Raw genomic sequence first — 56,288 nt, 5'->3', positions numbered from 1 at the left:
AGGCGGTGGCGACGATGCGCAGCTTGGTGAGCTGGCGCGCCAGCTGGATGAGGATGGAGCCGACTCCGCCTGCGCCACCGGTAATCAGCAGCGTCTGGCCTTCGCCGCCGCCAGCACTACCGTTTTTGGGCACCTGCAGGCGGTCGAACAGCAGCTCGTACGCGGTGATGGTGGTCAGCGGCAGCGCGGCGGCCTGTGCGTCGTCCAGGCTCTTCGGTGCGATGGCGGCGATGCGCTCGTCCACCGCGTGCAGCTCGGCATTCGCGCCCGGCCGGATGATCGAGCCCGCGTAGTACACGCGGTCGCCCACCTTGAAGTTCTTCACGCCGCTGCCGATGGCCTCGACCGTGCCGACGGCGTCCCAGCCCAGCACCTTGGCCTGGCCGGCCTCGGGCGCGGCGTTCTTGCGGACCTTGGTGTCCACCGGGTTGACCGACACCGCCTTCACGCGCACCAGCAGGTCGCGGGGGCCCGCCACGGGAGCGGGCAGCTCGATGTCCTGCAGCGATTCGGGGTTGTCGATGGGGAGGGGCTGGTAATAGCCGACGGCTTTCATGACGGGAACCTTTCAGTAACGATGCCTCGAATGTAGGATCGCAAGACCGGTTTGATAAGGTGGCTAAAACCAGCAACACTTTCAAATGAAGATTGAAAATATCTCCGATCTGCAGGTGCTGGTGCACACGGCGCGCGGCGGCACGCTCACGGCGGCGGCGCATGCGCTGGGCATCACGCCCGCGGCCGCCAGCGCCACGCTCAAGCGGCTGGAGGCCCAGCTCGGCGCGCGCCTGTTCGAGCGCTCCACCCGCGCCATGCGCCTCACGCCGCAGGGCCAGACGCTGCTCGACTACGCGGTGCGTGCGTTCGAGCTGCTGGACGAGGGCGAATCGCTGGTCACGGCCGACCGCGGCGAGCTGGTCGGCACGCTGCGCGTGGCCTCGCCGTCCGATCTCACGCGCAGCACGCTGCTGCCGTGGTTCGACGAATTCCTGGCGCTGCACCCCGGCGTGCAGCTGTCGCTTTCGGTGGGCGACCGCCCGCTGGACGTGATGCGAGACGAGGTCGACGTGGCGCTGCGCTACGGCGCGCTGGCCGATTCGCGGCTGGTGGCGCGGCCCTTTGCCCTGACCAACCCGGTGCTCACCGCCTCGCCCGATTACCTGCGCCGCAATTCCGCGCCGAAGGTGCCGCAAGACCTGGTGCACCACAACTGCCTGACCTTCAATCGCTCGGGGCGGCGGCATCGCGTGTGGCGGTTTGCGCAGAACGGGCAGTGGACCGAGGTGCGAGTGAACGGCAATCGCAGCGTGGATGACGCCTCGCTGGCGCGCGAATGGACGGTGGCGGGGTATGGCGTGTCGCTCAAGTCGGCGCTTGATGTGCGTAACGACATTCGTGAAGGGCGCCTCGTGCGGCTGCTGCCTGAATGGGAGACCGAGCCTTACCCGCTGCATGCGCTGTTGCCGAGTGGGCGCTTCGTGCCTGCGCGGGTACGGGCTTTTGTCGACTTTCTTGCTTTGAAGTTCGAGACTTTGCTGGCCTTGGGGTGAGTTTTTTTCCGGGGCCGGGACTCGCCCCGGCGGGCGACTTGCCCTCAGATCATTGGGGTGACGGCGCCGTCCATCGCCACGATGGCGCCGGTCACGTAGCTTGCCTTCGGCGACGCCAGGAATACCACCGTGTTGGCGATTTCCTCTGGTGTTGCGATGCGGCCCAGCGGCAAGCGGGCCTTGGCGCGCTGCAGTGCTTCGTCGGTGCCGATGCCTTGCAGCTTCGCGTCGGCCTTCATGCCTTCCTGCAGCCGCTCGGTCAGTGTGAGTCCTGGGTTCACTGCGTTCACGCGCACGCCTTTGCCGGCGTAGGCAGCGGCCATGCCGGCGCTCACCAGCATCAGCGCCGCATTGGCCGCGCCGCCGGCCATGTGCACGGGGCTCGCGACTTTGCCGCCCTGGCCGATCACGTTGACGATGGCGCCGCGGCCGCGTTGGCCCATGCGCTTCACGACCGGGTCGATCATGTGGATGTAGGTGAAGTACTTCGCGTCCATCGCGTCGTGCCACGAGGCGGCGGTCAGATCGTCTGGCGGGGTGCGGCGCGCGGCGCCGGCCGAGTTGACTAGCACGTCGACCGCACCGAAGGCTTTCTCTGCCGCATCGAGCGCGGCCACTGCGCTGGCCGGGTCCTTGAGGTCGGCCGCATGCACGGAGACCCGGCCTTCGGCCTGCGCGAAGGTCTCGATCAGCGTCTCGCGGCCCTGCTCCAGGTTGGCGATGTCGCGTGACACGAGGCTCACGCGCGCGCCTTCGCGCAAAAAGCCCAGTGCGCAGGCCAGCCCGATGCCCTTGCTGCCGCCGGTGATGAGTACGTGCTGGTCCTGGAGCTGGAGGTCCATGAAAGAGTCCTTGCCGTGATGAGTGGTGTGAATCGGCGATTGAAGCATCGCCGCGAAACCCCTGCACGGACGCGGCTGTACCCCTCAGCGCCGCGCGGCTGCGCGCTGCAGCGGCTCGGGCTCCAGCGCGCCCGGCGCGGTGTCGGTGGCGTCGCGCAGGTGGCCGTTGTTGTCGTGGTGCACCAGCAGCTGCCGCGTGCGCTGCCAGGCCGACAGCCGCGCGGGCGGCACCTCGATGTACGAAGCCAGCGCGAATAGCGACGACTGCTCCTGCTCCGGCGGGGCCTCGCGCCGGTGCTGGCGGCGGCGCCACGGCGCCATCATCAGCATCGACACCAGGATCACGCCGATCACTACCGCATACAGGCCCAGCAGGTGCAGCACCTCGGGTTGCGAGCGCGCGCCCAGCACATAGGGCCACGCATACCAGACCGCGCAGAACCAGATCGCGATGGTGATGGCGGGGCGCAGCACGCGCAGCCACAGGTACATGGCCAGCGTGCGCTGCGGCGAGCGGCCGCTGCCGAACGCGCGCAGCGAGATGCGCGCGGCGTCGATGATCGGTTCGTCCACGGCGGGCTGCCCCCAGGAGCGCTGGCGGCTCGGCGGCGGTTTGTCGTCGTGCGGTCGGCTGTGGGCATGGGTCTCAAGGTGCATCGGAAACTCCTCGGTCAGGGCTCGTCCACACCGCGCGCTTGCCGCGGCGGCGTATCAGAGCGTTGGGAAGGGCGACGACGGTGCTCGCCATCGTGATGGTCCAGAAAGCGATCGGATACCAGATCGTTCCGGCGAAATAGCGCATAAGGTCGCGGTCGTAGCGGCGGTCGATCCACAGGCTCAGCAGCATCTGCAGGATGCAGGTCATGGCCAGCAGCGTGCCCTGCCAGTGCGGCAGCAATGCCGAGTGCCAGGACGAGTCGGCCGGCAGGAACGGGCGCACCAGGCTGACGAGCAGCACCCCGGCCATCGCATAGGCCCAGACCACGCTCGTCATGTACTCGAAGTAGATGAGCCACATGCGCCAGTGGCGCGGCCGCAGGATCTTCGAGGTGTAGCGCAGCATGGTCTGGATGCCGCCGACGGCCCAGCGCAGGCGCTGCTTCCAGAGACCGCGCAAGGTCTCGGGCATCAAGATCCAGCACAGCGCGCGCGGCTCGAAGCGCAGCTGCCAGCCGCCGAGCTGGAGCTTCCAGCTCATGTCGATGTCCTCGGTGAGCACGTCGGGGCTCCAGAAGCCCACTTCCAGCACGGCGCGGCGGCGGAACATGGCAATCACGCCCGACACCGTGAACAACGTGCCCACCAGCTGCTGCGATCGCTTGATGAGCCCGATGATCGAAGAGAACTCGCCCACCTGCATGCGTCCCAGCAGCGTGGTGCGGGTGCGGATGCGCGGGTTGCCCGTGACCGCGCCGATGCGCTCCGACGCCAGCATCGGCTGCAGCATCCACGCAATGGCGTCCTCGTCGATCAGCGCGTCGCCGTCGATGCCCAGGATGTATTCGCCGCGCGCGAGCTGGCAGGCGGTGTTGAGCCCGACTGCTTTACCCTGGTTGCTGGCGTTGTGGATCACGCGCAGGCGGCCGTACTCCTTCGTCATCTCGTCGAGCAGCTCGCCGGTGCCGTCGGTGCTGCCGTCGTTCACGGCGATGACCTCGTAGTGCGGGTAGCGCGTGCGCATCAGCTGCTCGATCACCTCGCGCAGGTGCGGCGCTTCGTTGAAGCATGGCACCACCACCGTGACCAGCGGGTGCGAGGGCAGCAGGGTGAGCGGGTTCACGTCGACGTCGCGCTTGCGCTCGAACACCCACGCATGCGAGAGGCCGCCCGCCATCCACACATAGGCCATGAAGAACGGGTAGTAGAAGACGAAGCCGAACAGCAGCGTGGGCAGCGTCTGCGCGAGGAACTGTGTGGTGGTCATGGCGACCGTTCTCCTGGCGCGGCTTGCGCGGGCTGTGCGGGAGTTTCCGCGGCGGAAGGCGTGCGCAATGCGCGCGGCAGCAGCGTGCGCACCGAGATCGCGCGGCGCACGGTCTCCAGCGATGGCTGGTTATCGAGGAAGTCGTCGGGGTAGTAGCCCAGGTGGCGCACGCCGGCGCGCTGCAGCAGCGTCCACTGGCGCGCGAGTTCCGCGTCGGGCACGGGCTTGCCGGTGCGCCAGTCGCGCGCCTGCAGCTCGAACACCGTGCCGTCGAGGCCGCGCGGCGTATCGGCCACGCGACGCGCGAGCCGGCCCAGCCACGCGTCCGCATCGGTCTCGCGCTCCATGCGCGGCATCGCCATCAACGCGACGTAGTCGTAGGCGGCGAGCGAGGCTTCGTAGTTCTGCGCGAACCACTGCTCGGCCTGGGGCTCCAGCACCGGGCGCGCGTAGAGGTTGCGCGCAGTTTCCAGCGCGGGCCGCCAGGCTCCCACGCGCGCGGCGAGCTCCTGCGTGAACGCGATCAGGTAGCGGGTCTTGGCGGTGGTCCAGCGCGCCATCAGTTCCGGGTTCGCGCGGATCGCGGCCACGTCTGCCGGCAGGCCCCATTGCGCATAGGTGGCCAGCGCGGCGGGGCTCGCGTCCTCGTCGTCGGACAGGGTCGCGTCGTCGTGGAACAGCAGACCTTCGAAGAAGGCGTGGCTGCCAAGGTCTTCGTAGATGTCGCCGACCAGCGCGCGCACCGCGGGGTCGAAGGGTGTGAGCCGGTGGTAGCGGTCGGCCGGCATCGCGGCGCCTTGCGCCGCCACCGTGTGCGTGGCGAGCGGGTTCGAGGCCGGCAGCCGGAAGGCCGTTACCGGCATCCACGCGTAGACCTTCACGCCGGTGCGGCTGCGCAGTTGCCACGCAGCGCGGCCGAACAGGTCGGCGCGCACCGGCAGATGGCGGTTGGGAAAGTACAGCGCGTCGGCCACGCCGTCGCCGTCGGGGTCGGCATAGGCCTGCAGGAACACCGAGCGCGGGCGCACGGCGGCCACGCGGTCGATCAGCGCCGAGAGGTTGCGCTCCTGCTGGGCCGGGTCGGGGTCGTACACGTAGTCGAGGTCGACGTGCATCACGCGGTTGACGGGCCGCACTTCGCCGCCCACGGGGCTGCGCAGCAGCTGCGCGTATTCGGGCGCCTCGTTGTCGTAGGCCGCGAGCGCTCGGCGGATTCGGGTGAGCGGCACGGTGGGCGTGTTCGAGCCGTCGTCCAGCGTGAAGGTGATGGGCATGCCCGCGCGCGCGGAGGCTTTCAGCGCCGCGTCGTTGTAGGCGCCGTAGGGCCACACCATGGCGCGCACCTTCGCGCCGGTGCGTTTCTCGATGAGCTCGCGGCTGCGGCGCAGGTCGGTCTCGATGCGCCGGGTGTAGGCGGCGTCGTCCTCGTAGCGGCCGGTCTTCGGGTCGTAGCGGTGCGTGGCCGCGGCCGGCAGCATGTTGCCCTGCGGGTTGGCGAGGATGCCGGTGTGCATTGCGTCGGTATGGCTCGCGAACTCGACGAGGCCCGAGCGCGCCATCTCGGCGGCTTCGCTCCACAGCAGGAAGTCTTCGCGCGGCGCGGGCTTGTCGCCCCAGTGCACCTGCTGGCCTTGGGGCACTTCGAGCCAACTGGTCACCAGCGCCATCAGCGCGGGGTAGTTGTAGCGCTTGAGCAGCGGAAACACCTTGGTGTAGGCGCTGCGGTAGCCATCGTCGAAGGTCAGCAGCACGGGCCTGGGCGGCAGCGGCTTGCCGCCGGCGCGCGCGTCGACGATCTGCTGCAGGCTCACCGGGTGGTAGCCGCTGTATTGCAGCCAAGCGAACACTTCGGCGAAGGTGCGCTCGTCCACGGCAGTCTCGTCGGGCGAGGTCTCGAAGCTCGCACGCACGTTGGTGCGCACGTCGTGGAAGGAGATCACGCGAAAGCTCAGGCCGTCGTCGGTGTCGGCGCTCGGCAGCGGCTGTGCAAGGGCCGGCAGGCAGAGCGCCAGCAGCAGCCATGGCAGGGCCGCGCGCAGGAAGGTGAAAGGGTTCTTCGTCGTTCTTCGCATCACGGCAGGGGCGTCGAGAGGTTCAGGAAGGCGCCGCGCTGTCGTTCGCGCACGCCGTCGTAGGGATGGCTGGAAATGCTCAGGCCGTAGCGCAGCGCGAGCCTGGGGCCGAGGTTCCAGCGGTGCTCGTAGCGCAAGGTCCACATCGGGCCGCTGCCGAAGCCGGCCTGCCGGTAGCTGCCACCGCCGAGCTCCACGGCCTGGAAGAACTGGCGGTCGTCGCGCTTCCAGTTGAGCCATTGCGCGCGCACGCTGAGTTGCACGCTGCTGTCGCTCGAGGGGTTGAAGTAGGGCGCGGTGCCGATGACGCGGCCGCGGCTCGCGTCGGCGCCAAGCTTCGTTTCGAGCTGGAAGCCCGGCGTGCTGACCCAGCGCTCGCTCCAGCCGATGTCGAAGCCGTTGCGCAGGTTACCGTCGCTGAAGTCCAGCTGCTGCCACTTCAGGTCGAAGCGGCGCGACTCGTTCACCACATAGCCCACGCTCGCGCCGGCTTCGCGCGCGCCGATGCCGGCCACGCGCGCCTTCCACGGCAGCTCCTTGCTGTCGCCGTCATAGGTGGCCGACAGCCGCCACGCGTCGCCCGCGCGGTAGTCGAGCCGGCCGGCCACGCTGTTGCGGTAGGGGCCGCTGTTGGCGTGCTGCAGCGCGCCTTCGGCCAGCCAGCGGCCGCGCTGCCAGCCCAGGCCGAGGCCGCCGCGTGCCCAGTTGGCGTTGCCGATGTCGGTGACGCCGCGGCCCAGCGACTGGTCGTAGAACACGCGCCACTGGTCGTCGATGAGGCCGGAGCTGAGCCGGCTGTCGATGCGCCATTCGCGGTTGGCGATGGCCGCGCCGCCGGAGGAGGCTTCGGCGTCCACGTCGAGCCGCGGGCCGACCTGGGCGCGGCGCTTGCGCTCCATGTCGCGCACCTGCACCGAGTCCGGCAGGTCGGCCGCGAGCGATTCGGCGCGCCGGCGGGCTTCGGCGAATTCGCCGGCATCGAGCAGGGCCTCGACATGGCCGGTGCGCGCGCCGATGTCGTAGGGCGAGTCGGCCGCCAGCGCCTCGAAGCGCGCGAGCGCGGCTTCGGGGTGTTCGCGCAGGCGCTCGGTGAGGGCTGCGCCGTAGGCATAGCCCGGGTTGAGCGGCGCTTCGCGCGTCAGCACCGAGAAGCTCTGCTGCGCCAGCGCCGGCCGGTCTGTGTAGAGCTGCGTCAGGCCGCGCAGGCCGCTCACGTCGGTGTACTCGCCGTTGGGGCGGCCGGCTTCGGGCGTGAGGCGCAGCAGGGCGGGCGTGCCGTGCTCCAGACGCTGCAGCAGCGCCTCGGCGTCCTCGAAGCGGCCTGTGTCCTGGTAGGCGTAGAGCAATCCGAAGTAGAGCGGGTCGGGCGTCTGCAGCTCGGCGCCGCCGCGTGCCACGGCCGCCTCGTAGACCGGCACGGCCTCGGCCGAGCGGCGCTCCTGCGCGAGGGCGCGTGCCGCGGCCCCGAGGCCGTAGAAGGGCAGCTCCATGCCAGTGGCGCGCGCCGTGTCGTAGAGCGCGATGGCGTCGGTCGGGCGGCCGCTTTCGACCAGCGCCAGCAGGCGATCGGACAGTAGGCGCACGCGCACGGTGCACCATGCATCGGCATCGCTGGCGTCAGCTTGCAGGGCCGCGGCATCGGCCCGCGCCATCGCGGTCTCCTGGTCGGCGAGCACGCGGTCGAGCGCGACGAGGCGCTCCGCGCCCAGTCGCTGGTCGCGCGCCTGGATCGCCCAGCGCAGCCGCTGCGCCAGCGCCTCCTGCTGCAGGGTCGAGAGCGCCAGCGGCGAGAAGCTGCCCGGCGCGGCACGCTCCGCCGCTTCTGCGTCTTCGAAGGCGCTCGATGCGGCGCCGGCGCTGGCGAGCAGGAAGTCGGCCTCGCGGCGGATGTCGCGGCGTTCGGGCCGCAGCGCGCCGGCCTCGGTGTAGGCAGCGAGCGCCTGCAGCGGGTCTTTCGCCGCGCGCGCCAGGGCGGCACGCAGCTCCAGCAGCGCGACGCGGTCTTCGATCTGCGTGGGCGCCGGCTGCGACAGCGCGCGGTACAGCGCCTGCGCGCCCGCGACGTCGCCGCTGTCGATGCGCCACCAGGCTTCGTGCAGGCGCGGCTCGCGGGCCCTGGGCTGCCGAGCGCGCCAGACGGCCACGGCCTCGCCCTGCAGGGCGAGCTCATGAGTGCGCCGCGCGGCCAGCGCGAGCGGGCCCAGGGCATAGTCGCTCAGCTTCGACGGTGCGAACTGGCGGCCCAGCGCCACGGCTTCGGCGAACTGGCCGTCGCCAGCGGCGATCGCGATGGCATCGGAAGCCACGCGCTGGCGGGCGTCGTCGCCGATGGGCGCCGCAAGCCAGGCCTTCAATTGCTGGAGCGCCTGGGTCGCGGTAACGCGGCCTTCGCGCCGCGCGACGATCAGCGCATCGTGCTGCCGGACGTCGTAGGTCGTGGCGGCGATAGCGGCAGACGGCTGCGCGAGCACTGCGGGCGTGACGAGGGCCAGTGCGCAGGCTGCTAGAGGTGGAAATCCTTGTGATGTATGTGCAAGGCGATGAGACAACGAGCAGGCGAGCGCAGCTTTGCGCCCGGCCATGACCGTGCCTCCAGCTTTTTTCTGGATGAACACTCTGCTCCCTTGAATTCGGACTGCGGTTTCCGGCGACCGAAGCCGCAGCGAAAACCGGGTCGCCAGCGTATGTGACAGGCCGGCAACCTTGAAAACTCACTTGGGAATCACTCTAGAGAGGATCATTAACAATGGCAAACCAAAGTGTCACGAACTGGTTGTATGTGTGAACAGATTCGCGTTTTTGGCGTCCCTGTCGTTTACTTTTGTGGTCCGGAAGCCATCGATGCCGGCTCGCGACCGGCCTAAGATCGCGCGATGAACGCTGCTACCCAGGCCCCTTCGCCTTCGCTACTTCCCCGCTTCTGGTCCCGCCTCACCACGCGCGACTTCGCGTCGCTCGATGCGGCAACCACCGTCGCGGTGCTGCCGCTGGGCGCGACCGAGCAGCACGGCCCGCACTTGCCGCTGGGCGTGGACACGGTGCTGGCAGACGGCATCGTCGCCGCGTCGCTGCCCCTGCTGCCGGTCGAACTGCCGGTGCTCTTCTTGCCGACCCAGCAGATCGGCCTGAGCCCCGAGCACGCGCGCTTCGCGGGCACGCTCACGCTGTCGGCCGAGACTTTGATCCGCCTGTGGAACGAGATCGGCGCGGGCGTGGCACGCGCGGGCGTGAAGAAGCTGGTGCTGTTCAATGCACACGGCGGCCATGTGGGCGCGATGGACATCGTGGCGCGCGAGCTGCGCGCGGCGCACGGGCTCATCGTCTACAGCGTGAGCTGGTTCAACCTGCCGCTGGGCGACGCGGGCGCGCAGTTCAGTGCGCAGGAGCACCGCTTCGGCGTGCACGCGGGCGAGATCGAGACTTCGATGATGCTGGCGCTGACGCCGCAACTCGTGCGCATGGGCGAGGCGCAAGACTTTCGCTCCACTTCCGAGCAGCGCGCGGCCGACTACGCCATCCTGGGCAACGGCAGGAGCGCCAAGCTCGGCTGGGCCATGGAGGACTACAACGCCCACGGTGCCGCCGGCAACGCGGCTGCCGCCACGGCGGAGCATGGCCAGGCGGTGATCGATGCGGCGGCGAGGCAACTGGCGCTGCTGCTGGCAGAGGTGTCGCGGCTGCCGCTGGGCACGGCAAACACCGGCCCACTGCCTTGAGTTGATGGCGCCCCCGTGGCGTTAACGTTGACCTAACGGTTCTGCGCTACCTTCGCGGCGCACCAACCAAACAACGGGAGACGGCGTGCGCGTGCTGCTTGTCGAAGACGACGAAATGATCGGGAAGAGCCTGCTGCGCGGCCTCGAGAGATCGGGCTGGGCGGTGGACTGGGTGCGCGACGGCCTGCTCGCGCGCAGCGCACTGGCCGATGGCGACTACACCTGCGTGCTGCTGGACCTGGGCCTGCCCGGAATGGACGGCATCGAGGTGCTGCGCCACGCGCGCGGCCTCAAGAACGACACGCCGATCCTCATCCTCACCGCGCGCGACGGCCTCGGCCAGCGCGTGGAGGGGCTCGACCTCGGCGCCGACGACTACCTGCTCAAACCCTTCGAGTTGCCCGAACTGCTGGCGCGCATGCGTGCGGTGGTGCGCCGCCGCCACGGCGCCTCCAACTCCATCATCGGCAGCGGCAAGGTGCAGCTCGACCTCACCACGCGCGAGGTGCTTTACCAGGGCACGCGCGAAACGCTCTCGGCCCGCGAGTTCGCGCTGATGCACGCCATGCTCGAGCGGCCGGGCGCGATCCTGTCGCGCGAGCAACTCGAGAACCGCATCTACGGATGGGGCGAGGAGGTGATGAGCAACGCGGTCGACGTGATCATCCACAACATGCGGCGCAAGCTCGGTGCCGACACCATCCGCAACGTGCGCGGCCTGGGCTGGCGCGTGGTGGATTCATGAGTTCTCCAATGACCGCCGCGCCAGGCCGGCCCTGGTACTCGCCGAGTTCGCTGCGCAACAGGCTGCTGATGTGGCTGGTGGTGGTGCATCTTCTCGCGGCGGCCGGCGTCGCGTGGTTCACCTATGCCAGCTACGACAGGCTCATCGTCACCTTCAAGGACGACCAGATGCAGATGCTGGCCGACTCCTACGCCAGCAACGTGGCAGTGCCCGAACTCAGGCCGGCGGACGAACGCAGCATCTTCGGTCGCGGCGCCTTCGTCATCCAGATCTGGAACGGGCGGGGCGAACTGCTGGTCAGTTCATGGCCCGCGCTGGCCGTGGCCCGCCAGCCGGCGGAGGGGCTGAGCACCGTGCGCATGGGCTCCGGCGACGACGGTGTTTGGCGCATCTATTCCACGGCGCCGGTGGCCGACGCCGACCGCTTCCAGGTGCAGGTGATCCAGAACGGCGGCTTCGTGCGCCGGCTGGTGGCCAAGCGCGCGCTGTCTTCGACGGCGCCCATCGCGCTGCTGCTGCCCCTGTCGCTGGCCGTGCTGTGGCTGGTGGTGTGGGCCTCGTCGCGCAAGCTGCGCAGCGTGGTGCTCGACGTCGCGGCGCAGGACGAGCGCAGCCTCTCGGAGCTGTCGGTGTCGCGCGTGCCCGACGAGATCGCGCCGCTGGTGGAAGCCTTCAACAGCCTGCTCGGGCGGCTTCGCCAGGCCTTTGCCGCGCAGCGCCGCTTCGTGCAGGACGCCGCGCACGAGCTGCGCACACCCATCGCCGCCATCGGCCTGCAACTCGACAACATGCGCGCCGAAGTGCCGGCCGAGAGCATCGCCGAGCACTACACGCACCTGAAGGGCGGCGTGACGCGTGCCCAGCACCTGATCGAGCAGCTGCTGCGCCTGTCGCGCCAGGAAAGCAGCACCGAGCCCGAGGCGCCGGAGTCGCTCGACGTGGCCTCGGTGCTGCGCGACAGCGTGGCCCAGCTGATGGTCGTGGCCGACCGCCGCCGCATCGACATCGGCTTCGAGGGCGAGACCTCCGCGACGGTGACCGCGCCCCCGGCCGAGCTGCGCAGCGTCTTCGACAACCTGATCGACAACGCGTTGCGCCATTCGCCCGAGGGCGGGGTGGTCGACGTGCGACTGCACGAGGTGGAAGGGCGGCCGGTAGTCGATGTGCTGGACAACGGGCCGGGCATTCCGCCCGAGCTGATCGACCGCGCCTTCGACCGCTTCTTCCGGGTGCCGGGCAACCCGACCGAAGGCAGTGGCCTGGGCCTGGCCATTGCGCGCATGGCCGCGCTGCGCAACGGCCTGCGCATCGTGCTGGCCAACCGCCATGACGCGCAGGGCCGGCCTGCGGGGCTGCAGGCGCGGGTCCACCTGCGCGATCACGGGGTGGGCCGCGCGGCTTAACGCTCAGGTAACTCTCGCTTAAAGGTCGCATAAAGCGGGCTTCCTACAGTGACTCCAGCCGCGAAAGCGGTCGCGCCGCAAGGCGCCAACCCAGTCTTCAAAAGGAGTTCACATGCGAAAGACCCTCGGCCTCCTGGCCATCCTGACCCTGGCCGGTGCGGCCCATGCAGAGAGCTACGACGGCGTGCACCAGGGCCCTGGCCTGCTCGCGCGCGACGACGTGGCGGCCCAGGCCGTGGCCACGGCCCACGCCCCCGACCAGAACGTGACGCGCGGCTCGCGCGGGCCCGATCCCTTCACCTCCACCGTCTCGCGCGAGGCCATGCGCCAGGTCGCGGTGGCGGCCGCCAATGCGCCCGACCAGAACGTGACCAGCGGCTCGCGCGTCAACAGCGTCGTCATCTCCACGATGCCGCCCGCGCGGTCTGCCGCAAGCGCTGTGAACGACAGCCGACTCTGAAGCAAAAACACCGGGGGAACCCACGATGAATCCCGAAACCCCAGACGGCTACACCCGCCGCACGGTGCTGGTGACCGGCGCGGCCGGTGTGGCGGCTGCCGCGTTACCGCTGGCGGTGGATGCCGAGCCGGTGGCGCATGACGCCGCCGCGCAGGGCCCGACAACGGATGTGAGCTTGCGCATCAACGGCCAACTGCACGCCCTCTCCATCGACCCGCGCGTCACGCTGCTCGACCTGCTGCGCGAGCGGCTGCACCTCACGGGTTCCAAGAAGGGCTGCGACCACGGCCAGTGCGGCGCCTGCACGGTGCTGGTCAACGGGCGGCGCATCAACAGCTGCCTCACGCTGGCGATGCTGCACGAGGGCGACCAGGTGACGACCATCGAGGGCCTGGGCGAGCCGAAGAAGCTGCACCCGATGCAGGCCGCCTTCGTCAAGCACGACGGCTACCAGTGCGGCTACTGCACGCCGGGCCAGATCTGTTCGGCGGTCGGCATGCTCGGCGAGATGCGCGGCGGCATGCCGAGCCATGTCACGCACGACCTCTCGGCGCCAACGGTCTTCAGCAGCGAGGAAATGCGCGAGCGCATGAGCGGCAACATCTGTCGCTGCGCGGGCTATCCGAACATCATCGCGGCCATCCGCGAAGTGGCGGGAGTTGCGACATGAGGGCCTTCACCTTCGAACGCGCCGCCACGCCAGCCGCCGCGGCGCTGTCGATGCAGCAGCATCCGGGCGCGCGCTTCATCGCGGGCGGCACCAACCTGCTGGACCTGATGAAGCTCGACATCGAGCAGCCCACGCACCTGATCGACGTCAATCGCCTGGGGCTCGACCGCATCGAAGCCCTGCCCGACGGCGGGCTGAAGATCGGCGCGCTGGTGCGCAACAGCGACCTCGCCGCCGATGCGCGCGTGCGTCGCGGCCATCCGCTGCTGTCGCGCGCCTTGCTGTCCGGCGCCAGCGCGCAGTTGCGCAACAAGGCGACCACCGCCGGCAACCTGCTGCAGCGCACGCGCTGCTTCTATTTCTACGACACGACCAAGCCATGCAACAAGCGCACGCCGGGCAGCGGCTGTGCAGCCATGGAGGGGTTCAACCGCATCCACGCGATCCTCGGCGCGAGCGCGCAGTGCATTTCGGTGCATTCGTCCGACATGGCGGTGGCGCTGCGCGCGCTCGATGCGCAGGTGGAAACCGTGTCGGCCAGCGGTGCCGTGCGCCGTATCCCCATCACCGAACTGCATCGCCTGCCGGGCACCACGCCGGAGGTCGAGACCGTGCTGGCACCGGATGAGCTGATCACCGGCGTGACCCTGCCCGCGCCGCTCGGCGGCGTGCAGCTCTACCGCAAGGTGCGCGACCGCGCGTCTTATGCCTTCGCGCTGGTCTCGGTCGCGGCCGTGGTGGTGCGCGAGGGCCGCACCGTGACCGCCGCGCGCCTGGCCTTCGGCGGCCTGGCCGCGAAGCCGTGGCGCAACGAGGAAGCCGAGCGGCGACTGATAGGCACCGACGGCGGCGCGCAGGCGCGCGATGCGGTTGCCGACCTGTTGCTCGCCGATGCGCGCGGCCACGGGCACAACGATTTCAAGATTCCGCTGCTGCGCCGCACCCTGCACGCCACGCTGGCGCAGGCGATCGAAACAACCTGAAGGGAGCAGGCACCATGCAATTCACCGAAGCCGCAGGGCCGAGCGCCCTGGACCGCGAACGCGTGCTGGGCCGCCCGCTCGACCGCATCGACGGGCCGCTCAAGGTCAGCGGCCGAGCGCACTACAGCTACGAGTGCCACGACGAAGTACCCGGTGCCGTCTACGGCTGGGTCGTGCTCGCCGGCATCGCCAAGGGCCGCATCACGCGCATCGACACCGCCGAGGCGCAGCGCGCGCCGGGCGTGCTGCTGGTCTACACCTACGCCAACGTTCCGCGCATGGTGCCGAAGGGGCGTGCCAACGTGGTTTCGCAGCTTTCGGGGCCGGAAGTTCAGCAGCACGGCCAGGCAGTGGCCTTCGTGGTGGCGCAGACCTTCGAGCAGGCGCGCGCGGCCGCGTTCATGATCCGCATCGACTACGAGCGCAGCGCGGGCCGCTTCGATCTTGCGGCCGCGCAGGCGAGCGCCCCCAAGCCCGGCGACGACCCGAGCGCCGGCAGCGAGAGCGCGGCCGACACGGCGGTGGGCGACTTCCAGGGCGCATTCGACACCGCGCCCGTCACGCTCGACCAGAACTACACCACGCCCGACCAGCATCCCGCGATGATGGAGCCGCAGGCCACCACCGCGCGCTGGGACGGCGACCGGCTCACGATCTACACCTCGCACCAGATGCCGAACTGGGCCGCAGGCGACGTGGCCGCCATGCTGGACGTGCCAGTCGCGCAGGTGCGCGTGGTCTCGGCCTTCGTCGGCGGCGGCTTCGGCTCCAAGCTGCGCACGCATGCGGACGCGGTGCTCTCGGCCTTCGCGGCGCGCGAACTGCGCCGACCGGTGAAGACGGCGCTGGCGCGCGAGCAGTTGCTCAATCACACGACGCGCCGCGCCGCGACCATCCAGCGCGTGCGGCTCGGCGCCACGCCCGACGGCCGGCTCACCGCCATCGGCCACGAGACCTGGACCAGCAACCTGCCGGGCCGCAACTACTACGAGGGCGCATCGCGCCAGACGCGCCTGCTCTATGCCGCCCCCAACCGCATGACGGCGCATCGCCTGGCCGCGCTCGACCTGCCCGAGGCCGCGGCCATGCGCGCACCGGCTACCGCCAGCGGCCAGCTGGCCTTCGAGGTGGCGCTCGACGAACTCGCCGAGAAGCTGCGCATCGACCCGGTGCAGCTGCGCATCCTCAACGACAGCCAGCATGACCCCGAGCGCGGGCCGTCGCGCCCCTACTCGGGGCGCAAGCTGGTCGAATGCCTGCGAGAAGGCGCACAGCGTTTCGGCTGGGCGAAGAGAAGCACTGTGCCGGGGCGGGTGCGCGACGGCCGCTGGCTGGTCGGCATGGGCGTGGCCAGCGCCATTCACCACCACTCGGTGCGGCCGTCGAGCGCGAAGCTGAGCCTCGACGCGCAGGGCCGGCTGCTGATCGAGACATCGATGACCGACATCGGCACCGGCACCTACACCGTGCTGGCGCAGATCGCGGCCGAGATGACGGGCATTCCGATGGACCGCATCGGCGTGCGGCTGGGCGACACCGCGTTTCCCATGGGCGCGGGGTCGATCGCCTCGATAGGCGCGTCGAGCGCCGGTGCCTCGGTGTTCGATGGCTGCCAGCAGCTGTGCCGCCTGCTCGCCGAGCGTGCCGGCTTCGACGCGCAGAAGGCGCGCTTCGAGCGCGGCCGCATCGCCCTTGGGCGCCGCTCGCACGAGCTCGGCGAACTGGCCGGCGCGGAAGGCCTGAGCGTGCTCGGCAACGTCGAGCCCGGCGATCTGCACCGCCGCTATGCGCAGGCCGCGTTCGGCGCCCACTTCTGCGAGGTGGGCGTGGACATCGACACCGGCGAGACGCGCGTGCGCCGCATGCTCGGCGTGTTCGCGGCGGGCCGCATCCTCAACATGAAGACCGCGCGCAGCCAGGCCATCGGCGGCATGGTGTTCGGCGTGGGCGCGGCGCTCACGGAAGAGGCAGTGGTCGACGTGCATCACGGCTACTTCGTCAACCACGACATGGCCGAGTACCTGGTGCCGGTGCACGCCGACATTCCGGACATCGACGCCATCTACCTGCAGGACGCCGACGATCTCGCGAGCCCGATCAAGTCGAAGGGCATCGGTGAGCTCGGTACTTGCGGCTCGGGCGCAGCGGTGGCGAACGCGATCTACAACGCCACCGGCGTGCGCGTGCGGAACTACCCGATCACGCTCGACAAACTGCTGCCCGGGCTGCCGATGCGTGCTTGAATGGCACCGCCATGCCCGCCGCAGCCTCTTTTGTCGCACTGACTCGCAAGCTCCTGCTGGCCGCTGCAGCCTGCGTTGCCCTGTCGCTCGCCGGATGCGCAACGCTTCCCGACGAAGGGCCGCGCACCGCCAGCACCTCGCTGCCCGTGCAGGGCCCCGCCACGCCGCTCGACCGGATCGCCACCGCGTCGATGGAGGGGGCAGAGCCCGGAGCCAGCGGCCTTCGCCTGATGCTGGGCCTTGCCAGCATGGACACGCGTCTTGTGCTGCTGCGCGGCGCGCAACGCTCGCTCGACCTGCAGTACTACCACCTGCACGACGACGCGACCGGCCGGCTGGTGCTGCGGGAGCTGCGCAACGCGGCCCAGCGCGGCGTGCGCGTGCGGCTGCTCGTGGACGATCTGTACACGGAAGACATCGGCCCCTTGCTCGAGGGCCTGGGCGCCTATCCGAACGTGGAAGTGCGCATCTTCAATCCCTTTCCCACGCGCGGCGGCATGGCCACCCGCTTCGGCTTCGCCCTGTTCGACTTTGCCCGCGTCAACCGCCGCATGCACAACAAGCTGTTCGTGGCGGACGGCGTGCTGGCCGTGGCCGGCGGACGCAACCTCGGCGACGTCTACTTCATGCGCGACACCGACGACAACTTCTTCGACTACGACGTGCTGGTAGCGGGCGCAGTGCTGCCGCAGATGGCGAGCATCTTCGACGAGTACTGGAATGCGCCGCAGGTGCGCACCGCAGCGTCGGTGCTGCGCCCGTCGGGCGACGCCGAAGCCGCGCGCCGGGACTTCGATGCACGGGTGGATGGCGCCGACACGCCCGAGCCGGTGCCGTTCCGCACCGTCGATCCCTTGGGCCGCGTCACCCTCGGCGACGAACTGGGGGCGGGCCGTGTGAAGCTTGCGTTCGGCACGGCGCAGGCCTTTGCCGATTCGCCGGCCAAGGCCTGGGGCCAGGCGGAGACGCAGCGCCTGCCGAGCGGTGCGCTCATCGACACCAGCCGCCGGCTGCTGGGCGAGGCGGCGCAACAGGCGCAGGTTGAAATCATCACGTCGTCGCCGTACTTCGTGCCGGGTCCGGTGGCACTCGACGGCATGCGCCGCAATGCGGCGCGGGGCATTCGCCAGACGCTCATCACCAACTCGCTGGCCGCGACCGACGAGCCGGTAGTCCACACCGGCTATCGCCGCTACCGCGCCCGGCTGCTGGGCGACGGCATGCAGATCTACGAGATCCACCCGAACGCGGGCCGGGCGCTGTTCGTCGGCAGCATCGGCGCAGGCACGCAGGTGCGGCTGCACACCAAGGCGCTCGTGATCGACAGGAAGACCCTCTTCCTGGGCTCGGTCAACATGGACCCGCGCTCGGACGCGCTGAACACCGAGTTCGGCCTGCGCATCGATTGCCCCGCGCTGGCCGAGGAGGCGCGCGCCTTCTTCGGCGAACTCATGCAGCACTCGGCCTTCCAGGTGCGCCTCAAGCCGGGCAGCGACAGCGAGCTGGAATGGTGGCGAGTGGACGGCGACCAGCCGGTCAAGGTGACCGACGAGGAGCCCGGCGCCGACCTGGCGACGCGCGCGAAGCTCTATCTGCAGTCGCTCGTGATTCCCGAGTCGATGCTGTAGGGAAGAGGGCGCTAAGACGCGTTGCGCCCGAGCACGCCGGCGAACATGCCGGTATCGACATTGCCCCCGCTCACGCACACGCCCACCGTCTTGCCGCGCCAGCGCTCCTGCTGCTGGAGCGCGGCCGCCAGTGCGGCTGCGCCGGCGCCTTCGGCCACGTTGTGCGTGTCGCTGAAAAGGATGCGCATGGCCTCGGCGATCTCGTCATCGGTGACGGTGACAACGTCGTCGGCTTCGCGCAGGATCACTTCGACCGATTCGGGCACCGGGACGCGGCAGGCCATGCCGTCGGCCAGCCGCGTGGTGACGGGCGACTCGACGGGCTTGCCTGCGCGAAAGGAATCGCGATACGCCGTGGCGTGCGCCGACACCACGCCGATGAGCTTGGTCGACACGCCGCAATGCGCGCGTGCTGCAGCCGCGGCGGCAAAGCCGGAGCCCAGGCCGATGGGCACGAACAGCACGTCCGGCGGCGCGTCTTTCAATGCGTCGAAGAACTCCACATACGCAGTCGAAACACCGCGCACCAGTTCGCGGTGGAACGAAGGCACGCGGTGCAGGCCGTCGCGTTCGGCCAGCACGGCCGCATGCTCGGAGGCCGCCTGGAAGTCGTCGCCATGCTCGACCAGCGTGACGCCGAGCGCGCGCATCGCGGCGTTCTTCTCGGTCGAATTGCCGTGCGGCACCACGATGGTCGCTGCCAGCCCGTGGCGCCGCGTGGCGAAGCCGACCGACTGGCCGTGGTTTCCGCGCGTGGCGCTGATGGCATGGCGCACTCCGGGCTGCTCGCGCGCCAGGGTTTCGAAGTAGGTCAGGCCGCCGCGGATCTTGAAGGCGCCAGCTGGCGTGTGGTTCTCGTGCTTGGCCCATACGGTGGCGCCCAGGCGATGCGAAAGCAGCGGCCAGGCGTACTGCGGCGTGGGCGGCATGGCCGCATGCACGGTGCGCTGCGCGGCTTCGATTTCTTCGCGGGTGAACTTCACGGGATGTCCTTACTTGCGTTCGGTGAGTGCCACGCGAACGGCCAGCGCGGCCAGCACGCTGCCCATGATGTAGCGCTGCGCACGCAGCCAGCCCGCGCTTTGCGACAGCACGGCCGTGATGCTGGCGGCGCCGACGATCATCACCGTGTTGACCACGGCGCTGGTCGCCATCTGCGCGATGCCCAGTTGCATGCTCTGCAGCAGCACCGAGCCGCGCTCGGGGTGGATGAACTGCGGAAAGAACGAGAGGTAGAACATCGCCACCTTCGGGTTCAGCAGGTTCGTGAGAAAGCCCATGCGAAACAGCTTGCCCGGCGGATCGGCCGGCAGTGCGCGCGCTTCGAAGGGTGCATTGCCGCCGGGCCTGACCGCCTGCCACGCGAGCCACAGCAGGTAGGCCGCGCCGGCGATGCGGATCGCGTCGAAGGCCAGTGGCACGGCCAGCAGCAGCGCGGTGAGCCCGAGCGCCGCGGCGAACAGGTGCGCCAGGAACGCCAGCAGCACGCCGCCCAGCGAGATGAGCCCCGCGCGTCGACCCTGCACCAGCGTGCGCGAGACGCAATAGATCATGTTCGGCCCCGGCGTGAGCGCCAGCAGCAGCGAGGCGAGGGCGAACCAGGCGATTTCGGTGAGGCTCAGCATGATCGGGTCAGAGTCCTTGCGATTCGAGCGTGACGGGGCCGCGCGGCGTGTCGAGCACGGCGATGAGATTGGGCGGGCCGGCATCGACCTCCATGCCGGTCATGCCGATGGCCGACAGCGCGGCGACCAGCGTGGGCGCGCGCGGGTGCACGGCGCGCAGCGAGCGCATGGCGAGGCCAGAGTTCGGCATGGCGTCGGTGGGGTGCACGGGGCCCCATTGAATGAGCGTGGGCAGTGCGCCATAGAACAGCCGCTGGCCGTCGTCGCGCACGGTGATCTGCCATTCGAGCCGGCCGGCGGGCGTGTCGCGCGAGGCTTCGAGCAACTGGCCGCGGTCGATGTGCGCGTGCTCTTCATGTGCGAGCGCTCGCGTTGCCGCATGCGCGTCGGGCACGCGGGCGACGAAATGAATCAGCTTCGGGCCATGCTGTGCGAGCCCGGCCTGCAGCGCGGCGTCGTCGAGGTCGAACCAGCGGTGCGTCTTGGGGCGCGAGGGTTGCTTGCCCGGCTCTATCGCGATGATTTCCGCGTAGGCTGCGGGGAAGGCGTCGCTTGCGATGTTCAGCAGGCGGTTGTGCGTGCCCATCAGCGGATGCGAGCCGCCCGGTGCCGGCGTGACGCCGAGCGTTGCCTCGCACCAGGCCACGCCCTCGGCGAGCGAGACGGCGGCAATCACGAGGTGGTCGAGTTGCGCGTGCATGGCGGGCCTCGGGCGTTGCGCTTACAGCGTGACGTGGCCGTCGACGCAGGTCACGGCGTCGCCGCCGACCCAGATCTTTCCTTCGGCATCGCGCTCGATGTAGACGCGGCCCGCGCGTCCCAGGCACTGGCCCTGCGCGGCAAGGTAGCGCTCGGGCATGTGGCCGTCGGCGATCAGCCATTCGGCCAGGCTGGCGTTGAGGCTGCCGGTGACCGGGTCTTCCTGCACGCCGATGGGCTCGGCGAAGGCGCGCACCTCGAGGTCGATTTTCGCGCCGTCTTCGTTCGGGGTCGCGGGCCGGTTGCCGAAGGCGCGCGCCTCGCGGTTCGAGCGGCCGATGAGCAGCGCGGTGTCGTGCGCCGCGGGCACGCCCGCCACGCCGGCCTTCACGCCCAGCTCCTTCAGGGCGCGGTGATCGGGCTGCAGCGCCAGCACGGCGTCGGCGTCGTTGACCAGCAGGCCGAACCAGACCGGCCCGTTGTCGAGCACCTGCGCCGCGATGACCTGCTGCGCCTTCAGGCCCAGCGCGCCGGCCACCTTGGCCAGCAGCGCGGGGCTCGGGGCGCTGCGCTTCAGGGGCGGCGCGGCGAAGGCCAGGCGCTCGCCGTCGCGCCGCAGGGGCACGAGGCCGGCGCCGCATTGCTGCACCACCAGGCCTGCAGCCTTGGGCTTGCCGCCGGCCTGCAGCCACGCATGGCAGCTGCCGATGGTCGGGTGGCCGGCAAAGGGCAGCTCGCCGCCGGGAGTGAAGATGCGCACGCGATAGTCGGCGGCCGGATCGGTGGGCGGCAGCAGGAAGGTGGTTTCGGACAGGTTGGTCCATTGCGCGAAGCGCTGCATGGCGGCGTCGTCGAGGTCCTGGCCATCGATCACCACCGCGAGCGGATTGCCGTAATAGGCGGTGGCGGTGAAGACGTCGACTTGCTTGAAGGGGCGGGATTTCATCGGGTTCATTCGAGGGGAAGGTCGAGCACGCCGCGCGTGCCCGGGCGGGAAAGCAACTCTGAATACCAGCGTTCGACGTTCGGCCAGTTCGGCCTGCGGTATTCGGCAGCCGGCAGGTTGAACCAGCGGTGCGCCTCGCAGCCGACCGGGATGTCGGCCATGGTGAAGCGCTGGCCGGCCATGTACGGCTGGCTCGCAAGATGCGCGTCGAGCATCGAGAACAGCGCTTCGCTGTCGCGGACGGACGCCTCGATGAGCACGCTCTGGCGTTCCGACGGCGGCGTGCGCACCCACTGGATGAAGGCGTCGCGGCTCGTGCGGTTGAGCGTGGTCTGCTGCCAGTCCATCCAGCGCTCGGCGTCGAAGCGCGCGGGCAGCTCGCTTGGGTAGAAGTTGCCGTGCGAATGCTTCGCGCAGAGGTAGCGCACGATCACGTTCGACTCCCAGAGCGTCACGCGCTCGGCGCCCTCGCCGTCGTCGATGGTGGGCACCATCGCATTCGGATTGAGCGCAAGGTATTCGGGCGTCTGCACCACGCCGAACTTGCCGCCGGCCTCGGTGCGCTGGAAGTCGAGCCCGAGCTCCTGCGCGCACCACACCACCTTGCGGACGTTGATCGAACTGATGCGGCCCCAGATGTTGAGCATGGTCGGTTTCTTTCTATCTTTTCTTTGCTGCCCGCTTCAGCGGGGCGAGGGACGATCGAGGAAGAGCAGGCGTATGGCTAGCCCCAGCATCACGGCGGCCAGCAGGCCGCTCTGGAACCGCGCCGCGCCGGGCCGGTTGTGCAGCCAGCGGCCGATCTGGCCGCTGCACGCGCCCAGCAGCGTGTTGAAGGCCAGCGCGGCCATCGACAGCACCACGCCGAGTTGCACCAGCTGCAGCGGCACGCTGCCGCGCGAGGGGTCGACGAACTGCGGCAGGAACACCATGAAGAACAGCAGCGCCTTCGGATTGACGAGGTTGTTCAGCAGCGCCATGCGAACGATGCGGCCGAAGCCGGCGGGCTGCGCCTGCGCACCGATGCGAAGTCCGCCACCGTTGCGTAGCGCTTGCACCGCCAGCCACACCAGGTACAGCGCCCCCGCATAGCGCAGCACGTCGAACGAAGGCGGCCACGCGGCCACCAGCGCGGTGACGCCGGTGGCCGCGAACAGCGTGTGCACCAGGTCGGCCGCAGAGATGCCGATGGCCGCCGCAAAACCGCCGCGCGGGCCATGGGCCACACCGTGCGAGAGCACGAAAGCCATGTTCGGGCCGGGCGACAGGAACAGCGCCAGAACCGCGAGCAGGAAGAGCGACAGCGTTGCAAGGCCGATCAAGGGAGGCTCCTGGTTTGTGCTTTCAGACCTGTGCGGCGGCCAGCTTCTTGTCGCCGAGCAGCACCAGCTCTTCGCGCAGCGTCTGCGCCAGCGCGGCGATGGCGGTGTCGATTTCTTCGATGCTGGCCGTCACGAACGACAGGCGCAGCGTGCGCGGATCGCCTTCGCCCGCGTAGAACGGCGCGCCGGGCACGAAGGCCACGTTGCGCTCCACCGCCTTGGGCAGCAGCGTCACGGTGTCGATGCCCTCGGGCAGGCGCGCCCAGAGGAACATGCCGCCCTTGGGCGCGTTGAACTTCACGTCCAGGCCGGCCATCTCGCGCTTGAGCGCGGCGATCATCGCGTCGCGCTGGCGCTTGTAGAGGGCGCGGATGGTGGGCACGTGGCGGTCGAGGAACTTGTCTTTCATCACGGCCGAGACCATGCGCTGCGTGAAGATCGGCGTGTGCAGGTCGACGGCCTGCTTGGCCTGCAGCAGCTTCGGGTAGATGGACTTGGGCGCCACCAGGAAGCCCAGGCGCAGGCCGGGGGCCAGCACCTTCGAGAACGAGCCCAGGTAGATCACGCCTTCGGGATTGCGCGCGGCCAGCGGCAGCGGCGGGGCTTCGTCGAACCAGAGTTCGCCGTAGGGGTTGTCCTCGACGATCGGCAGGTTGGCTGCCGCAGCGGCGGCCGACACGGCGGCGCGGCGCTCTTCGGTCATGGTGCGGCCGGTGGGGTTCTGGAAGTTGGGCAGCAGGTAGACGAAGCGTGCGTCCTTGGCCTTGGCCACCAGGTCTTCGACGATCACGCCGTCATCGTCGCTGGCCACGCCCACGGGGTGCGGCTCCATCGGGCCGAAGGCCTGCAGTGCGCCGAGGTAGGTGGGCGTTTCGACCAGCACCTTGCTGCCCGGGTCGATCAGCACCTTGGCGACCAGGTCGAGGCCCTGCTGCGAGCCGGTGGTGATGAGCACCTGCGAGGCGTCGACGTCCCACGGCAGCATGTCGGCCACGGCCTGGCGCAGCGGCGCGTAGCCCTCGCTGGCGGCGTACTGCAGGGCGGCCTGGCCGTCGTTGTGCAGCACTTCGGCGCAGGCGTCGGCAAAAGCCTGGATCGGGAAGGTCTTGGGCGAGGGCAGGCCGCCGGCCAGGCTGATGATGCCGGGGCGCTCGGTGACCTTGAGGATTTCGCGCAGCACCGAGGGATTCATCTTGGCGGCGCGGGCGGCGAGTTTCCAGTTCATGGCTTTCTTCTTTCAGGCGGTGAGGTGAGATTCGAATGATGCGGGCAGGCGTGGCGGCGCTCAATCCGGCTGGATATCGCCACGGTATACGACGCGGGCCTTGTTGTCTTGCGGCTGCGAGAGGCGCTTGCCGATGACCACCGTGGCCACCACCGCGACGGCGAAGCCCAGCGTGACCATGTCGAGCGGCTCGCCCAGCAGCGGGATCGACGCGAGGATCGAGAGAAAGGGCTGCAGCAGCTGGGTCTGGCTCACGCGCAGCGCGCCGCCCAGGGCCAGGCCGCGATACCAGGCGAAGAAGCCGATCCACATCGAGAACGTGCCGACGTAGACGAAGCCCAGCCAGGCCGACGCGGCGACGGGCTGCTGCGGCCACAGCGCCAGCGCGGCCGGCAGCGTGAAGGGCAGCGCCATCACGCAGACCCAGCAGATCACGCGCTCGGCGCCCAGCGACGGCGTGACCTGCGCGCCGTAGATGTAGCCGATGGAGGCGGCAATGACCGCGCCGACCAGCAGCAGATCGGCCCATTCGAAGCCGAAGCCATGGCCGCTCTGGCTCGCGCGCAACACCGAGAACGCCACCACCAGCAGGCTGCCCGCAATGGCGCAGAGCCAGAAGCCGAGCCGCGCGCGCTGGTGCAGCACCAGGGCCGCGACGGCGGCCGTGACCAGCGGCAGCAGGGCAGTCACCACCGCCGCATGGCTGGCCGTGACCACGCGCAGCGCATAGGCCAGCAGCAGCGGAAAGCCGATGGCATTGCCCAGCACCGCGAAGGCCAGCGGCTTCCACTGGTGCGCTGCAGGCCGCGGCGAGCGCGTTGCCAGCAGGAAGATGGCCGACAGCACGCCCGCCAGCGCCGCGCGCCCGAGCGTGACGAACCACGGCGACAGCTGCGGTGCGTCTTGCGTGCCGGTGGCCAGGCGCGTCATCGGCAGCGTGACGGCGAACATGGCCACGCCTACGACGCCGAGCCACATGCCCAGCGTCTCGTCTTTCATGGCGAGCTTCATACGCTCACCATCCACCAGGCTGTCAGCACCAGTACCAGGCCCATCGCACGGTTGAACCACAGCAGCCGCGAACCCTTGGCCAGCCATTCGCGCAGCAGCGCGCCGACCAGTGCGTAGGCGAAGTTGCTGACGAAGGCATAGGTCAGCATCACCGGCGCCACGATGGCGAAGCGGCGCAGCGCATCGGGCTGCCCGGCGATCCAGCCGGCCACCAGCGTGAGCGCCAGCAGCCAAGCCTTGATGTTCACGAACTGCAGCATCACGCCCTGGCCGAAGCCGACCGACAGCTTGGTGCCGTCGGCCTTGCCGAGCGTGGCGCTGCCGCTGAGCTTGTACGCGAGCCACAGCAGGTAGCCGATGCCCAGCGCCTTGATGGCAAGGCGCAGCGAAGGCATTGCCACCACCAGCGCGCCGATGCCGGCGGCGCACAGCGCCAGCAGCAGCGTCCAGCCGACGGGCACCGCAACCACGAAGCGCATGGCGCGCGGCAGGCCGCCGTTGGCCGCCAGGGCGGTGGAGAGCGTGGTGTTGGGACCGGGCGAGAAACTCATCGCCGTGGCCAGCACCAGCAGCGCGGTGAATTCTTGCCAGTTCATGACACACACTCTAAACTTGAGACCATTACAGTTCCAGTACAGTTGGTCGAACAATCGGGCAATCTGTATTGGTCACTCCTTCGACACAGAAGCCGGCACAGCCCAAAACAACGCATGCTGACACGCACCTCCACACAGTCGCTGACGGGGCAACTGGCCGACCGCCTGGCCGAGCGCATCCGCACCCGCCTGCTGCCGCCCGGCGCCCGCCTGCCCTCGGTGCGCGAATGCGCGCGGCAGCAGGGCGTGAGCCCGTACACCGTCGTCGCCGCGTACGACCAGCTGCTGGCGCAGGGGCTGGTCGAGGCCCGCCGGCAGCGCGGCTTCTATGTGCGGGATTCGGCACCGGTACAGGACGGCCGTCCGAACCACGGCGCGGACGCCGGTGGCGCGAGCGGCATGCCGGCGGCGATGGCGGTGCAGATGATGGCCTCGCGCATACCGGCCGACGCGAGTTCGCTGATCCGCAGCATGTTCCACCGCCCGAGCGACAAGCCGCAACCGGGCATGGGCGTGTTTCCGCCGGACTGGATGTCGTCCACCTTCATGCCCACGGCCGTGCGGCGCATGACCAGTACAGCCGCCCTGCAGGAGCTGTCGCTCCAGTACGGCGAGCCGGCCGGCGACATGAGCCTGCGGCGCAGCCTCTCGCAGAAGCTGGTGGGCATCAACGTGCCGGCCTCGCCCGACCAGATCGTGACCACCATCGGCGCCACGCATGCGCTGGACATCGTGAGCCGCACGCTGCTGCGCGCCGGCGACCCTGTGATGGTCGAGGAGCCGGGCTGGGCGCTGGAGTTCGCGCGGCTGGAGGCGCTGGGCATGCGCATCCTGCCGGTGCCGCGGCGCGCCGACGGGCCCGACCTGGAGGTGATGGCGCAGTACTGCGCGCTGCACCAACCCAAGCTCTTCGTCAGCGTGAGCGTGCTGCACAACCCGACCGGCTACAGCCTCACGCCGGGCAGCGCACACCGCGTGCTGAAGCTGGCCAACGAATACGACTTCCACATCGTCGAGGACGACACCTACAGCCACCTCGCGCCCGAGCACGCCACCCGGCTCAGCGCGCTCGACGGGCTGCAGCGCACCATCTACGTGAGCGGCTTCGCGAAGATCCTGGCGCCCAACTGGCGCATCGGCTTCCTGGCCGCGCCCCCGGCGCTGAAGGAGCGGCTGCTCGAAACCAAGCTGCTGGCCACGCTGACCTCGCCCACGCTGTTCGAGCGGGCTTTGTCGTGGTGCATCGACCAGGGGCAGCTGCGCCGGCATTCGGAGCGCGTGCGCATCCGCCTCGACGGGGCACGGGGGCGGGCGGTGAAGCTGGCGATGTCGCATGGCTGCACCTTCGCCTCGGAGCCGGCGGGGCTGTTCGGCTGGGTCGACACGGGCGTGGACACCGACGCGCTGACGCAGCGCATGCTCGACCAGGGCTACCTGCTGGCGCCAGGCTCGCTGTTCCATGCGCGCCGGCCGCCGAGCACGATGATGCGGATCAACTTCGCGACGTCGCAGGATGCGACCTTCTGGAAGGTGTTCAGCAAGGTCCGAAGCGAGCTCTGATGGCAGGTAAAAGGCGGGGAGGTCCGGGCCAAAAGGCCGGAGGCTTGGAGTAAGCTGGCAACACAAGAAAACCCACCCAGGAGACCACCCGCATGAGCACCGCCAGCAAGCCCTTCGACTTCAGCCAGTTCGTCCCCGGATTCGACTTCCTGAAGAACCTCGCCGGTGGCGCCGCAGCGGGCACCGGCGCCGGTTCGGTGCCAGGGATTCCGAGCCTTGCGAGCTGGGTGGCGCCCACGCTGAGCGTGGAAGAGGTCGACAAGCGCATCCAGGAGCTCAAGACGGTGCAGTACTGGCTCGAGCAGAACGGCCATGCCCTGAAGGCCACGATCCAGGCGCTCGAAGTGCAGAAGATGACGCTGTCGACGCTGCGCGGCATGAACGTGCGGATGGAAGACATCGCCAGCGCGTTCACCAAGCAGGCAGCCGCGATGGCGCCGGCGCCTGCCGCGGCAGCTCCGGAGCCCGAACCCGAAGAGGTCGAGGAAGAGGACGAGATGCCCGAAGAAGAGGCTCCAGCACCGACGAAGTCGCGCAGCAGGCCGGCTTCGGCCAAGGCGAAGGCCGCGGCAGCCGATGGCGCCGGCGTGGTCGATCCCATGCAGTGGTGGGGCTCGCTCACCGAACAGTTCCAGCAGATCGCCAGCTCGGCGCTGCAGGACGCGGCCCAGCTGAAGGTGCCGGCCATGGCCCAGCCGCTGGCCGATGCGGTCGGCAAGGTCATGGGCAAGCCGGCAACAACGGCCGCCCGCAAGCCTGCTGCGGCCAAGAAGGCTGCAGCGCCGGCTGCCAAAAAGAAGACGTCGACCGCCGCGCGCAAGCGAACCTCCGCCCGGCGCTGACGTCATACACATCCATTTGTTGAAGAGAACGGGTTGGCACGCATCATGAAGTTGTTTCCCTCCGGTCACGCCACCCATCCGCAATGGCGCATGGCGGCCGGCCTCGTGCTGGCCCAGTTGCGCGCACAGATGGCCCTGCCCGACTACGCCTCGTCGCCGACGCTGGGGCTGCTCTACATCACCGACCACTATGCGAGCGAGGCGCAGGACATCCTCGACCACCTGAGCGCCGAGCTGCCCGAAGTGACCGACTGGTCGGGCACCGTCGGCATCGGCGTGTCGGCCAACAACGCCGAGTACTTCGACGAACCCGGCATGAGCCTGATGCTTTGCGCCTTGCCGAGCGACCAGTACCGCGTGTTCTCGGGCGTGGCGCCGCTGGGCAATTCCGAAATGAGCGGCTTCGAGGCGCACACGGCACTGGTGCACGCCGACCCGGCAACGCCCGACCTGGCCGAGCTGATCGCCGAGATGGCGGGGCGCACCGACACGGGTTATCTGTTCGGCGGGCTGTCTTCGGGGCGCGGCAGCGCGCTGCAATTCGCAGTCGGCGGCAACGGCAACATCCGCGGGCACGGGGCGGCGGGTGGGGTGTTCTCGGGCGGCCTGTCGGGCGTGGTGTTCGGCGAAGGCGTACGGCTGGTGTCGCGCGTCACGCAGGGCTGCCAGCCGCTGCGCTCGGGGGCGGTGCGCGAGCGCGAGATCACCGAGGCGGACGGCAATCTGCTGCTGAAGCTCGACGGCGAGCCGGCGCTCGACGTGCTGCTGGCCGATCTGCAGGTGTCGCTCGAACGGCCGCAGGAGGCCATCGACGCCGTGCGCAACACGCTGGTCGGCCTGGCCGATGCCGGTAGCGACGGCATCCGCCGCACCGGCGACCTGGGCGCCGACGTGCTGGTGCGCCACATCATCGGGCTGGACCCGACGCGGCGCGGCATCGCCATTGCCGATGTGGCCGAGGCCGGCATGCGGCTGACCTTCTGCCGCCGCAACGCGCAGGCCGCGCGGGCCGACCTGATGCGCATCTGCGCGGAAATCCGCGAGGAGCTGGAGCCCGAGGAGCAGACGCTCGCCACCGCGCGCGCCGTGGCGGCGGGCGAGGCCGAGGCGGCGCCGCATCCGGCACGGCGCATCGCAGGGGCGGTGTACGTGAGCTGTTCGGGGCGCGGCGGGCCGCACTTCGGCGCGCCGGGCGCTGAGTTGCAGATCGTGCGGCACGCGCTGGGCGACGTGCCGCTGGTCGGGTTCTTCGCTGCGGGCGAGATTGCCCGGCATCACCTGTATGGCTATACCGGGGTGCTGACGGTGTTTACCGCCAACGACTGAACGCGATCAGGCCGGCTGCAGCGCGCGCTGCGCGGGCGCAGGCATGCCGGTGAACGCGAAATCTACCTCAGGCGCCAGCCCGCTCACGATCCGCGCGATCGACTTGCCCGAGCCGCAGGCATGCGTCCAGCCGAGCGTGCCGTGGCCCGTGTTGAGGAACAGGTTTGGCAGCCTGGTCTTGCCGATCAGCGGCACGTTGCTCGGCGTGGCGGGGCGCAGGCCGGTCCAGAACTGGGCCTGCGTGGTGTCGCCGGCGCCGGGGAACAGCTCTTCGACGCGGCGCACGATGGCCTCGCAGCGCACGCGGTTCAGGTCGCGGTCATAGCCGTTGAGCTCGGCCGTGCCGGCGATGCGCAGGCGGTCGCCCGACTCCGAGGTGTAGCGCGAGAACACGAGCTTGAATTCGTCATCCGTCAGCGAGACCTGGTGGGCCTTCGACGCGTCCTTGACGGGCAGCGTCACCGAATAGCCTTTGGCCGGGTAGATCGGCAGGCGAATGCCCAGCGGGGCGGCATACAGCGGGCTCAATGAACCCATTGCCAGCACGAAGGCGTCGCCGCGGATGCGCTGGAAGCGGCCTTCGCTATCGGTGGCTTCGACGTGATCGATGCTGCCGCCGGCTTCGCGTAGCGCGGTCACGGTGTGGCTCATCAGGAACTTCACGCCCGCCGCGGTGGCCAGGCCCACCAGTTCGCGCGCGAAGCGGTTGGCGTCGCCGGACTCGTCCTCGGCCGTGTAGGTGGCGCCGGCCAGCTTCGGGCGGATGTGGGCGAGGGCGGGCTCGATCTTCACGGCTTCGTCGGCCGAGATGACCTGGCGCTCGCAGCCCAGGGCGCGCATCTGCTCGGCGGGCGCGAGGGCGCCGTCGAACTCTTTTTGCGTCGTATAGAAGTGCAGGATGCCCTGCGTGCGCTGGTCGTAGTTCAGGCCGGTGTCGCGGCGCAACTGTTGCAACATCGAGCGGCTGTATGTTCCGAGACGCACGATCTGCTCGATGTTGTGGCGGGTGCGCGCCGGCGTGCATTCGCGCAGGAACTGGAGGCCCCAGAGCCACTGGCGCATGTCGGCGCGGATGCGGAAGAGCAGCGGGGCGTCTTCCTTGCCCAGCCACTGCAGCAACTTGAGCGGCGCGCTCGGGTTGGCCCAGGGTTCGGCATGGCTGACGGAAATCTGCCCGCCATTGGCGAAGCTGGTTTCAGCGGCCGGGGTGGCCTGCCGGTCGATCACGGTCACTTCGTGGCCGAGTTGCTGGAGGTAGTAAGCCGAGGTCACGCCGAGCAGGCCGGCGCCAAGAACGATCACGCGCATTTCAAGTACCTTTGAGGTTGCAGCGCTTGAACGACGGGCGTGGTGTGCTATTGAATGAATAGCAAAGCAACCGGACGACCGTAGTCCAAGTTGCCGCTCCCCCTGTCCTCGGTACCTGAGAGATTCACTTGTTGCGTCTTTGCAACAAATTTGCTCCTTCGGTGCATCGCAGCCACTTGGGGTGACGATGGCTCTCCAGACGGCGTTTGATGTGATGCAGTATTCACCCCTTGCCGAAATCTCCAAGACTTCGTCGGGCCGACCTGAGCGTTTATGGGAGTTTGCGCCTTCGGTAGGGCCACCCAGGTGTGTGTGGCCCGCTCTCCTGCAATAGTGCGATTGTAAACACGGTGCTAAGAGAACGGTAGCGCCTTGCGTTTCAGCCCACAGCCCCAATGGGATAATCGCGCGTTAACGTTCGTTCATTGCGACAGGGCGATGAACTCCAACATTCAGGGGATTCCATGATCTTGGTTACCGGCGGCGCTGGCTTCATTGGCGCCAATTTCGTACTCGACTGGATCGCCAACGGCGACGAGTCGGTCGTGAACCTCGACAAGCTGACCTACGCAGGCAACCTCGAGACCCTCGCGTCGCTCAAGGGCAACCCGAAACACATCTTCGTGCAGGGCGACATCGGCGACAGCGCTTTGGTCGACCGCCTGCTGGCCGAACACAAGCCGCGTGCAGTCGTGAACTTCGCCGCCGAATCGCATGTGGACCGCTCCATCCACGGCCCCGAAGACTTCGTGCAGACCAACGTGCTGGGCACCTTCCGCCTGCTCGAATCCGTGCGCGGGCACTGGAGCGCGCTGCCGGCTGAGCAGAAGACGGCCTTCCGCTTCCTGCACGTGTCCACCGACGAGGTCTACGGCTCGCTGTCGAAGACCGACCCCGCCTTCACCGAAGAGAACAAGTACGAGCCCAACAGCCCCTACTCGGCCAGCAAGGCCGCCAGCGACCACCTCGTGCGCGCCTGGCACCACACCTACGGCCTGCCGGTGCTGACCACCAACTGCTCGAACAACTACGGCCCCTTCCACTTTCCCGAGAAGCTCATCCCGCTGATGATCGTCAACGCGCTGGCCGGCAAGAACCTGCCCGTGTACGGCGACGGCATGCAGGTGCGCGACTGGCTCTACGTGAAGGACCACTGCAGCGCCATCCGCCGCGTGCTCGAAGTCGGCAAGCTTGGCGAGACCTACAACGTGGGCGGCTGGAACGAGAAGCCCAACATCGAGATCGTCAACACCGTGTGTGCGCTGCTCGACGAGCTGCGCCCCAGGGCCGACGGCAAGCCCTACAAGGAACAGATCACCTACGTCACCGACCGTCCCGGCCACGACCGCCGCTATGCCATCGATGCGCGCAAGCTCGAGGCCGAGCTCGGCTGGAAGCCCGCCGAGACCTTCGACACCGGCATCCGCAAGACCGTCGAGTGGTATCTGGCCAATGGCGAGTGGGTGCGCAACGTGCAAAGCGGCGCCTACCGCGAGTGGGTGGAGAAGCAATACGACGCAGCACCTGCGAAGGCCGCGGCATGAAGTTGCTGCTGCTGGGCAAGGGCGGACAGGTCGGCTGGGAGCTGCAGCGCAGCCTGGCGCCCCTGGGTGAACTGGTCGCGCTCGACTTCGACAGCACCGATTTCAACGCCGACTTCAGCCGGCCCGAGCAATTGGCCGAGACAGTATTGAAGGTTCGCCCCGATGTGATCGTCAATGCGGCGGCGCACACGGCCGTCGACAAGGCCGAGAGCGAACCGGACTTTGCGCGCAAGCTCAACGCCACCTCTCCGGGGATCGTGGCCGAGGCGGCGCAGCAGATCGGCGCGCTGATGGTGCATTACTCGACCGACTATGTCTTCGACGGCAGCGGCACCAGGCCCTGGAAGGAAGACGATGCGACGGGTCCGCTCAGCGTGTACGGGCGCACCAAGCTCGAAGGCGAGCAACTGGTGGCCCAGAACTGCGCGAAGCACCTGATCTTCCGCACCAGCTGGGTGTACGCGGCGCGCGGCGGCAACTTTGCCAAGACGATGCTGCGGCTGGCGAAGGAGCGCGACAAGCTGACCGTCATCGACGACCAATTCGGCGCGCCCACGGGTGCGGAGCTGCTGGCCGACGTGACGGCGCATGCCATCCGGGCGACGCTGCAGGACCCGGCCAAGGCCGGCCTCTATCACGCCATCGCTGGTGGCGAGACCAGCTGGTACGGCTATGCGCGCTTCGTGCTCGAAATGGCGCAGCAGGCCGGCGTCGAACTCAAGGCCGGGCCCGATGCCGTCGAGCCCGTGCCAACCAGCGCATTCCCGACGCCCGCGAAGCGCCCGCACAACTCGCGCCTCGATACCAACAAGCTGCAGACCACGTTTGGACTGCGCCTGCCGCCTTGGCAGGAAGGCGTCGCGCGCATGCTGCGCGAGATCCTTTGAAGAATCCCACGAGAAGAAAGAGCATGACCAAGACGACGCAACGCAAAGGCATCATCCTGGCCGGTGGTTCGGGCACGCGCCTGCATCCGGCCACGCTGGCGATGAGCAAGCAGCTCCTGCCCGTGTACGACAAGCCGATGATCTATTACCCGCTCAGCACGCTCATGCTGGGTGGCATGCGAGACATCCTGATCATCAGCACCCCGCAGGACACGCCGCGCTTCCAGCAGCTGCTAGGTGATGGCGGCCAGTGGGGCATCAACCTGCAGTACGCAGTGCAGCCCAGTCCGGACGGGCTGGCGCAGGCCTTCATCATCGGGGACAAATTCGTAGGAAATTCGTCGAGCGCGCTGGTTCTGGGCGACAACATCTTCTACGGGCATGACCTTGCCCACCTGCTGTCGGACGCCGATTCACAGCAGAACGGTGCGACCGTCTTTGCCTACCACGTGCATGACCCGGAGCGTTACGGCGTGGTCGCATTCGATGCGGCAGGCAAAGCCAGCAGCATCGAGGAAAAACCGGCGAAGCCCAAGAGCAGCTATGCGGTGACAGGCCTGTACTTCTACGACAACCAGGTCGTCGACATTGCGAAGTCGGTGAAACCGAGCGCGCGTGGCGAGTTGGAGATCACTGCGGTGAACCAAGCCTACCTCGACCTAGGCCAACTCAATGTGCAGATCATGCAGCGCGGCTATGCGTGGCTGGATACCGGGACGCATGAGAGCTTGCTCGAAGCCGGGCAGTTCATTGCAACCCTGGAACATCGCCAAGGCTTGAAGATTGCTTGCCCAGAAGAGATCGCGTGGCGCAACGGCTTCATCGATCGGGAGCAATTGGCAAAGCTGGCTGCGCCGTTGCAGAAGAACGGCTATGGCAAATACCTGAATCACCTGCTGGCTGAGGAGGTGCGCTCGTGAAAGTGACACCGACTGCGATTCCTGAGGTGCTGATCATCGAGCCGAAGGTCTTCGGCGACGCACGTGGCTTTTTCTACGAGAGCTTTAACGGCAAAGCCTTCGACGAGGCTGTCGGGCGGCATGTGGAGTTCGTTCAGGACAACCATTCTCGCTCGACCAGGGGCGTGCTGCGGGGATTGCACTACCAGATCCAGCAGCCGCAAGGCAAGCTGGTGCGCGTGGCACGGGGTGCGGTGTTCGACGTGGCTGTGGACATCCGTAAGTCGTCGCCGACCTTCGGGAAATGGGTGGGCGTGGAGCTTAGCGAGGATAACCATAGGCAATTGTGGGTGCCGCCTGGCTTTGCGCATGGCTTCGTGGTAACCAGCGAATCGGCAGACTTTCTTTATAAAACCACTGAGTTCTACGCGCCTGCTCACGAGCGCTGCATCGCTTGGAACGATCCGGCGCTGGGTATCGTCTGGCCAGACTTGGGTCTCGCGCCGCAGCTGTCCGCCAAGGACAGGGGCGGCGTCTGCCTCAGCGAGGCTGAGACTTTCTGATGGATCAATACAGCGTCTCCCTACCCCAAATGATCGTCGGCGGGTGGCGTAATCGGCCGCTGGTCGCGGCCTGGGTCCTGCGTGAGGTCATCATCGGTCGCTGGGTGGGTTACGCGCTCATCGCGGGTCTTGCCGGTCTTCCGATGCAGGTCATCGAGCGCAACAGCCTCTGATAACACCAGCGCGGGCGCGTGCCCGCGCGTCCCGAATAGATATTGCAATGCACAAGTCAGCGCTGAGTTATGGAAAGTTGTTCTTCGATGTATACGCCGCTGGTCGCGACCAAGGCCTAGTCGTTGATATTGGTGCCCAGGATGTCAACGGCAGCTTGAAGGACGTATGTCCATCACAGCTCGACTACTGCGGCGTGGATTTCGTCGCGGCCAAGGGGGTTGATATCGTCATCACCGACCCCTATCACCTGCCGTTCGAGGACGGCAGCGTCGACATAGTGATCTGCAGTTCCTGCTTCGAGCATTCTGAGATGTTCTGGCTGCTCTATCTTGAGATCCTGCGCATCCTCAAGCCCACCGGGTTGCTCTACCTTAACGTTCCGAGCAATGGTTACGTGCATCGGTACCCGGTAGACGCCTGGCGCTTCTACCCCGACTCTGGGCGCGCATTGGTCACCTGGGGCCAACGCAGCGGCTTCGATCCTATGCTCCTGGAGTCCTTCATCGGCGACATGGCCGGCACGACGGAAGAGGGCGAGGGCTGGAACGACTTCGTGGCCGTCTTCCTCAAGTCGGCCACCAATCAGCAGCTGTATCCCCGGCGCATGATGGAGCTGAGCAAGGCCTTCAGCAATGGATTGCGCGCCGGCTCGGAGGAGTTCATCAATCCTTTCGAACGCAGCCAAGACCAACGCATCATCACCGAGCTGCGTAGCGCGCTCGTCACGCGAATGGGCGAGCATGCCGCCGAGCAAGAGCGCGCCGCCCAGTCGAGGCAGCAGATCCAGGGCGAGCTTGACACTGCCCGGCGAGCCCACGCCGAGGCGCTTGACCAATCCAGCCGGCTGGCGGTCGAACTCCAGCAGGCGCGCGCGGACCTGCTTCAGCAGCAGCACGACCTGCGCCTGCAGCAGCACGAGCTGCAGCAAATCCGGTCGACCGTTAGCTGGAAGATCACCAGCCCTCTGCGCCGCATCCGTTCCCTGCTGAGATCGCGAGGAAAGATGTGAGCGGCTATCGCGTACTTCTGCTCGATACCAAGCGCAGCAATCCCAACCATTACATCTGCCTGGGCTTGGCCCAGGCGCTGCGCCAGTCACCGTCCGTGGAATCGGTCTTCAAGGCTGATCCGGGCGACGCCATCGCCTTGGCGCGTGAAAACCGTTGTAACTTGTTCTTTGCCTTTGACGGCGAGGAGCTTGATCCGCTGATCTGCGCCCGCCTCGCCGCCCAGTGTGGTAGCTCGGTGCTCTGGGTCACGGAAGATCCCTACGAGATCGTCGTCAACGTCGCCAACGCAGCGCTGTTCGACCTGGTCTTCACCAACGACTCCGGCAGCGTCGCCGCCTATGGCGCCAAAGGTCGGCATCTGCCCTTGGCCGCTTCCACCGAATTCCACTGGCGCGATGTGCTGCCGGCCGAGGCTGACATGCGCTACGACGTCTTCTTCGCCGGCACGGCTTGGCCCAATCGCGTGGAGCTAGTGCGCGACCTGCTGGCCAGTTGCGAGAACGCGCCGCTCCGAGCCAAGATCGCATTGCCTACTAATGCGCATCTGCCCAAATTCGAGTTGCCCATACCTCTGAGCCAGATGGATTGGCGCACCTCGCCTGTGGACTTTGCTCGCATGGCGAACATGAGCGTGGCCACTCTGGTGCTGCCGCGCGTCTTCTCATCTTCCGGCGAGAACGAGTTTGCGGAGACACCGCCGCCGCGCTTGTTCGAGGCCGCCTTGGCTGGGACCGTGCAGCTGGTGCACTCCAAGATCGCCGAAGCCGCCGAGTATTTCGCCTTGGGCGAGGACTTCCTCTACTTCGACGATGTCGTCCAGTTGCGTGAGCAGATCGACCGGCTCAAGGCCGAGCCAGACTATCGCCATTCCGTTGCTTCGAGTGCGCAGCAGCGCGCCGCGCGGCTTCACCGCTACGAGAACCGCGTCGCGACCGTCCTGAACGAGCTCGACACTTTGCGATGCGAGATGGCGCCTGCCACGCCCATCGAGGTGGCCGCAGCCATGGTGCCCGCGACACTGCCCCGGATGCTGCTGGTGGCTCACAACGTCACCTTGCGCGGCAACTTTGGCGGCGTCGAGGTCTACCTGCGCCAGCTCGCCCATGAACTCGATGACCGCTACGAAGCCCTCTTCTGGTTGCCCAGCGTGGAAGGCGAGCCGCCTGGCGCCGTCGTTACCGATGCTGCCGGCAACCTAATCGAGGATTACCGCTTCAGCCAGCCCATCACCGCTTGGATGCTGTCCTGCCCCGAACGCGAGTCCGCGTTCGCGCGGGCCTTGGTCAACTTGCGGATCGAGGTCGTGCATTTCCACCATCTGCTGGGCCATGTGCCCAGCATGATTGAGGTGGCTCGGGCCGTGGGCGTGTCCAGCGCACTGACGTTCCACGATTACTACACCGTTTGCCACAACTTCACCCTGGTGTCCTTTAAGGGCCGCTACTGCGCGCCCGACACTATCGCGCCCGAGCATTGCGACGTTTGCCTTTGGAACGGCCACCATGTGCTGCCCGGCAGCCAGTCGGTGCGGCGCGCCTTCTGGGACCGGATGCTCGGCCTGGTCGACATGCTGGTCTTCAATACTGCCGGTGCCCTGGCGCTGGCGGGCGACATTTTCCCGGCCGTCGCGCGGCACCGCTGCACGCACATCGTGCCGGTGCCGGTGGAAGATGAACCGGCGCCGCCGTCTGAGCGCTCCAGCGCGGTAGACACCACTTTCCGGGTTGCCGTTATCGGCAACTTCGCCGGCCACAAGGGCAGCGACGTCATCACCCGCGTGATACCTCTATTCGAGAACGTCGGCGTGGAGTTCCATGTGTTCGGCCGGGTCGAACCAAGGCACGGGTGGATGCTTGACCGTGAACGTTTTCCCTACGTGCATGTGCATGGCGGCTACCAACCGGGCGAACTGCCGGAAGCCGCGCGCGACTGCCACGTGTCTTTGCACTTGTCCATCTGGCCCGAGACCTACTGTCTCACGCTGTCTGAAGCCTGGGACCTGGGTCTAGTGCCCATCGTGTCGGACATCGGTGCGCTGGCCGAACGTGTCACCCATGACGTCAACGGCCTGAAGGTGCCGGTCGATTCGGAAGGCGACCTGGTGCAGGCCATCCGCCGACTGATGGAAACTCCTGGCTTGCTGCACCGGCTGCGCCAAGGCGCGGCCAACGCGCCCATCGCCCGAATGGCCACTCACGCGGAGCAACTCCACGCGCTCTATCAGGACATGCTGGCGATGGCACCGATGGCGCTGGATATGCCGGTTGCCCCGCTGGCCGACGGCTACCAACCGCCTGTGAAGCCGCTTCTGCGCCGTACTTGGGCGCTCGTCGAGGCACCCCCAGCGTCGGACCTACCATCGCCGCCACCCCCACCATCCTTCTATCGGCGCCTGCGCGGGCTAGGCCGCCGGACGGTCGAGCATTTCCGGCGCAAAGGCGCCGTCTCGGCCATTGGTGCCGCGGTTCGCTTGATCCGGAGGAAGCTATGAGCCATCCGCCCAAAGTCTTGGTCGCTAGCGCTTCGCCCGATCGGGTCAACCACAACGCTGTGCTCCGCCAGTACGTGGCGCGCGGCTTCATGGAGGTGCTCGGTCCGTCGCAGGTGATCGAGTCATCCTTCGATCGTTCGGAAGCCGCAGCACGCGAATTCTCGCCCGATGTTGTACTGGTCTTCGGTTCATGCATGCCCGGCGTCTGTGACTACACGCGCTTGCGCCGCTACTGTGATCGGCGCGGTGCGGCCCTTTTCTTCTGGCTGCATGACGACCCCTACGAGTTCGACTTCAACTACAAGATCTTGCCCTATGCCGACGCGGTCTTCTCCAATGACCGCTGGGCCGTGTCGCATATCGACCATCCTCATGTCCTGCACCTGCCGCTGGCGGCCGATCGTCTCGCACATTTCTGCCCCTTGGGCGCGCAGCGCGCGCGCGACCTGTTCTTCTGCGGCGCCGCTTTCCCCAACCGCGTGCAACTGCTGCGCGACCTGCAGACGCCCTTAGGCGGCATGCATGTGGAGGTGTTCGGCCCCGACTGGCCGGCCGATCTTTCCTTCGCTCAGGCTGGCCGGCTGGCCAATGAGGCCTTGCCCGCCTATTACGCAGCGTCGCTCGTCACCCTGAATGTTGGCCGGCGCTTCAACCTAGCCAACGCCAAGTACCAGCTCGACGCCAGCACGCCCGGCCCGCGAACCTTTGAAGCCGCCATGGCCGGCGCTGTCCAGTGCCTGTTCGTCGAGGGGGCGGAGATCGAAGACTACTTCGTGCCAGGCCAGGAAATCCTGCTGTTCGACACGCCGGATGAACTGCGCCTGCTGATCGAAGAGTTGCGCGATGTGCCGGCTCGCCGCGAAAGCATATCCGCTGCAGCGCAGGCCCGCGCCATGCGCGACCACACCTATGCCTCCCGGGCCCGCACGATCTGCGCCCTCTATACGGCATTGCTGGAACAGGCAGGTTGATGAATCTTTGGAATATGGCCTATGGCCTGATGGGCATGGGCCTGTTCACTGCGCTTATGTTGCTGGCGGCTATGCCGTTGCTGCGCGGCCAGTTGCTGCCGCGTTTGCGCACGGCCCCTGGCTTGATCGAGCTGCAGTGTTATGGGGCCGTGGTCACAGTCGTCTATCTCGGCTTGGCCGGCTTGGTGATCGCGCTGCTGCCGGTGCCGGCTAAGCGGACGGTGGCGTGGCTGGCCCTGATCTTGCCCTTCATCGCGGCATGGCGCGCTGGCCGGCGTCCGGCGAGCCACAGCGCCGCCGACGGGCAGGGCTTCTACTTGCGCGCGGTGCTGTTCTTCACCGTACTGCTATTGGGCATCGCCAGCTTCAACTGGCCCCTGCCCACCAAGTTGCCCGACGGCGCGTACGTGAACAAAGAAAACGTGAGTTCGGTGCGCATCCAGCGCTTTACTGGCAACCTGCCGGCTGACAACGTAGTGTCCTTTGTCGCCATGGAGTACATGGCGCGCAACATTTCCTTTGTCGGCAACGCGCCGATACTCCCCGGCCAGCAGGTGACCAACCGTCCGGTGCTGGCGGCCCTGGTCGCGCTTCCTATACGACTGGTTTTGCGGCCAACGCGCGCGCTGCCAGAACTGCCACGCTTCGACTATGTGGACGATCGGTGGCCGGATTTCCGCGTGTTGGTGCGCGATGAGCGCCTGTTCGCGGTCTACCTGGGTGTGCTAGTACTACTCAACGGACTGATGCTGCTGGGAGCTGGCGCTTTGGTCAGCCGCGCCTGCGGCGCCAGCACGCAGGCGCGCTGGCTGTGCGTGCTGCTCTACTGCAGCAGCCCATACTTCCTGATCCAGACGCTCTTCACCTGGCCCAAGGCCCTAGCGGGCTTTTTTGTCTTGCTGGCTGCCACCGCCTGGTGGTGGCACCGGCGGCCAGCTTTGGCCGGCGCCTTGGTCGGGCTGGCCTATTTGTCGCATCCCTATGCCATAGGCTACGCGGCGATCGGCGTGGCTGCTATGGCGTTGTGTGGCCCCGGCCGTTTCGCCCAGCGCTTCAAGGCTGCGGTTTTACTGGCCGCTGCTTTTGCCGCCGTGGTGTTGCCCTGGTGGGTGTGGACCTACGTCGTCATTGACCTGCCCTCGGATCTCGTGACGCAAAACATGCTGGTCGGTCAAACCGATCCCTTCGCCATCGCCTGGATGCGGGTGTCTAACATCGCCAATGCGCTGCTGCCTGTGCACCTGACGAATCCCCGCGCGCTCTTTATCGAGAGCTTCGTTCAAAGCGCCCGCAATGTCACCGGCGCGGTGGGTACGCTGGCCGTCGCCGCTTGGCTGATGGCCCGCGTGAGCCGTCCTGCAGGGCCGGCAGCCGGTAGCCCGCCGGCGCCGGTCTCCATGTTGGTGGTGTTCGCCATCGCCTCGGCCATGCTGGCCATGGTCTTCAGCATGCCGGCCGTGCCCGCCATCCATGGCGCGCAACCGCTGGCCGCGCTGATGCTGTGCGCCGCCGTGCATGCTGTATGCGGCACCGGCCTGCGCTGGGCGGTCTGGCTGCTGTGGGCCCAGATCTTGATCAATCTGCTGATGTGGGGCTGCTACTTCCAAAGCGTGCTCTCGCTGCCCGCGCTGTGAGCGGATATATGCCTTTGCTTCGCCATCAAATTTCAACACCATTGCCATGACTGAAAAAGTTTTCCCCAGGGTCATCGCCGTGGATTTGGACGGGACCTTAGTAAGGTCGGACATGTTGGTGGAGAGCGTGTTCCTGTTCCTGCGTACTCATCCGCTGCGTCTCTTCGAAATGCTGACTTGGCTGTTCGGCGGCAAGGCTGCATTCAAGCGACGCCTGGCTGACGCTGTACTGCCCGATGCCAGCAGCTTGCCCTACAACCAAGCCCTGGTGCACTGGCTCCGGCTACAACGCGAGGAGGGTTCCATGCTGGTGCTGGCCACCGCCTCCGACCACCGCATCGCCGACAAAATCGCTGCCCACTTGGGCATCTTCGAGGTAGTGATGGGCACAGACGGCCGCAACTTGGCTTCTGACCACAAGCGCGACGCCTTGGTCCAACGCTTCGGCGCGGGCAGTTTCGAGTATGTTGGCAACTCCAAGGCCGACATGGCGGTGTGGCGCCAGGCCCGGCTGGCACATGTGGCGGATCCCGAGATCGGCGTAATGCGGCGAGTGCAGGCCCTGCCTCATTTCGGCGAGATCTTTGATGACCGCAAGCCCTACGCGCGCAGCATGGCCAAGGCCATGCGACTGCACCAGTGGGCTAAAAATCTGCTGATCTTCGTGCCTTTGATTGCCGGTCACCACTTGTTTGACCTGCGCCTGTTGGGCCAGTGCGCCGTGGCTTTCCTGTGCTTTTGCGCATGCGCGTCCAGCGTTTATCTGCTGAACGACATGCTCGACCTGCAGGACGACCGGCAGCACCGAACCAAGCGCAACCGTCCGTTGGCGGCTGGGACATTCCCGATGTTCCATGCCATGCTCTGGATTCCCGCGCTGCTCTTCATTTCCTTTGGCGCCGCGCTTGTCTTGCTGCCAATCAAGTTTTCGCTGGTGCTGCTGGGCTACTACGTGTTGACTCTGGCCTACTCGTTGGTGCTGAAGCGGGCAGTGATGATCGACGTGGTCGTGCTGGCGATGCTCTACACGACGCGGGTGGTGGCGGGCACCTCAGCTATGTCGCTTAAGCCGACCTTCTGGATCCTGGCGTTCTGCATGTTTGTTTTTCTCAGCCTAGCCTTGGTCAAGCGCTATACCGAGCTGTACGAGGCTCGCGAAAAGGGCGTACAGCAAAAGGCTCCTGGCAGGGGCTACGTCGCATCGGACTTTGAATTGCTGGCGTCATTGGGTGGTTCGGCCGGGTACCTGTCGGTGCTGGTGCTGGCGCTCTATATCAACGATCCCCAGTCGCACATACTCTATCGACACCCGCACTGGCTTTGGGCCGCGTGTCCGCTGCTGCTGTTCTGGCTGAGCCGCGTCTGGATCATTGCCCATCGCGGCGAGATGCACGATGACCCCATCGTGTTTGCCTTGCGCGACCGCATGAGCCGATGGGTCTGTGTCTGCTTCATCGCGATTTTCGGAATCTCGGCGCTTTGATGCCGACGCTCGGCTCATGGGGGCGATATCCCCGCCACCCCCAGACCCCACATCCTGTCGCCTGGCCTTTCGAGATCGAAAGTGCCCTCTCGCATCTGCGAAGCCAAGGGGTCGAGTCGACCCTCGGCTATGGTTGCGGGCGCAGCTATGGAGACTCCTGCCTCGCCCAGTCCGATCATGTGATTGCATTGGCGGGAATGGACCGTCTGATCGCCGCCGACTGGCAGTCCGGCGTCGTGACGGCGCAAGCCGGGGTCACGCTGGACGGACTCATCCAGGTCGGCTTGCCGAATGGCTGGTTCTTGCCGGTCACGCCTGGGACCAAGTTCGTGACTTTGGGCGGCGCCGTGGCGAACGACGTACATGGCAAGAACCACCATGTGATGGGGACCTTCGGGCGGCATGTGCGCCGGATTGTTCTGTACCGGTCCAACACCGGTGTGTGCGAATGCTCTCCCACGGTCAATACAGAGCTGTTCAATGCGACCGTCGGTGGATTAGGCTTGACCGGCATCATCCTTGAGGTGGAGCTTCAACTGCGCGCTGTGCGCTCCAGCGACATCTCGCAGACATGCATCAAGTTCGGCAATCTCGACGAGTTTTTTGCGTTGTCTGCGCAGCACGATTCCAAGTACGAGTACACCGTGTCGTGGGTCGATTGCCTGGCCGGCGGCAAGAGTGCCGGCCGTGGTCACTACATCGGCGGAAATCATGCGACCGAAGGCGAGCTCGAAGTGGCGCGCCACAAGGCCAAGCGCATGCCCGTCGACCCTCCTTTCTCGCTGGTCAATACCTTGACCTTGAAGGCGTTCAACACCCTGTACTACCAGCGTCAAGTGCGCAAGGTCGTGGAAACACGGGTCGACTACGACCCTTTTTTCTATCCGTTGGACAAGCTGCTGCAGTGGAATCGGATGTACGGCAAGGCTGGCTTCCAGCAGTACCAGTGCGTGATTCCCCCCGAATCCGGACGCGATGCGGTCGCCGCCATTCTTCGGGAGACATCGCTCAATGGCGCGGGATCGTTTCTCGCGGTGCTCAAGCAGTGCGCAGACATTAGGTCTCCGGGCTTGCTGTCGTTTCCCAAGGCAGGCGTTTCGCTGGCGCTGGATTTCGCCCAGCATGACGCGCTCAACATCCGCCTGTTTGCTCGGCTCGATGCTCTCGTGCACGAGGCGAGGGGGCGGCTTTATCCGGCGAAGGATGCGCACATGAGTGCCCATCATTTTCAGCAGGCGTATCCCGCATGGACCCGGCTGGAATCGCTGCGCGACCCCATGCTCATGTCGCGTTTCTGGCGACGTGTGACTTCTTGAATGGCTTGATCATGAAGAAAAAAAACTTACTTATCATCGGCGCCAGCTCCGGCATTGCCGAAGCGGTGGCGCGGCGCTACGCGGGGCGGGGCAGCAACTTCGTGCTGGTTGCGCGCAATCAGGCAAAGCTGGATGTCATCGCCGCCGATCTGATCGCACGCGGCGCAACCGGAGTGCAGACGAGGGTTTGGCAAGGACACGACATCGCGTCGTTGCCCGAGATCGCAAGCTTTGCCTGGCGCACGCTGGGCACCGTCGACCTCGCGCTCGTTGCGCACGGCACCTTGCCGGATCAGGCCCGGGCTCAACGCGATCTGCCCTATGCGGTGGAGCAGTTCCGCACCAACGGCGAAAGTGCCGTGGCCTGTATGCTCGCCGTGGCAGGGCATCTCGAGGCGCAAGGCAATGGCGTGCTGGCCGTCATCGGCTCGGTCGCGGGCGATCGTGGCCGTCAAAGCAACTACGTCTATGGCGCCGCAAAGGCGGCAGTGGACGCTTTCGCTTCGGGTCTGCGCGCGCAACTCTTCAAGAAGGGCGTGCATGTGTTGACGATCAAGCCCGGTTTCGTTGCCACGCCTATGACAGCCGAACTCGACTTGCCGGCAGCACTCACTGCAACGCCCGATCGCGTGGCGGCCGACATCGAGAAGGCCGTCAACTCGCGTCGCAATGTTCTCTACACACCGTGGTTCTGGGCTTTGATCATGCTGATCATCCGGCTCGTGCCGACTGCGATATTCAAGCGCTTGAGCCTGTAGCCGTGGCGATGACGCATGACGATTTGCCCGTTAGAACTGGATGGCGCTTTCGTCGAGAGCTTGTGCGCACTCAGCCAGCCTTGAGTTCGCATGCCTTCGAGGTCTGCGCTGAACCGATTTTTCTTGCGTCCCCATAGAAATATTTCCATGAATAAGATTGTTTTACCTGGCGGCGCTGGCCTGGTCGGTCAAAATCTTGTCGCCCGTTTGCGCGCAAAGGGCTACTCGAACATCGTTGTAATAGACAAGCACAAAGAGAATCTGGCAACGCTCAAGAGCGTGCAGCCCGACGTTGTGGTCGAGTTTGCAGACCTGTCGAAACCCGGCGATTGGCAACGCCACTTCGAAGATGCCTCGGTGGTGGTGATGTTGCAGGCCCAGATCGGCGGCATCCACTACCAGGAATTCGTCGATAACAACGTGACTTCCACTCACCTCATTCTGGAGGAAGTCCGCAAGAACAAGGTCCCTCAACTGATCCATATCAGTTCCTCGGTCGTCGAGTCGGTGGCCGACGATTTCTACACGAGGTCGAAAAAAGAGCAGGAAGAAATGGTCCTCGCGAGCGGTATCGAATGCCCTGTCCTCCGGCCTACGCTGATGTTCGGCTGGTTCGACCGCAAGCATCTTGGCTGGCTGTCGCGCTTCATGGCCAAGCAACCGGTGTTTCCCGTGCCGGGCGATGGGCGTTTCATGCGGCAACCGCTTTACGTGGGTGACTTCTGCAACGTGATCATCAGTTGCATCGAGAACAACGTCCGGCAAGGCATCTTCAATATCTCGGGGCATGAAAAGGTCGATTACATCGACATCATTCGCGAGATAAAGCGAGCCACCAAGGCGAAGGCAAAGATCGTCACGATTCCCTACGGGCTGTTCTACAGCTTGCTGTGGATCTGGGCGCTGTTCGACAGGAATCCTCCGTTTACGACACAGCAGTTGCAGGCATTGGTCGCCAAAGATGAATTCGAGGTCATCGACTGGCCCGGAATGTTCGGTGTCCGAAGCACCCCCTTCGCCGAGGCGATCAATGAAACCTTCAACGATCCCGTCTACAGCAACATCGTTCTGGACTTCTAGGCCATGACGCAGTCAAAAGAATCGCAACGCATCGCCGTGTTGGGCGCCGGCCCCATGGGGCTGGCGGTGGCCTATCAGCTCGTGCTGGACGGTCACCGCCCCGTGATATTCGAAGCCGACGACCGCGTGGGTGGGATGACTGCAGCCTTCGATTTCAGCGGGTTGCAGATCGAGCGCTACTACCATTTCCATTGCATTTCAGACACTGCGTTCCTGGAGGTTCTCGACGAACTGGGGCTGTCCGAAAAAATGAACTGGATCGCGACGAAGATGGGCTACTGGTATCAGAACCGGTTGCAGCCTTGGGGCAATCCGATGGCCTTGCTGACATTCAAGGGGCTCGGTTGGATTGCGAAGTTTCGCTACGGATTGCATGCGTTCCTCTCGACAAAGCGGAATGACTGGAAGCCGTTGGATCATGTGGAGGCAACGGGCTGGATCAAGCGCTGGGTCGGCAAGGAAGCGTACGAAGTGCTTTGGCGGCGGTTGTTCGACTACAAGTTCTATGACTACACCTCCAACCTGTCGGCGGCGTGGATCTGGAGCCGCATCCGTCGCATCGGACGTTCGCGCTACAACTTGTTCAAGGAGAAGCTGGGCTATCTGGAGGGGGGGTCGCAAACCTTGCTCGACGCACTGAAGTCGGCGATCGTGACCCGTGGCGGGGAGCTTCGGCTGTCGACCCCGGCGTCCGAGGTGGTCGTCGAGCAGGGCGAGGTCAAAGGCGTCAGAACCGCGGCGGGCTTCGAAGCCTTCGACAAGGTCGTAAGCACGGTTCCCCTGCCTTATGTGCCACGGTTGATCCCCGGCCTGCCGGCATCGACCGCCGAGGCATTTGCCGCGCTCAAGAACATTGCGGTGGTTTGTGTGATCGCAAAGCTGAAAAAGCCGCTCACCGAAAACTTCTGGCTCAACATCAACGACCCGGATATGGACATCCCGGGCCTGGTGGAGTACAGCAACCTTCGGCCGCTCGATCCCCATGTGCTGTATGTGCCGTTCTATATGCCTGGAGAGCATCCGAAGTTCAAGGACGCCGATGAAGTCTTCCTCGACAAGGTCAGGAAGTACTGCATGAAGATCAATCCGGACCTTGCGCCGGAAGATTTCATCGACATGCGGGCCAGTCGCTATCGCTACGCGCAGCCGATTTGCGATCCTGGCTATCTTGATCGCCTGCCCCCTGCGAAGCTGCCGGTCAAGGGCCTGTGGGTCGCGGATACGTCCTACTATTACCCCGAAGACCGCGGCATTTCGGAGAGCATTGGCTTCGGGCGGAAGCTTGCCAAGGCTGCCGTCGCCGGGGCCGACATGCCGGCATGCTGAATAGACAGTTCATCCGATTCCTGGTCGCGGGCGGGATTGCCGCCGCTGCGAACTATGGATCGCGCTTCCTGTTCAGCACCTGGCTGAGCTATGGCCCGGCGATCGTGCTGGCGTACCTGGTTGGAATGGGGGTGGCGTTCGTCCTCATGCGCCAGCATGTGTTCTCCGCCACGGGCACCGCATTGGGGCCGCAGGTCGTCAAGTTTGTCGCAGTCAACCTTTTGGCGGTTGTGCAGACACTGGTCATCAGCCTGGTCCTTGCGCGCTGGGTGCTGCCGAGCCTCGGCATCGTGACCCATGCCGAGGCCATCGCTCATCTGGCGGGAGTCCTCGTTCCTGTGGTGACCAGCTATTTCGGCCATCGGATGCTGACGTTCAGGAAAGCGTGAGCACACCGGACGTCGAGTCGAAGGCGTTGCCGGGCAAGACGATGTCCCGGCTGCTGCGTTGGATGATCCTGTTTGTGCTCCTGGGCGCCACCTTGAGCCTGGGCGGCATGATCTGGAGCGGCTGGAATGAGGTTACGCACGCGCTTGCGCGGCTGGGCATTCTCTTGCTGGTTGGCACGGCGGTCATTGCCAGCCTTGCATATGTGATTCGATTCTTGCGATGGCACCTGGCCCTTCGGTGCTTGGGGCATCGTGTTCCGCGACGAATCAATTTTGCAATCTACCTCTCGGGTTTGGCTCTCACCACGTCCCCGGGCAAGCTGGGGGAGACCATTCGGTCCTTGTTTCTGCGGCCGTTGGGTGTGCCGATGACCAAGAGCCTAGGGGCTTTCCTTGCAGATCGCTTGTCCGACGTTGTTGGTGTGTGCCTGCTTGGGGCCGTTGCGGGCTTACTTGCACGAGGCACGCTGAATGTTGCTGGCTTCGTCTTGGGAGGCGTCCTTGCGGGGAGCTTTGCATTTCGTTGCCTCGTTCGAACGCCGCCGCTGTTCGATCGCGCAATGGCGATTGCCGGCAGATGGGGGCTTGCGCCTGGTCGTGCTGCTGTAGAGGCGCTTGCATGCTGGGCACAGATCTGGACATTCCGCAACGCAACATTGTTTGCAGTTATGGCGTCGTTGGCCTATGGGATCCAAGCGGCAGTGTTCTTTGCCCTCAGCAACTCATTGCGGTTGCCGTTGCAGCCGTCGGTCGCCTTGGAGATCTTTGTTAATGCTACGCTCTTCGGTGCTGCGACCATGGTGCCGGGAGGGCTTGGCACCATGGAGGCATCACTTGTTTTGCAATTGATGGGTCATGGCATACAAAAAGCCGATGCGGTCGCCATAGCGATAGCAACCCGATGCGTCACGCTTTGGTGCGGCGTTTTCATCGGCCTGATCGCCTTCGCGGGTGTTTGCCTGCGCGCGGGGCCGAAGGTGCCTTCTTTGACCTGAGAACTGGCGATGGACCGGTAGCGCCAGACCAAAGCCATATGCCTTGAGCGAAGTCTAGTGATTCGCCGGAGCAGGGGCCGGGCGCTCAGCGCTCGACGATCCTTCCATGCTCGAGATGGATCACCCGGTTGCATTCCTTGGCAATCAGTTCAGGCGAATGAGATGCCAGCACCAGAATGCCAGATTTCGACACCACGTCCCGCATGCGTTGCTCGGCCTTTTCGGTGAAGGCCGCGTCGCCCACGGAGAGCCATTCGTCCATCAGCAGGATGTCGGCTTCGACGCTGGTCGAGATCGAGAACGCGAGGCGCATCATCATGCCGGTCGAGTAGGTGCGAACGGGCATGTTGACGTACTCGCCCAGGCCGCTGAACTCGCAGATCTCGGGTGTAAGCCGATCGATCTCTTTCTTGCTCATGCCCATCACGAGACCGCGAAGCATGATGTTCTCGACGCCGGTCGCGTCCATTTCGATGCCGAGGGCGGGGTCGATCAGGCTGGCCACCGTGCCCTGGCGGGTCAGCTCGCCCGAAGACGGTTCATAGACGCCCGCCAGCGTACGCAGCAGCGTGGACTTGCCGGCACCGTTGTGGCCGATCAGGCCGAGCCGGTCGCCGCTTTTCAATTCGATGTTCAGGCCGCTGAGCGCCTGCACCACAGTGACCCCGGTTTCCTTGCCGAAGCGTCCGCCGGTGACAGAAGCCGCGATCGTCTTCTTGAGCGACGCCGAGCCTGCGCCATAGATCGGAAAGCTGACCGAAACGTTCTTGAGTGAAATGAATGCCATGAATCAGAGCCAGTAGACGACGCGGCGGCGGTATTTGACGAACAGCATGCTCGCCACGGAGAGGCACAGCACGGTCCAGAAGCCGATGCCGATCCAGCTGTGGAGATGGGCTTCGCCACCCATGAGTGGAGTGCGCAGAAGGTCGAGCATCTGTGCGAAAGGATTCCACAGGACGTATTTGGCGCGACCAGGAAGGTTCTCGGGCAGCCAGAACACGGGGGTCAGGAACATCAGCATCTGCATGACGCTGGTGACGATCTGGGTCACGTCGCGGTAGCGGGTGCAGATGAGTCCCAGCAACAGCCCGAGTGCGTGCGCGTTGACCACCAGGATGAGGAAAGCGGGAATGACCAGAAGGACCGACCAAGAAAGCGAGATGCCGGCCCAGAGTGCCACGGGAATGTAAAGAACGATCTGGTGGGCGAACTGGATCAGGTTGCGGGCAAGAGCCCGCCACACGAAGAGGCTGATCGGAAAGTAGCCCTGCTTCAGGTAGTTGGACGACCCTACGAAGGCATTGCAGGCGTCAGTGACTATGGTGGAGAACAGGCCCCAGAAGATCACGCCGAGTGCCAGATGGGGGAAGAACTTGTCGAGATGCGTGCCGAAGAGCGAGGCATACAGCGGCCCCATACCGCCAATCATGACGCCCATACTCAGCGTAAGCCACAGCGGCCCCAGCATCGAGCGTCGATAACGCAGGACGATGTCGAACCATGCGAGGGTCCACCAGATGTCCGTGCGGCGTGTGCCTTCCCACCAGTCGGCCAGCGCGCTGCGGTGAAGGTTGGAATGTACTTGGCTCATGTGCGTCGATACGAGACCTTGGGGGCGGACAGCGGCGTCTTCGCCCGGACAACTCCAAGCTGCCACTGGACAAGCACGAGCGTCTTGCCGGGGGCGCCGGAGGCGCGGCCTCATTTTCTATCCTTTGTGTGAACCGTGCGATTTTACCGGGGGAGGTGAACAGGGTGTGTCGATGACCTGCGGGAGGCGCCGCACCAGGTTGAAAGGGGGAGCGAAGATGATCGCCCGCTGGACGGCACCGAGCCCTCGCTCCTCCTTCGAGCCGCATGTGCAGCGCATATATCGGCGGCCTGCCGCATGCCTTCAACATCATCGACGGCTGCAACGGGTTCGCGGGCACGGTAGCTGTGCTGGTGTGCCTGATCGGCGCCACCTTCGGCTTCCTGGTGTGGAACTATCCGCACGGCAACACCTTTGCCGGCGACGGCGGGGCCTATGGTCATCGCGGTGGCGGTGGTCAAGCTGGTGCAGCGCCATCGTGTGGTGTCGCCGCGGTTCCCGATACTGCTGATCTATTGCGTCCTTTGGGCTCAAGCTGAAAGCTTGTTCCTGGCGGGTCAACCATCTGTTGGAGCACATCCTGGGTCAGGAACAAGTGGTCCTTGTTGGTCACGACTATCAGGTCGCCGGTTCCGCATGCCTGACCGCGTTCGACGGCCCGTTGCAGCAACGGGGAGCCACCAATTTTCATGAATGGCTTAGAAAGGCTAATTGCTCAATTTGCGGGCAGCCCTCGGGTCACCCCCGACGCCTGGTGAAACAACCGCCGTCGATCTTCGTGGGGGGTGCGAAGATAATCTCCTCCCACGCGACTGCCGGCGCATTGCTTCGGTGCCGCCACGTTTTCCTGGGATCCCCCCAACAGGCCACGCTTCATTCGCCTCGCGACTTCGCAATCTATGAAATCTGTCTATCGATTCATCCTCGGCTTAGCCGGACTCTGGCAAGGCCCCGGAATGATGGGGCGCGTGCAGCGGGCATGGCGAATGTTCAGGAAGTCGGGCTGGCCGGGCATCCGGTGGGAGCTGGGCCGGCGTTTCGGGGGCTACAACGACTACACGAAGTGGGTGCAGCGCTACGACACCCTGACGCCCGAGTTGCGCGAGAAGATCGTTCAACGGGTGGCAGCCATGAAGGATCGGCCGCTGATCTCGGTCGTGATGCCCACCTACAACCCCAACCCGGCCTGGCTGCGCGAAGCGATCGAGTCGGTGCGCGGCCAGATCTACCCGAACTGGGAGCTCTGCATCGCAGACGACGCATCCCCTTCGGCAGAGGTGCGCGAGATCCTCAAGTCGTACAGCGAGAGCGACCCGCGCATCAAGGTCGTGTTCCGTCCGAAGAACGGCCACATCTCGGCGGCTTCCAACAGCGCGCTCGAACTGGTCTCCGGCCCCTGGGTCGCGCTCATGGATCACGACGACCTGCTGCCGGCCCATGCGCTCTTTTGGGTGGCCGATTGCATCGAGGCCCATCCTGACGTGAAGCTGATCTATTCGGACGAGGACAAGGCCGACGAGGGGGGGCACCGCTTCGGGCCATATTTCAAGTCGGACTGGAACGTCGATCTCTTCCGTTCGCAGAACATGTTCAGCCATCTGGGCGTGCTCTCGACCGAGCTCATGCGCTCGGTTGGCGGCTTCCGCGTGGGCATGGAGGGCTCGCAAGACTGGGACCTGGTGCTGCGCTGCATGGAGCGGGTCGAGCCCAGCCAGATCCGCCACATTCCGCGCGTGCTGTACCACTGGCGCGTTCACGTCGAAAGTACGGCCAAGTCGATGAACGCCAAGCCGTACGCCGCCATCGCGGGCGAGCGCGCGCTGAACGAGCATTTCATGCGCACAGGCGTGCGTGCCACAGCCGAACACCTCGATTTCGGGTACCGCGTGCATTACGCCTTGCCCGATGTCTTACCGCTGGTTTCCGTGATCATCCCGACGCGCAATGCCTTGCGGCTGACCCGGCAATGCGTCGAATCGATCCTGGAGAAAACCAGCTATTCGAACTACGAAATCATCATCGTCGACAACGGCTCCGATGATCCGGACACGCTGGCCTGGTTCAAGCGGATTGCCGCAGAGAAGCCGAATGTCCGCGTGCTGCGCGACGACCGCGATTTCAACTACGCGGCACTGAACAACGGCGCGGTTGCCGCGGCCAATGGCGAACTAGTGGCCCTGGTCAACAACGACATCGAGGTAATCACGCCGGACTGGCTCAGTGAGATGGTGAGCCTTGCGGTGCAGCCGGGCGTGGGCGCCGTGGGGGCGCGGCTGTGGTTCCCCAACAAGACTCTGCAGCACGCCGGCGTGATCCTGGGCGTGGGGGGCATTGCCGCGCATTCGCACCGCCGCATGCCGATGGGCCGCGAAGGCTATGCTGGCCGCGCGGCGTTGATCCAGACGCTCTCCGCGGTCACCGCGGCCTGCCTCGTGATCCAGAAGTGCCACTACCTCGAAGTCGGCGGCCTTGACGAAGTGCATCTGAAGGAATCTTTCAACGACATCGACTTCTGCCTCCGGCTGCGCGAAGCGGGCCTGCGCAACGTCTGGACGCCTTACGCGGAGCTGTTCCACTACGAGTCCGCTACCCGCGCCAAGGATGTCTCGCCGCAGAAGCAGGCACAGTTCCAGGAAGAAGCCGCCTACATGCACAAACGCTGGGGCGCCATCATCCAGAACGACCCCGCCTACAGCCCCAACCTCATGCTGGCCCGCGAAGATTTCAGCTACGCCTGGCCGCCCCGCCTGCCTCCGGTTTGATGGCCCTCGACGTTTCCGTCGCGCTCTGCACCCGCAACGGCGCGCGCTATCTCCCTGAGCAGGTCCGCAGCATCTGCACGCAGACGCCGTTGCCGCGGGAGATCGTGCTGTCCGACGACGGCTCGACCGACGACACCCTGGCCGTCGTGCGTGACACCCTCGCGCAGTGCGGCGTGGCGGACCAGGTCGCGCTGCGCGTGTTCAGCAATACGCCGCCGCTGGGCGTCACGCGTAACTTCGAGCAGGCCGCGCGCGCCTGCAGCCATGAGCTCATCGCCCTGTGCGACCAGGACGACGCCTGGCACCCAGGCCGGCTCGCGCGCATGGTGGCGCAGTTCGAGGCGCGGCCCGACCTGCTGCTGCTGCACACCGACGCGCGCCTCGTCGATGCCGAACTGAAGCCCCTGGGCTCCACGCTCTTCCACGCGCTGGAGGTGCAGCCTGCCGAACTGGCGGCCATCGCGGGCGGCGAGGCCTTCGGTGTCCTGCTGCGGCGCAATCTCGTGACCGGCGCCACCACGATGTTCCGCAAGACCCTGCTCGACACAGCGCTGCCGTTCGCGTCGGAGTGGGTGCACGACGAATGGCTGGCCGCCGTGGCGGCAGCCATCGGCCGCATGGACGTGCTGCCCGAGCCGACCATCGACTACCGCCAGCACGCCAGCAACCAGATCGGCGCACGGCGGCTCACGTTGTCCGAGAAGATGGCCAAGGCCTTTGCCGAACGCGGCGACAAGCACGTGGCACGGCTGCGCAGGGCCGAAGCGCTGCTGCAGCGCTTGCAGCAGCTTGGCGCCCGGGTGCCGGCCGCTTACCTGGAGGCACAGCGCGCCAAGGTCGAGCATCAGCGGTTCCGGGCCGAGCTTCCTGCGGCGCGGGCGCTGCGTCTGCTGCCGATCCTGATCGAGGCGGCGCGCGGCCGCTATGCGCGTTTCGGCCGCGGCGGGCACGCCATCGCGCAAGACTTGCTCGAACGCGGCTGACAGACTTGATCGGTCAACCGCGAAGCCGCCAGTACCGCCAGAACGACCCCGACAGCCACACCTTCAGCAGGCTGGTCACGTGCCAGTACAGGTATTTCTTGCTCCGGTGGCTTTCTCGTTGCGCGTCGTGCCGGGCGACCAGGTCTTCGCCGACCTGCAGTTTCCACCCCGCGAGCCGGGTGCGGGCGCAGATGTCGAAGTCTTCGCCGTACATGAAGAATTTCTCGTCGAAGCCACCGAGCTGCCGGTAGACCTCGCTGCGAAACAGCATGAACAGTCCCGGAATCCACGCGGGCACCGTCGGCCGCACATAGCCGGGCTTCCTTCTTCCTACGATTTCAAGCGGCGTGAGCATCGCCCGGTGCGGCTCCGGCTCGGCCTTGCCGGGCTCCAGGATGCGCGGCGTCAGCAGGCCGGAGTCGGCCGCGGCCTGCGCGAGCAACGGCGTCAGCACGTCGCTGTCAAAGCGGATGTCCGGGTTGAGCACCAGGAACCACGGCGTGCCGCAGCGCTCGAAGGCCTGGTTGTGATTGGCACCGAAGCCCTTGGGGCTCGCGTTCTCGATCCGCTCCACCTCGAAGCCCCAGTTGCGGCCAGCGAGCACATCGGGCTCGGGAATGTTCAATGTGAGCAAAACCTTGTCGATGACTTCGCGGCTGTGCCGGTCCAACTGCTCGAGCAGCGGCAGCACCAGCGCGAGCTGGCCGTGGCTCACGATTGAAATGGTGATCGGGGGGCGGGGGGAAGGGGGCGTGGGCATGGTCTAATTTCGCTCGGGAATTCTAGGGTTCCCCAACCCCCACACATGATTGCTCTGATCGTCATCAGTTTCTTCGTCGCTGCCTTCTCGGTCCAGCTGTTCATGCGCCGCGCGCGCAGGCATGCCCGCCTCTACGGCGCCGACATGCCCCAGCGCTTTCACAAAGGCCACGTGCCGCGCCTGGGCGGTGCGGGCATCCTGGTGGGCATGGGGGTGGCCTGGCTGGCCGCCGGCATCACCGGCACCGATCCGTTCAATGTGTCGTGGCCGGTCAAGACCTCGATGCTCACGCTGCTGTGCATCTTGCCGGCGGTGCTGGGCGGCATCGTCGAAGACGTTACCCAGAACGTGAAGGTGCGCTACCGGCTGGGGCTCACCATCGGTTCGGCGCTGCTCGTGTGCTGGCTGCTGGGGCTGGGCGTGGCACGTACCGGCTTCGAGACGGTCGACGGCTGGCTGGCGATGATTCCGTACGCCACCGTGTTGTTCGCGGCCCTGGCCATCGGCGGCCTGCCGCATGCCTTCAACATCATCGACGGCTACAACGGGCTCGCGGGCACGGTCGCCGTGCTGGTCTGCCTGGCAATTTCCCACGTGGCGCTGCAGGTGGGCGACCGGCAACTGGCGGCCATGGTGATCTGCCTGGTCGGCGCCACCTTCGGCTTCCTGGTCTGGAACTACCCGCGCGGCAAGATCTTCGCCGGAGACGGCGGGGCCTACGTCTGGGGCATGGTGATCGCCGTGGCCTGCGTGACGCTGGTGCAGCGGCACCGCGTGGTGTCGCCCTGGTTCCCGATGCTGCTGCTGATCTACCCGGTGTGGGAGACGCTGTTCTCCATCTATCGCAAGCTGGCGCGCGGCCAGTCGCCCGGCACGGCCGATGCGCTGCATTTCCACCAGCTGATCTTCCGGCGCATCGTGCGAGTGGCCTTCGCGGACGACGAGGCCCGGCAGCTGCTGGCGCGCAACAACCGCACCTCGCCGTATCTGTGGATGTTTGCCGCGCTGTCGGTGGTGCCGGCCGTGCTGTTCTGGAACAACACGATCATGCTGATGTTCTTCTGCCTGCTGTTCGTCACCACCTACGTGGGCGCCTACCTGATGATCGTGCGCTTCAAGGTGCCCCGTTGGCTGCGCCCCTGACGACATCTTTCTTTGCGAGAATTTCCCTTGTCCTTCGCTTTGGAGCCTGACCGCCCATGACCGACCCCGTCCTCAACATCCCCCCGCGCGACAAGGCCGAGATCCTGGCCCAGGCGCTGCCGTACATCCGCAAGTTCCACGGCAAGACCATCGTCATCAAGTACGGCGGCAATGCCATGACCGATCCGGCGCTGCAGGCCGACTTTGCCGAAGACGTGGTGCTGCTCAAGCTGGTCGGCATGAACCCGGTGGTGGTGCACGGCGGCGGCCCGCAGATCGAGGCGGCGCTCAACCGCCTGGGCAAGAAGGGCAGCTTCATCCAGGGCATGCGCGTCACCGACGCCGAGACCATGGAAGTCGTCGAATGGGTGCTGGCCGGCGAGGTGCAGCAGGACATCGTGGGCCTGATCAACCAGGCCGGCGGCAAGGCGGTGGGCCTCACGGGGCGCGACGGCGGGCTGATTCGCGCGCAAAAGCTCAAGCTGGCCGACCGCGCCGATCCCAACGTGCACCATGATGTGGGCCAGGTCGGCGACATCGTCTCCATCGATCCCAGCGTGGTGAAGGCGCTGCAGGACGACGCCTTCATCCCCGTCGTCAGCCCCATCGGCTTCGGCGAGGACAACGAAAGCTACAACATCAACGCCGACGTCGTGGCCGGCAAGCTGGCCACAGTGCTCAAGGCCGAGAAGCTCATGCTCCTGACCAACACGCCCGGCGTGCTCGACAAGGACGGCAAGCTGCTCACCAACCTGAGCGCACGCGAAATCGACGACCTGTTCGCCGACGGCACCATCTCGGGCGGCATGCTGCCCAAGATCGAAGGCGCC

General features: G+C 66.4%; 52 protein-coding genes and 2 riboswitches (2 of these 54 running past the window's edge). Of the genes, 33 read left to right on the top strand and 19 right to left on the bottom strand.

What is annotated here, in order from left to right; all coding sequences use genetic code 11:
• Nucleotides 1-556, bottom strand: partial view of a zinc-binding alcohol dehydrogenase family protein gene (locus AC07O3_RS20190; protein WP_307616846.1) — the 5' portion only. 467 nt of this gene lie to the left of the window's left edge; the window shows 556 of its 1,023 coding nt (coding positions 1-556); the start codon lies at nt 554-556; its stop codon lies beyond the left edge, outside the window.
• 85 nt (nt 557-641) lie between these two features.
• Between AC07O3_RS20190 and AC07O3_RS20185 the strand changes: the two genes are divergently transcribed.
• Nucleotides 642-1,550, top strand: coding sequence for a LysR family transcriptional regulator (locus AC07O3_RS20185; RefSeq protein ID WP_495340172.1), 909 nt, complete (start codon nt 642-644; stop codon nt 1,548-1,550).
• 44 nt (nt 1,551-1,594) lie between these two features.
• Here AC07O3_RS20185 and AC07O3_RS20180 read toward each other — a convergent pair whose 3' ends face one another.
• The 5 genes from AC07O3_RS20180 to pgaA form a co-directional block, all read right to left on the bottom strand.
• Nucleotides 1,595-2,392: an SDR family oxidoreductase gene (locus tag AC07O3_RS20180; protein ID WP_495340171.1), complete on the bottom strand. Its 798-nt coding sequence runs from the start codon at nt 2,390-2,392 to the stop codon at nt 1,595-1,597.
• Nucleotides 2,393-2,476: 84 nt separating this feature from the next.
• Entirely contained in the window at nt 2,477-3,049 is a 573-nt protein-coding gene (gene pgaD, locus AC07O3_RS20175) for a poly-beta-1,6-N-acetyl-D-glucosamine biosynthesis protein PgaD (protein WP_495340170.1), read from the bottom strand.
• On the bottom strand, nt 3,039-4,316 hold the full coding sequence (pgaC, locus tag AC07O3_RS20170) for a poly-beta-1,6-N-acetyl-D-glucosamine synthase (protein WP_093057234.1): 1,278 nt from the start codon (nt 4,314-4,316) through the stop codon (nt 3,039-3,041). The genes pgaD and pgaC overlap by 11 nt, the downstream gene beginning before the upstream one ends.
• Complete coding sequence (gene pgaB / locus AC07O3_RS20165; RefSeq protein WP_495340169.1) at nt 4,313-6,388, bottom strand: poly-beta-1,6-N-acetyl-D-glucosamine N-deacetylase PgaB; 2,076 nt, start codon at nt 6,386-6,388, stop codon at nt 4,313-4,315. Before pgaB ends, pgaC begins: the two co-directional genes overlap by 4 nt.
• Nucleotides 6,388-8,970 carry a poly-beta-1,6 N-acetyl-D-glucosamine export porin PgaA gene (gene pgaA / locus AC07O3_RS20160; RefSeq protein ID WP_495340168.1) on the bottom strand — a complete coding sequence of 861 codons (2,583 nt, stop codon included), beginning with the start codon at nt 8,968-8,970 and terminating at the stop codon, nt 6,388-6,390. Before pgaA ends, pgaB begins: the two co-directional genes overlap by 1 nt.
• Before the next feature lie 291 nt (nt 8,971-9,261).
• Between pgaA and AC07O3_RS20155 the strand changes: the two genes are divergently transcribed.
• From AC07O3_RS20155 to AC07O3_RS20120, 8 genes are all read left to right on the top strand, one after another.
• Nucleotides 9,262-10,104 (top strand): creatininase family protein, encoded by an 843-nt coding sequence (locus tag AC07O3_RS20155; RefSeq protein WP_495340167.1) that lies wholly within the window; start codon nt 9,262-9,264, stop codon nt 10,102-10,104.
• Nucleotides 10,105-10,189: 85 nt separating this feature from the next.
• Complete coding sequence (locus AC07O3_RS20150; protein WP_093057238.1) at nt 10,190-10,849, top strand: response regulator; 660 nt, start codon at nt 10,190-10,192, stop codon at nt 10,847-10,849.
• A gap of 8 nt (nt 10,850-10,857) precedes the next feature.
• Complete coding sequence (locus AC07O3_RS20145; RefSeq protein ID WP_097200252.1) at nt 10,858-12,252, top strand: sensor histidine kinase; 1,395 nt, start codon at nt 10,858-10,860, stop codon at nt 12,250-12,252.
• Between the two features lie 112 nt (nt 12,253-12,364).
• Nucleotides 12,365-12,712: a DUF4148 domain-containing protein gene (locus tag AC07O3_RS20140; RefSeq protein ID WP_258351390.1), complete on the top strand. Its 348-nt coding sequence runs from the start codon at nt 12,365-12,367 to the stop codon at nt 12,710-12,712.
• Nucleotides 12,713-12,737: 25 nt separating this feature from the next.
• Nucleotides 12,738-13,382, top strand: a complete 645-nt coding sequence (gene paoA / locus AC07O3_RS20135; protein WP_495340166.1) for an aldehyde dehydrogenase iron-sulfur subunit PaoA — start codon at nt 12,738-12,740, stop codon at nt 13,380-13,382.
• A complete protein-coding gene (locus tag AC07O3_RS20130) occupies nt 13,379-14,365 on the top strand; it encodes an FAD binding domain-containing protein (protein WP_495340165.1) in 987 nt (328 codons plus the stop codon). Before paoA ends, AC07O3_RS20130 begins: the two co-directional genes overlap by 4 nt.
• Nucleotides 14,366-14,379: 14 nt before the next feature.
• Nucleotides 14,380-16,608: a molybdopterin cofactor-binding domain-containing protein gene (locus AC07O3_RS20125; RefSeq protein WP_495340164.1), complete on the top strand. Its 2,229-nt coding sequence runs from the start codon at nt 14,380-14,382 to the stop codon at nt 16,606-16,608.
• Nucleotides 16,609-16,619: 11 nt separating this feature from the next.
• Nucleotides 16,620-18,236 (top strand): phospholipase D family protein, encoded by a 1,617-nt coding sequence (locus AC07O3_RS20120; protein WP_495340163.1) that lies wholly within the window; start codon nt 16,620-16,622, stop codon nt 18,234-18,236.
• 11 nt (nt 18,237-18,247) lie between these two features.
• Here the strand turns inward: AC07O3_RS20120 and AC07O3_RS20115 are convergent, their stop codons facing one another.
• The 9 genes from AC07O3_RS20115 to AC07O3_RS20075 are packed head-to-tail and all read right to left on the bottom strand — an operon-like array spanning nt 18,248 to nt 25,660.
• Complete coding sequence (locus AC07O3_RS20115; protein ID WP_495340162.1) at nt 18,248-19,219, bottom strand: threonine dehydratase; 972 nt, start codon at nt 19,217-19,219, stop codon at nt 18,248-18,250.
• Between the two features lie 9 nt (nt 19,220-19,228).
• Nucleotides 19,229-19,861: a LysE family translocator gene (locus AC07O3_RS20110; RefSeq protein ID WP_093178298.1), complete on the bottom strand. Its 633-nt coding sequence runs from the start codon at nt 19,859-19,861 to the stop codon at nt 19,229-19,231.
• A gap of 7 nt (nt 19,862-19,868) precedes the next feature.
• A complete protein-coding gene (locus tag AC07O3_RS20105) occupies nt 19,869-20,561 on the bottom strand; it encodes a VOC family protein (RefSeq protein ID WP_495340161.1) in 693 nt (230 codons plus the stop codon).
• Nucleotides 20,562-20,582: 21 nt separating this feature from the next.
• On the bottom strand, nt 20,583-21,506 hold the full coding sequence (locus tag AC07O3_RS20100) for a PhzF family phenazine biosynthesis protein (protein ID WP_176928856.1): 924 nt from the start codon (nt 21,504-21,506) through the stop codon (nt 20,583-20,585).
• Nucleotides 21,507-21,511: 5 nt separating this feature from the next.
• Nucleotides 21,512-22,153 carry a glutathione S-transferase family protein gene (locus AC07O3_RS20095; RefSeq protein ID WP_495340160.1) on the bottom strand — a complete coding sequence of 214 codons (642 nt, stop codon included), beginning with the start codon at nt 22,151-22,153 and terminating at the stop codon, nt 21,512-21,514.
• Nucleotides 22,154-22,189: 36 nt separating this feature from the next.
• Nucleotides 22,190-22,828 carry a LysE family translocator gene (locus AC07O3_RS20090; RefSeq protein WP_495340159.1) on the bottom strand — a complete coding sequence of 213 codons (639 nt, stop codon included), beginning with the start codon at nt 22,826-22,828 and terminating at the stop codon, nt 22,190-22,192.
• A 22-nt stretch (nt 22,829-22,850) separates the two neighbouring features.
• Nucleotides 22,851-24,053: an aminotransferase-like domain-containing protein gene (locus AC07O3_RS20085; protein WP_495340158.1), complete on the bottom strand. Its 1,203-nt coding sequence runs from the start codon at nt 24,051-24,053 to the stop codon at nt 22,851-22,853.
• Between the two features lie 60 nt (nt 24,054-24,113).
• Nucleotides 24,114-25,052, bottom strand: a complete 939-nt coding sequence (locus AC07O3_RS20080; RefSeq protein ID WP_373559394.1) for a DMT family transporter — start codon at nt 25,050-25,052, stop codon at nt 24,114-24,116.
• 8 nt (nt 25,053-25,060) lie between these two features.
• Nucleotides 25,061-25,660: a LysE family translocator gene (locus AC07O3_RS20075; protein ID WP_495340157.1), complete on the bottom strand. Its 600-nt coding sequence runs from the start codon at nt 25,658-25,660 to the stop codon at nt 25,061-25,063.
• A 114-nt stretch (nt 25,661-25,774) separates the two neighbouring features.
• Between AC07O3_RS20075 and AC07O3_RS20070 the strand changes: the two genes are divergently transcribed.
• From AC07O3_RS20070 to AC07O3_RS20060, 3 genes are all read left to right on the top strand, one after another.
• The gene (locus AC07O3_RS20070; protein ID WP_093079220.1) at nt 25,775-27,220 is read left to right on the top strand and encodes an aminotransferase-like domain-containing protein; all 1,446 of its coding nucleotides are present in this window, start codon (nt 25,775-25,777) and stop codon (nt 27,218-27,220) included.
• Nucleotides 27,221-27,312: 92 nt separating this feature from the next.
• Nucleotides 27,313-28,062: a PhaM family polyhydroxyalkanoate granule multifunctional regulatory protein gene (locus tag AC07O3_RS20065; RefSeq protein WP_495340156.1), complete on the top strand. Its 750-nt coding sequence runs from the start codon at nt 27,313-27,315 to the stop codon at nt 28,060-28,062.
• A 45-nt stretch (nt 28,063-28,107) separates the two neighbouring features.
• A complete protein-coding gene (locus AC07O3_RS20060; protein ID WP_093079433.1) occupies nt 28,108-29,388 on the top strand; it encodes an FIST signal transduction protein in 1,281 nt (426 codons plus the stop codon).
• A 6-nt stretch (nt 29,389-29,394) separates the two neighbouring features.
• Here the strand turns inward: AC07O3_RS20060 and AC07O3_RS20055 are convergent, their stop codons facing one another.
• Nucleotides 29,395-30,696 carry a D-amino acid dehydrogenase gene (locus AC07O3_RS20055; protein ID WP_495340155.1) on the bottom strand — a complete coding sequence of 434 codons (1,302 nt, stop codon included), beginning with the start codon at nt 30,694-30,696 and terminating at the stop codon, nt 29,395-29,397.
• A 92-nt stretch (nt 30,697-30,788) separates the two neighbouring features.
• Nucleotides 30,789-30,905: riboswitch (glycine riboswitch) on the bottom strand.
• A 32-nt stretch (nt 30,906-30,937) separates the two neighbouring features.
• A riboswitch (glycine riboswitch) is annotated at nt 30,938-31,034 on the bottom strand.
• 126 nt (nt 31,035-31,160) lie between these two features.
• On the opposite strand from AC07O3_RS20055, the gene rfbB reads away from it, so the two are divergent.
• From rfbB to AC07O3_RS19975, 16 genes are all read left to right on the top strand, one after another.
• The gene (gene rfbB / locus AC07O3_RS20050) at nt 31,161-32,240 is read left to right on the top strand and encodes a dTDP-glucose 4,6-dehydratase (protein ID WP_495340154.1); all 1,080 of its coding nucleotides are present in this window, start codon (nt 31,161-31,163) and stop codon (nt 32,238-32,240) included.
• Nucleotides 32,237-33,127, top strand: a complete 891-nt coding sequence (rfbD, locus tag AC07O3_RS20045) for a dTDP-4-dehydrorhamnose reductase (protein ID WP_495340153.1) — start codon at nt 32,237-32,239, stop codon at nt 33,125-33,127. The genes rfbB and rfbD overlap by 4 nt, the downstream gene beginning before the upstream one ends.
• A 23-nt stretch (nt 33,128-33,150) precedes the next feature.
• Nucleotides 33,151-34,047 (top strand): glucose-1-phosphate thymidylyltransferase RfbA, encoded by an 897-nt coding sequence (gene rfbA, locus AC07O3_RS20040; protein WP_495340152.1) that lies wholly within the window; start codon nt 33,151-33,153, stop codon nt 34,045-34,047.
• On the top strand, nt 34,044-34,589 hold the full coding sequence (gene rfbC / locus AC07O3_RS20035; RefSeq protein ID WP_495340151.1) for a dTDP-4-dehydrorhamnose 3,5-epimerase: 546 nt from the start codon (nt 34,044-34,046) through the stop codon (nt 34,587-34,589). The genes rfbA and rfbC overlap by 4 nt, the downstream gene beginning before the upstream one ends.
• A complete protein-coding gene (locus AC07O3_RS20030) occupies nt 34,589-34,762 on the top strand; it encodes a hypothetical protein (RefSeq protein ID WP_495340150.1) in 174 nt (57 codons plus the stop codon). The genes rfbC and AC07O3_RS20030 overlap by 1 nt, the downstream gene beginning before the upstream one ends.
• Nucleotides 34,763-34,809: 47 nt before the next feature.
• On the top strand, nt 34,810-35,772 hold the full coding sequence (locus AC07O3_RS20025; protein ID WP_495340149.1) for a class I SAM-dependent methyltransferase: 963 nt from the start codon (nt 34,810-34,812) through the stop codon (nt 35,770-35,772).
• Nucleotides 35,769-38,264 carry a glycosyltransferase family protein gene (locus tag AC07O3_RS20020; RefSeq protein ID WP_495340148.1) on the top strand — a complete coding sequence of 832 codons (2,496 nt, stop codon included), beginning with the start codon at nt 35,769-35,771 and terminating at the stop codon, nt 38,262-38,264. The genes AC07O3_RS20025 and AC07O3_RS20020 overlap by 4 nt, the downstream gene beginning before the upstream one ends.
• Nucleotides 38,261-39,235 carry a CgeB family protein gene (locus AC07O3_RS20015; protein WP_495340147.1) on the top strand — a complete coding sequence of 325 codons (975 nt, stop codon included), beginning with the start codon at nt 38,261-38,263 and terminating at the stop codon, nt 39,233-39,235. The genes AC07O3_RS20020 and AC07O3_RS20015 overlap by 4 nt, the downstream gene beginning before the upstream one ends.
• Entirely contained in the window at nt 39,235-40,869 is a 1,635-nt protein-coding gene (locus AC07O3_RS20010; RefSeq protein ID WP_495340146.1) for a hypothetical protein, read from the top strand. The genes AC07O3_RS20015 and AC07O3_RS20010 overlap by 1 nt, the downstream gene beginning before the upstream one ends.
• A 46-nt stretch (nt 40,870-40,915) precedes the next feature.
• On the top strand, nt 40,916-42,352 hold the full coding sequence (locus AC07O3_RS20005) for a UbiA family prenyltransferase (protein ID WP_495340145.1): 1,437 nt from the start codon (nt 40,916-40,918) through the stop codon (nt 42,350-42,352).
• Entirely contained in the window at nt 42,352-43,668 is a 1,317-nt protein-coding gene (locus AC07O3_RS20000; RefSeq protein WP_495340144.1) for an FAD-binding protein, read from the top strand. Before AC07O3_RS20005 ends, AC07O3_RS20000 begins: the two co-directional genes overlap by 1 nt.
• An 11-nt stretch (nt 43,669-43,679) precedes the next feature.
• On the top strand, nt 43,680-44,426 hold the full coding sequence (locus tag AC07O3_RS19995) for an SDR family oxidoreductase (RefSeq protein ID WP_495340143.1): 747 nt from the start codon (nt 43,680-43,682) through the stop codon (nt 44,424-44,426).
• Between the two features lie 141 nt (nt 44,427-44,567).
• Nucleotides 44,568-45,506: an NAD-dependent epimerase/dehydratase family protein gene (locus AC07O3_RS19990; protein ID WP_495340296.1), complete on the top strand. Its 939-nt coding sequence runs from the start codon at nt 44,568-44,570 to the stop codon at nt 45,504-45,506.
• Nucleotides 45,507-45,509: 3 nt separating this feature from the next.
• The gene (locus tag AC07O3_RS19985; RefSeq protein ID WP_495340142.1) at nt 45,510-46,832 is read left to right on the top strand and encodes an NAD(P)/FAD-dependent oxidoreductase; all 1,323 of its coding nucleotides are present in this window, start codon (nt 45,510-45,512) and stop codon (nt 46,830-46,832) included.
• Nucleotides 46,826-47,221 (top strand): GtrA family protein, encoded by a 396-nt coding sequence (locus AC07O3_RS19980; protein WP_495340141.1) that lies wholly within the window; start codon nt 46,826-46,828, stop codon nt 47,219-47,221. Before AC07O3_RS19985 ends, AC07O3_RS19980 begins: the two co-directional genes overlap by 7 nt.
• Nucleotides 47,218-48,216: a lysylphosphatidylglycerol synthase transmembrane domain-containing protein gene (locus AC07O3_RS19975; protein WP_495340140.1), complete on the top strand. Its 999-nt coding sequence runs from the start codon at nt 47,218-47,220 to the stop codon at nt 48,214-48,216. Before AC07O3_RS19980 ends, AC07O3_RS19975 begins: the two co-directional genes overlap by 4 nt.
• 85 nt (nt 48,217-48,301) lie before the next feature.
• Here AC07O3_RS19975 and AC07O3_RS19970 read toward each other — a convergent pair whose 3' ends face one another.
• Nucleotides 48,302-49,003: an ABC transporter ATP-binding protein gene (locus AC07O3_RS19970; RefSeq protein ID WP_495340139.1), complete on the bottom strand. Its 702-nt coding sequence runs from the start codon at nt 49,001-49,003 to the stop codon at nt 48,302-48,304.
• Between the two features lie 3 nt (nt 49,004-49,006).
• Nucleotides 49,007-49,810, bottom strand: a complete 804-nt coding sequence (locus tag AC07O3_RS19965; protein ID WP_495340138.1) for an ABC transporter permease — start codon at nt 49,808-49,810, stop codon at nt 49,007-49,009.
• Between the two features lie 266 nt (nt 49,811-50,076).
• On the opposite strand from AC07O3_RS19965, the gene AC07O3_RS19960 reads away from it, so the two are divergent.
• From AC07O3_RS19960 to AC07O3_RS19950, 3 genes are all read left to right on the top strand, one after another.
• Entirely contained in the window at nt 50,077-50,349 is a 273-nt protein-coding gene (locus AC07O3_RS19960) for a hypothetical protein (RefSeq protein ID WP_495340137.1), read from the top strand.
• Between the two features lie 447 nt (nt 50,350-50,796).
• Nucleotides 50,797-52,572: a glycosyltransferase family 2 protein gene (locus AC07O3_RS19955; protein ID WP_495340136.1), complete on the top strand. Its 1,776-nt coding sequence runs from the start codon at nt 50,797-50,799 to the stop codon at nt 52,570-52,572.
• Nucleotides 52,572-53,555, top strand: coding sequence for a glycosyltransferase family 2 protein (locus AC07O3_RS19950; protein ID WP_495340135.1), 984 nt, complete (start codon nt 52,572-52,574; stop codon nt 53,553-53,555). The genes AC07O3_RS19955 and AC07O3_RS19950 overlap by 1 nt, the downstream gene beginning before the upstream one ends.
• 13 nt (nt 53,556-53,568) lie before the next feature.
• Here the strand turns inward: AC07O3_RS19950 and AC07O3_RS19945 are convergent, their stop codons facing one another.
• Nucleotides 53,569-54,315, bottom strand: a complete 747-nt coding sequence (locus AC07O3_RS19945) for a glycosyltransferase (RefSeq protein ID WP_495340134.1) — start codon at nt 54,313-54,315, stop codon at nt 53,569-53,571.
• Between the two features lie 45 nt (nt 54,316-54,360).
• On the opposite strand from AC07O3_RS19945, the gene AC07O3_RS19940 reads away from it, so the two are divergent.
• Nucleotides 54,361-55,458 (top strand): glycosyltransferase family 4 protein, encoded by a 1,098-nt coding sequence (locus AC07O3_RS19940; protein ID WP_093079168.1) that lies wholly within the window; start codon nt 54,361-54,363, stop codon nt 55,456-55,458.
• Between the two features lie 56 nt (nt 55,459-55,514).
• Nucleotides 55,515-56,288: the 5' portion of an acetylglutamate kinase gene (argB, locus tag AC07O3_RS19935; RefSeq protein ID WP_093057279.1), read on the top strand. The gene runs 120 nt beyond the window's last position; 774 of the gene's 894 nt are visible here — the first part of the coding sequence; it begins with the start codon at nt 55,515-55,517; its stop codon lies off the right edge, out of view.

It is taken from the genome of Variovorax sp. GW821-FHT09D05, assembly GCF_059416325.1.
The sequence above is the reverse complement of the archived record's forward strand: the minus strand, read 5'-3'. Positions and strand labels throughout refer to the sequence as shown.

Excerpts from the sequence above, each read along its gene's own strand:
- AC07O3_RS20140 (WP_258351390.1), top strand. The coding sequence starts at position 12,365 with ATGCGAAAGACCCTCGGCCTCCTGGCCATCCTGACCCTGGCCGGTGCG.
- AC07O3_RS19960 (WP_495340137.1), top strand. The coding sequence starts at position 50,077 with ATGTGCAGCGCATATATCGGCGGCCTGCCGCATGCCTTCAACATCATC.
- AC07O3_RS19980 (WP_495340141.1), top strand. The coding sequence starts at position 46,826 with ATGCTGAATAGACAGTTCATCCGATTCCTGGTCGCGGGCGGGATTGCC.
- rfbB (WP_495340154.1), top strand. The coding sequence starts at position 31,161 with ATGATCTTGGTTACCGGCGGCGCTGGCTTCATTGGCGCCAATTTCGTA.
- AC07O3_RS20100 (WP_176928856.1), bottom strand. The coding sequence starts at position 21,506 with ATGAAATCCCGCCCCTTCAAGCAAGTCGACGTCTTCACCGCCACCGCC.
- AC07O3_RS20180 (WP_495340171.1), bottom strand. The coding sequence starts at position 2,392 with ATGGACCTCCAGCTCCAGGACCAGCACGTACTCATCACCGGCGGCAGC.
- AC07O3_RS19965 (WP_495340138.1), bottom strand. The coding sequence starts at position 49,810 with ATGAGCCAAGTACATTCCAACCTTCACCGCAGCGCGCTGGCCGACTGG.
- AC07O3_RS20025 (WP_495340149.1), top strand. The coding sequence starts at position 34,810 with ATGCACAAGTCAGCGCTGAGTTATGGAAAGTTGTTCTTCGATGTATAC.
- AC07O3_RS19945 (WP_495340134.1), bottom strand. The coding sequence starts at position 54,315 with ATGCCCACGCCCCCTTCCCCCCGCCCCCCGATCACCATTTCAATCGTG.
- AC07O3_RS19940 (WP_093079168.1), top strand. The coding sequence starts at position 54,361 with ATGATTGCTCTGATCGTCATCAGTTTCTTCGTCGCTGCCTTCTCGGTC.
- paoA (WP_495340166.1), top strand. The coding sequence starts at position 12,738 with ATGAATCCCGAAACCCCAGACGGCTACACCCGCCGCACGGTGCTGGTG.
- pgaA (WP_495340168.1), bottom strand. The coding sequence starts at position 8,970 with ATGGCCGGGCGCAAAGCTGCGCTCGCCTGCTCGTTGTCTCATCGCCTT.
- AC07O3_RS20065 (WP_495340156.1), top strand. The coding sequence starts at position 27,313 with ATGAGCACCGCCAGCAAGCCCTTCGACTTCAGCCAGTTCGTCCCCGGA.
- pgaC (WP_093057234.1), bottom strand. The coding sequence starts at position 4,316 with ATGACCACCACACAGTTCCTCGCGCAGACGCTGCCCACGCTGCTGTTC.
- AC07O3_RS19955 (WP_495340136.1), top strand. The coding sequence starts at position 50,797 with ATGTTCAGGAAGTCGGGCTGGCCGGGCATCCGGTGGGAGCTGGGCCGG.
- pgaD (WP_495340170.1), bottom strand. The coding sequence starts at position 3,049 with ATGCACCTTGAGACCCATGCCCACAGCCGACCGCACGACGACAAACCG.
- AC07O3_RS20130 (WP_495340165.1), top strand. The coding sequence starts at position 13,379 with ATGAGGGCCTTCACCTTCGAACGCGCCGCCACGCCAGCCGCCGCGGCG.
- AC07O3_RS20030 (WP_495340150.1), top strand. The coding sequence starts at position 34,589 with ATGGATCAATACAGCGTCTCCCTACCCCAAATGATCGTCGGCGGGTGG.
- AC07O3_RS20145 (WP_097200252.1), top strand. The coding sequence starts at position 10,858 with ATGACCGCCGCGCCAGGCCGGCCCTGGTACTCGCCGAGTTCGCTGCGC.
- AC07O3_RS20005 (WP_495340145.1), top strand. The coding sequence starts at position 40,916 with ATGACTGAAAAAGTTTTCCCCAGGGTCATCGCCGTGGATTTGGACGGG.
- AC07O3_RS20070 (WP_093079220.1), top strand. The coding sequence starts at position 25,775 with ATGCTGACACGCACCTCCACACAGTCGCTGACGGGGCAACTGGCCGAC.
- AC07O3_RS20095 (WP_495340160.1), bottom strand. The coding sequence starts at position 22,153 with ATGCTCAACATCTGGGGCCGCATCAGTTCGATCAACGTCCGCAAGGTG.
- AC07O3_RS20015 (WP_495340147.1), top strand. The coding sequence starts at position 38,261 with ATGAGCCATCCGCCCAAAGTCTTGGTCGCTAGCGCTTCGCCCGATCGG.
- AC07O3_RS20185 (WP_495340172.1), top strand. The coding sequence starts at position 642 with ATGAAGATTGAAAATATCTCCGATCTGCAGGTGCTGGTGCACACGGCG.
- AC07O3_RS20000 (WP_495340144.1), top strand. The coding sequence starts at position 42,352 with ATGCCGACGCTCGGCTCATGGGGGCGATATCCCCGCCACCCCCAGACC.
- AC07O3_RS20055 (WP_495340155.1), bottom strand. The coding sequence starts at position 30,696 with ATGCGCGTGATCGTTCTTGGCGCCGGCCTGCTCGGCGTGACCTCGGCT.
- AC07O3_RS20125 (WP_495340164.1), top strand. The coding sequence starts at position 14,380 with ATGCAATTCACCGAAGCCGCAGGGCCGAGCGCCCTGGACCGCGAACGC.
- AC07O3_RS19970 (WP_495340139.1), bottom strand. The coding sequence starts at position 49,003 with ATGGCATTCATTTCACTCAAGAACGTTTCGGTCAGCTTTCCGATCTAT.
- rfbA (WP_495340152.1), top strand. The coding sequence starts at position 33,151 with ATGACCAAGACGACGCAACGCAAAGGCATCATCCTGGCCGGTGGTTCG.
- AC07O3_RS19985 (WP_495340142.1), top strand. The coding sequence starts at position 45,510 with ATGACGCAGTCAAAAGAATCGCAACGCATCGCCGTGTTGGGCGCCGGC.
- AC07O3_RS19995 (WP_495340143.1), top strand. The coding sequence starts at position 43,680 with ATGAAGAAAAAAAACTTACTTATCATCGGCGCCAGCTCCGGCATTGCC.
- AC07O3_RS20010 (WP_495340146.1), top strand. The coding sequence starts at position 39,235 with ATGAATCTTTGGAATATGGCCTATGGCCTGATGGGCATGGGCCTGTTC.
- AC07O3_RS20155 (WP_495340167.1), top strand. The coding sequence starts at position 9,262 with ATGAACGCTGCTACCCAGGCCCCTTCGCCTTCGCTACTTCCCCGCTTC.
- rfbD (WP_495340153.1), top strand. The coding sequence starts at position 32,237 with ATGAAGTTGCTGCTGCTGGGCAAGGGCGGACAGGTCGGCTGGGAGCTG.
- AC07O3_RS20075 (WP_495340157.1), bottom strand. The coding sequence starts at position 25,660 with ATGAACTGGCAAGAATTCACCGCGCTGCTGGTGCTGGCCACGGCGATG.
- AC07O3_RS20110 (WP_093178298.1), bottom strand. The coding sequence starts at position 19,861 with ATGCTGAGCCTCACCGAAATCGCCTGGTTCGCCCTCGCCTCGCTGCTG.
- AC07O3_RS19950 (WP_495340135.1), top strand. The coding sequence starts at position 52,572 with ATGGCCCTCGACGTTTCCGTCGCGCTCTGCACCCGCAACGGCGCGCGC.
- AC07O3_RS20080 (WP_373559394.1), bottom strand. The coding sequence starts at position 25,052 with ATGAAAGACGAGACGCTGGGCATGTGGCTCGGCGTCGTAGGCGTGGCC.
- AC07O3_RS20120 (WP_495340163.1), top strand. The coding sequence starts at position 16,620 with ATGCCCGCCGCAGCCTCTTTTGTCGCACTGACTCGCAAGCTCCTGCTG.
- AC07O3_RS20105 (WP_495340161.1), bottom strand. The coding sequence starts at position 20,561 with ATGCACGCGCAACTCGACCACCTCGTGATTGCCGCCGTCTCGCTCGCC.
- pgaB (WP_495340169.1), bottom strand. The coding sequence starts at position 6,388 with ATGCGAAGAACGACGAAGAACCCTTTCACCTTCCTGCGCGCGGCCCTG.
- AC07O3_RS20085 (WP_495340158.1), bottom strand. The coding sequence starts at position 24,053 with ATGAACTGGAAACTCGCCGCCCGCGCCGCCAAGATGAATCCCTCGGTG.
- AC07O3_RS20060 (WP_093079433.1), top strand. The coding sequence starts at position 28,108 with ATGAAGTTGTTTCCCTCCGGTCACGCCACCCATCCGCAATGGCGCATG.